The sequence below is a fragment of the Streptomyces sp. BK340 genome (genome assembly GCF_007827595.1).
GTDB lineage: Bacteria > Actinomycetota > Actinomycetes > Streptomycetales > Streptomycetaceae > Streptomyces.
In genome coordinates, this window is sequence record NZ_VISR01000002.1 from 164076 (window position 1) to 220606 (window position 56531).

Annotated in this window: 52 protein-coding genes and 1 pseudogene (1 of these 53 only partly in view); 24 read left to right on the forward strand and 29 right to left on the reverse strand. The window is 71.1% G+C overall.

Going from position 1 to position 56531, the window contains the following annotated elements:
- A protein-coding gene (locus FB157_RS04120) for a MurR/RpiR family transcriptional regulator (protein WP_145876040.1) crosses the window boundary here: on the reverse strand, positions 1-113 show its start. It extends 793 nt beyond the left edge of the window; only the first 113 of its 906 coding nucleotides appear in the window; the start codon lies at positions 111-113; the stop codon falls past the left edge of the window.
- 55 nt (positions 114-168) lie between these two features.
- Here FB157_RS04120 and FB157_RS04125 point away from each other — a divergent pair, with 55 nt between their 5' ends.
- Both FB157_RS04125 and FB157_RS04130 read left to right on the forward strand, forming a co-directional pair.
- Complete coding sequence (locus FB157_RS04125; protein WP_145876041.1) at positions 169-552, forward strand: hypothetical protein; 384 nt, start codon at positions 169-171, stop codon at positions 550-552.
- Positions 553-559: 7 nt separating this feature from the next.
- Positions 560-841 (forward strand): DUF4031 domain-containing protein, encoded by a 282-nt coding sequence (locus FB157_RS04130; protein WP_145876043.1) that lies wholly within the window; start codon positions 560-562, stop codon positions 839-841.
- A gap of 26 nt (positions 842-867) precedes the next feature.
- On the opposite strand, the gene FB157_RS04135 is transcribed toward FB157_RS04130, so the two are convergent.
- The gene (locus FB157_RS04135; RefSeq protein WP_186581339.1) at positions 868-1968 is read right to left on the reverse strand and encodes a GNAT family N-acetyltransferase; all 1101 of its coding nucleotides are present in this window, start codon (positions 1966-1968) and stop codon (positions 868-870) included.
- Between the two features lie 26 nt (positions 1969-1994).
- Positions 1995-2639, reverse strand: a complete 645-nt coding sequence (locus tag FB157_RS04140) for a hypothetical protein (RefSeq protein WP_145876045.1) — start codon at positions 2637-2639, stop codon at positions 1995-1997.
- A 50-nt stretch (positions 2640-2689) separates the two neighbouring features.
- Here FB157_RS04140 and FB157_RS04145 point away from each other — a divergent pair.
- Together FB157_RS04145 and FB157_RS04150 are read left to right on the forward strand one after the other, a co-directional pair.
- Positions 2690-3394 (forward strand): annotated as a pseudogene (locus tag FB157_RS04145) (maleylpyruvate isomerase family mycothiol-dependent enzyme).
- Between the two features lie 77 nt (positions 3395-3471).
- A complete protein-coding gene (locus FB157_RS04150) occupies positions 3472-4173 on the forward strand; it encodes a copper homeostasis protein CutC (protein WP_145876047.1) in 702 nt (233 codons plus the stop codon).
- 124 nt (positions 4174-4297) lie between these two features.
- On the opposite strand, the gene FB157_RS04155 is transcribed toward FB157_RS04150, so the two are convergent.
- Positions 4298-6349: a UvrD-helicase domain-containing protein gene (locus tag FB157_RS04155; protein ID WP_145876049.1), complete on the reverse strand. Its 2052-nt coding sequence runs from the start codon at positions 6347-6349 to the stop codon at positions 4298-4300.
- A 283-nt stretch (positions 6350-6632) separates the two neighbouring features.
- Here FB157_RS04155 and FB157_RS04160 point away from each other — a divergent pair, with 283 nt between their 5' ends.
- From FB157_RS04160 to FB157_RS04170, 3 genes are read left to right on the forward strand one after another with little or no spacing between them, the layout of a single operon-like run.
- Entirely contained in the window at positions 6633-6815 is a 183-nt protein-coding gene (locus tag FB157_RS04160) for a hypothetical protein (RefSeq protein WP_145876051.1), read from the forward strand.
- A gap of 18 nt (positions 6816-6833) precedes the next feature.
- Positions 6834-8027: a glycosyltransferase 87 family protein gene (locus tag FB157_RS04165; protein WP_261386155.1), complete on the forward strand. Its 1194-nt coding sequence runs from the start codon at positions 6834-6836 to the stop codon at positions 8025-8027.
- Complete coding sequence (locus FB157_RS04170) at positions 7991-8320, forward strand: SH3 domain-containing protein (RefSeq protein WP_145876053.1); 330 nt, start codon at positions 7991-7993, stop codon at positions 8318-8320. Before FB157_RS04165 ends, FB157_RS04170 begins: the two co-directional genes overlap by 37 nt.
- Before the next feature lie 38 nt (positions 8321-8358).
- On the opposite strand, the gene FB157_RS04175 is transcribed toward FB157_RS04170, so the two are convergent.
- Positions 8359-9999: a DNA repair helicase XPB gene (locus FB157_RS04175; protein ID WP_145876055.1), complete on the reverse strand. Its 1641-nt coding sequence runs from the start codon at positions 9997-9999 to the stop codon at positions 8359-8361.
- 108 nt (positions 10000-10107) lie between these two features.
- Between FB157_RS04175 and FB157_RS04180 the strand changes: the two genes are divergently transcribed.
- Entirely contained in the window at positions 10108-11667 is a 1560-nt protein-coding gene (locus tag FB157_RS04180; protein ID WP_186581340.1) for a recombinase family protein, read from the forward strand.
- A 74-nt stretch (positions 11668-11741) separates the two neighbouring features.
- Here FB157_RS04180 and FB157_RS04185 read toward each other — a convergent pair whose 3' ends face one another.
- The 6 genes from FB157_RS04185 to FB157_RS04210 all read right to left on the reverse strand — a co-directional run bounded on the left by FB157_RS04185 (position 11742) and on the right by FB157_RS04210 (position 16688).
- A complete protein-coding gene (locus FB157_RS04185) occupies positions 11742-12251 on the reverse strand; it encodes a hypothetical protein (RefSeq protein WP_145876059.1) in 510 nt (169 codons plus the stop codon).
- The gene (locus FB157_RS04190) at positions 12248-13729 is read right to left on the reverse strand and encodes a replication initiator (RefSeq protein ID WP_145876061.1); all 1482 of its coding nucleotides are present in this window, start codon (positions 13727-13729) and stop codon (positions 12248-12250) included. The genes FB157_RS04185 and FB157_RS04190 overlap by 4 nt, the downstream gene beginning before the upstream one ends.
- 150 nt (positions 13730-13879) lie before the next feature.
- Entirely contained in the window at positions 13880-14593 is a 714-nt protein-coding gene (locus tag FB157_RS04195) for a DUF2637 domain-containing protein (RefSeq protein WP_145876063.1), read from the reverse strand.
- Positions 14594-14641: 48 nt separating this feature from the next.
- Positions 14642-16048 carry an FtsK/SpoIIIE domain-containing protein gene (locus FB157_RS04200; RefSeq protein ID WP_315903806.1) on the reverse strand — a complete coding sequence of 469 codons (1407 nt, stop codon included), beginning with the start codon at positions 16046-16048 and terminating at the stop codon, positions 14642-14644.
- Positions 16045-16332: a hypothetical protein gene (locus tag FB157_RS04205; RefSeq protein WP_145876065.1), complete on the reverse strand. Its 288-nt coding sequence runs from the start codon at positions 16330-16332 to the stop codon at positions 16045-16047. The genes FB157_RS04200 and FB157_RS04205 overlap by 4 nt, the downstream gene beginning before the upstream one ends.
- Complete coding sequence (locus FB157_RS04210) at positions 16329-16688, reverse strand: hypothetical protein (protein WP_145876067.1); 360 nt, start codon at positions 16686-16688, stop codon at positions 16329-16331. Before FB157_RS04210 ends, FB157_RS04205 begins: the two co-directional genes overlap by 4 nt.
- A 164-nt stretch (positions 16689-16852) precedes the next feature.
- Between FB157_RS04210 and FB157_RS04215 the strand changes: the two genes are divergently transcribed.
- A complete protein-coding gene (locus FB157_RS04215) occupies positions 16853-17281 on the forward strand; it encodes a GntR family transcriptional regulator (RefSeq protein ID WP_145876068.1) in 429 nt (142 codons plus the stop codon).
- A 1637-nt stretch (positions 17282-18918) separates the two neighbouring features.
- On the opposite strand, the gene FB157_RS04220 is transcribed toward FB157_RS04215, so the two are convergent.
- The 3 genes from FB157_RS04220 to FB157_RS04230 form a co-directional block, all read right to left on the reverse strand.
- Positions 18919-19755 (reverse strand): protein kinase domain-containing protein, encoded by an 837-nt coding sequence (locus tag FB157_RS04220; RefSeq protein WP_145876070.1) that lies wholly within the window; start codon positions 19753-19755, stop codon positions 18919-18921.
- 70 nt (positions 19756-19825) lie between these two features.
- Complete coding sequence (locus FB157_RS04225) at positions 19826-20269, reverse strand: hypothetical protein (protein ID WP_145876072.1); 444 nt, start codon at positions 20267-20269, stop codon at positions 19826-19828.
- 246 nt (positions 20270-20515) lie between these two features.
- Positions 20516-20758, reverse strand: a complete 243-nt coding sequence (locus FB157_RS04230; RefSeq protein WP_085570348.1) for a hypothetical protein — start codon at positions 20756-20758, stop codon at positions 20516-20518.
- Between the two features lie 107 nt (positions 20759-20865).
- On the opposite strand from FB157_RS04230, the gene FB157_RS04235 reads away from it, so the two are divergent.
- Positions 20866-21609, forward strand: a complete 744-nt coding sequence (locus tag FB157_RS04235; RefSeq protein WP_145876074.1) for a helix-turn-helix domain-containing protein — start codon at positions 20866-20868, stop codon at positions 21607-21609.
- Positions 21610-21611: 2 nt separating this feature from the next.
- Complete coding sequence (locus FB157_RS04240; RefSeq protein WP_145876076.1) at positions 21612-22082, forward strand: NUDIX domain-containing protein; 471 nt, start codon at positions 21612-21614, stop codon at positions 22080-22082.
- Positions 22083-22295: 213 nt separating this feature from the next.
- On the opposite strand, the gene FB157_RS04245 is transcribed toward FB157_RS04240, so the two are convergent.
- Positions 22296-23468 carry a PP2C family protein-serine/threonine phosphatase gene (locus tag FB157_RS04245; protein WP_186581370.1) on the reverse strand — a complete coding sequence of 391 codons (1173 nt, stop codon included), beginning with the start codon at positions 23466-23468 and terminating at the stop codon, positions 22296-22298.
- Between the two features lie 524 nt (positions 23469-23992).
- On the opposite strand from FB157_RS04245, the gene FB157_RS04250 reads away from it, so the two are divergent.
- Entirely contained in the window at positions 23993-24538 is a 546-nt protein-coding gene (locus FB157_RS04250; protein WP_145876079.1) for a hypothetical protein, read from the forward strand.
- A 66-nt stretch (positions 24539-24604) separates the two neighbouring features.
- Here FB157_RS04250 and FB157_RS04255 read toward each other — a convergent pair whose 3' ends face one another.
- The 3 genes from FB157_RS04255 to FB157_RS04265 form a co-directional block, all read right to left on the reverse strand.
- On the reverse strand, positions 24605-27145 hold the full coding sequence (locus FB157_RS04255; protein WP_145876081.1) for a helicase C-terminal domain-containing protein: 2541 nt from the start codon (positions 27143-27145) through the stop codon (positions 24605-24607).
- A complete protein-coding gene (locus tag FB157_RS04260) occupies positions 27142-27654 on the reverse strand; it encodes a carboxypeptidase-like regulatory domain-containing protein (RefSeq protein WP_186581341.1) in 513 nt (170 codons plus the stop codon). The genes FB157_RS04255 and FB157_RS04260 overlap by 4 nt, the downstream gene beginning before the upstream one ends.
- A 114-nt stretch (positions 27655-27768) precedes the next feature.
- Positions 27769-29388 carry a hypothetical protein gene (locus FB157_RS04265; RefSeq protein WP_145876084.1) on the reverse strand — a complete coding sequence of 540 codons (1620 nt, stop codon included), beginning with the start codon at positions 29386-29388 and terminating at the stop codon, positions 27769-27771.
- Between the two features lie 156 nt (positions 29389-29544).
- On the opposite strand from FB157_RS04265, the gene FB157_RS04270 reads away from it, so the two are divergent.
- Both FB157_RS04270 and FB157_RS04275 read left to right on the forward strand, forming a co-directional pair.
- Positions 29545-30561, forward strand: coding sequence for a hypothetical protein (locus tag FB157_RS04270; protein ID WP_145876086.1), 1017 nt, complete (start codon positions 29545-29547; stop codon positions 30559-30561).
- Between the two features lie 100 nt (positions 30562-30661).
- The gene (locus tag FB157_RS04275; RefSeq protein WP_392282618.1) at positions 30662-31297 is read left to right on the forward strand and encodes an HAD family hydrolase; all 636 of its coding nucleotides are present in this window, start codon (positions 30662-30664) and stop codon (positions 31295-31297) included.
- Here FB157_RS04275 and FB157_RS04280 read toward each other — a convergent pair.
- Positions 31273-31524: a hypothetical protein gene (locus tag FB157_RS04280; protein WP_145876090.1), complete on the reverse strand. Its 252-nt coding sequence runs from the start codon at positions 31522-31524 to the stop codon at positions 31273-31275. The genes FB157_RS04275 and FB157_RS04280 overlap by 25 nt on opposite strands.
- 165 nt (positions 31525-31689) lie before the next feature.
- Here FB157_RS04280 and FB157_RS49375 point away from each other — a divergent pair, with 165 nt between their 5' ends.
- Entirely contained in the window at positions 31690-32073 is a 384-nt protein-coding gene (locus tag FB157_RS49375; RefSeq protein ID WP_145876092.1) for a cold-shock protein, read from the forward strand.
- Positions 32074-32076: 3 nt separating this feature from the next.
- On the opposite strand, the gene FB157_RS04290 is transcribed toward FB157_RS49375, so the two are convergent.
- The 4 genes from FB157_RS04290 to FB157_RS04305 all read right to left on the reverse strand — a co-directional run bounded on the left by FB157_RS04290 (position 32077) and on the right by FB157_RS04305 (position 35576).
- Positions 32077-32925: a 1,4-dihydroxy-6-naphthoate synthase gene (locus FB157_RS04290; protein ID WP_145876094.1), complete on the reverse strand. Its 849-nt coding sequence runs from the start codon at positions 32923-32925 to the stop codon at positions 32077-32079.
- The gene (locus FB157_RS04295; protein ID WP_145876095.1) at positions 32915-33661 is read right to left on the reverse strand and encodes a futalosine hydrolase; all 747 of its coding nucleotides are present in this window, start codon (positions 33659-33661) and stop codon (positions 32915-32917) included. Before FB157_RS04295 ends, FB157_RS04290 begins: the two co-directional genes overlap by 11 nt.
- Positions 33634-34107 (reverse strand): DUF2771 domain-containing protein, encoded by a 474-nt coding sequence (locus FB157_RS04300; RefSeq protein ID WP_145876097.1) that lies wholly within the window; start codon positions 34105-34107, stop codon positions 33634-33636. Before FB157_RS04300 ends, FB157_RS04295 begins: the two co-directional genes overlap by 28 nt.
- 62 nt (positions 34108-34169) lie before the next feature.
- Entirely contained in the window at positions 34170-35576 is a 1407-nt protein-coding gene (locus FB157_RS04305; RefSeq protein ID WP_145876099.1) for an MFS transporter, read from the reverse strand.
- A gap of 801 nt (positions 35577-36377) precedes the next feature.
- Here FB157_RS04305 and FB157_RS04310 point away from each other — a divergent pair.
- From FB157_RS04310 to FB157_RS04325, 3 genes are all read left to right on the forward strand, one after another.
- Positions 36378-37304, forward strand: a complete 927-nt coding sequence (locus tag FB157_RS04310) for a DUF3027 domain-containing protein (RefSeq protein WP_145876100.1) — start codon at positions 36378-36380, stop codon at positions 37302-37304.
- Between the two features lie 111 nt (positions 37305-37415).
- Positions 37416-40547 carry a sacsin N-terminal ATP-binding-like domain-containing protein gene (locus tag FB157_RS04315; RefSeq protein WP_145876102.1) on the forward strand — a complete coding sequence of 1044 codons (3132 nt, stop codon included), beginning with the start codon at positions 37416-37418 and terminating at the stop codon, positions 40545-40547.
- A gap of 625 nt (positions 40548-41172) precedes the next feature.
- On the forward strand, positions 41173-42003 hold the full coding sequence (locus tag FB157_RS04325; protein WP_145876104.1) for a hypothetical protein: 831 nt from the start codon (positions 41173-41175) through the stop codon (positions 42001-42003).
- A gap of 73 nt (positions 42004-42076) precedes the next feature.
- On the opposite strand, the gene FB157_RS04330 is transcribed toward FB157_RS04325, so the two are convergent.
- On the reverse strand, positions 42077-42436 hold the full coding sequence (locus FB157_RS04330; protein WP_145876106.1) for a DUF6086 family protein: 360 nt from the start codon (positions 42434-42436) through the stop codon (positions 42077-42079).
- Positions 42433-46104, reverse strand: coding sequence for an ALF repeat-containing protein (locus FB157_RS04335; RefSeq protein ID WP_186581342.1), 3672 nt, complete (start codon positions 46102-46104; stop codon positions 42433-42435). The genes FB157_RS04330 and FB157_RS04335 overlap by 4 nt, the downstream gene beginning before the upstream one ends.
- Before the next feature lie 443 nt (positions 46105-46547).
- Between FB157_RS04335 and FB157_RS48205 the strand changes: the two genes are divergently transcribed.
- Together FB157_RS48205 and FB157_RS04345 are read left to right on the forward strand one after the other, a co-directional pair.
- Positions 46548-47027: a hypothetical protein gene (locus tag FB157_RS48205; RefSeq protein ID WP_261386159.1), complete on the forward strand. Its 480-nt coding sequence runs from the start codon at positions 46548-46550 to the stop codon at positions 47025-47027.
- A gap of 89 nt (positions 47028-47116) precedes the next feature.
- Positions 47117-48676 (forward strand): FG-GAP-like repeat-containing protein, encoded by a 1560-nt coding sequence (locus FB157_RS04345; protein WP_186581343.1) that lies wholly within the window; start codon positions 47117-47119, stop codon positions 48674-48676.
- A gap of 3 nt (positions 48677-48679) precedes the next feature.
- Here FB157_RS04345 and FB157_RS04350 read toward each other — a convergent pair whose 3' ends face one another.
- Both FB157_RS04350 and FB157_RS04355 read right to left on the reverse strand, forming a co-directional pair.
- On the reverse strand, positions 48680-51076 hold the full coding sequence (locus FB157_RS04350) for an HAD-IC family P-type ATPase (RefSeq protein WP_145876113.1): 2397 nt from the start codon (positions 51074-51076) through the stop codon (positions 48680-48682).
- A gap of 106 nt (positions 51077-51182) precedes the next feature.
- Positions 51183-51452, reverse strand: a complete 270-nt coding sequence (locus tag FB157_RS04355) for a DUF2530 domain-containing protein (protein WP_145876115.1) — start codon at positions 51450-51452, stop codon at positions 51183-51185.
- 161 nt (positions 51453-51613) lie between these two features.
- Here FB157_RS04355 and FB157_RS04360 point away from each other — a divergent pair, with 161 nt between their 5' ends.
- Complete coding sequence (locus FB157_RS04360; protein ID WP_145876117.1) at positions 51614-53065, forward strand: NCS2 family permease; 1452 nt, start codon at positions 51614-51616, stop codon at positions 53063-53065.
- Here the strand turns inward: FB157_RS04360 and FB157_RS04365 are convergent, their stop codons facing one another.
- Complete coding sequence (locus FB157_RS04365) at positions 53066-53278, reverse strand: ribbon-helix-helix protein, CopG family (protein WP_145876119.1); 213 nt, start codon at positions 53276-53278, stop codon at positions 53066-53068. It abuts the gene before it with no gap.
- Between the two features lie 136 nt (positions 53279-53414).
- Here FB157_RS04365 and FB157_RS04370 point away from each other — a divergent pair, with 136 nt between their 5' ends.
- On the forward strand, positions 53415-53852 hold the full coding sequence (locus tag FB157_RS04370) for a MarR family winged helix-turn-helix transcriptional regulator (RefSeq protein ID WP_145876121.1): 438 nt from the start codon (positions 53415-53417) through the stop codon (positions 53850-53852).
- Between the two features lie 68 nt (positions 53853-53920).
- Positions 53921-55261, forward strand: a complete 1341-nt coding sequence (locus FB157_RS04375) for an MFS transporter (RefSeq protein WP_385164166.1) — start codon at positions 53921-53923, stop codon at positions 55259-55261.
- Between the two features lie 24 nt (positions 55262-55285).
- Here the strand turns inward: FB157_RS04375 and FB157_RS04380 are convergent, their stop codons facing one another.
- Entirely contained in the window at positions 55286-55822 is a 537-nt protein-coding gene (locus FB157_RS04380; protein WP_145876124.1) for a GNAT family N-acetyltransferase, read from the reverse strand.
- A 77-nt stretch (positions 55823-55899) separates the two neighbouring features.
- On the opposite strand from FB157_RS04380, the gene thpR reads away from it, so the two are divergent.
- Positions 55900-56472, forward strand: coding sequence for an RNA 2',3'-cyclic phosphodiesterase (thpR, locus tag FB157_RS04385; protein WP_145876125.1), 573 nt, complete (start codon positions 55900-55902; stop codon positions 56470-56472).
- The last annotated feature ends 59 nt before the right edge of the window (positions 56473-56531 follow it).

The following is a 56531-nucleotide window of genomic DNA, read 5'->3' on the forward strand; positions in this document are numbered from 1 at the left end:
ACCGCCTCGGCGACGCGCTGCATGGACCGGGTCATGGAAGGGGCGAGGGTGCGCACCTTGGCGGCGAGGGAGCCGCCCGGACTTCCGAAAATTTCCTTCACGTCCTGGGTCACCAATGAAAGATATTTTCGGTTCGGTCTCCCGGTCAAGAGTGCGCACAATGGGACCATGAAGTCACTGTCCCCGCTTGAGCAGGCGCTGCACGCCGCCCGCGCGCTGGTGCTCGCCGACCTGGTCGCGGGCGACGTCGCCGAGGCCGACGTGGTCTCCCTGGTCGAGGACTCCGTCACACAGCGCCGCTGGTGGGTCGAGCAGTGGCCGGACGGAGTCGAGTACGTGGCCGGGCTGATCGCGCAGGACGTCCAGGACGCGCTCCTGGAGCGGTACGGCCGCTGGCCGCTGTGCCCGGTGTGCGGCTCGGGCGATCCGCACGCGCTGGACGTGGAGCCGGAACTGGGGCCCGACCCGCACTGGGTGTGCGGCAAGGCGGGCGTGAAGGTGGCCGCGGTGGGCTCGCTGGGACGGGCCACGGGCGGGACGCGGTCCTCGTGAGGCTCCCGTGACGCTGTACATCGACCCGCCGTCCTGGCCCGGCCACGGACGCATGTGGTCGCACCTGGTGAGCGATGTGTCCTTCCAGGAACTGCACGTGTTCGCGGCGGAGTTGGGCGTACCCCGGCGGGCCTTCGAACGCGACCACTACGACATCCCGTCGCACCGCTACGCGGACGCGGTGGCCGCCGGGGCGGTGGAGATCGGCTCCAAGGAACTGGTCCGCAGGATCACCGCGGCGGGGCTGCGCCGCCCCAAGGGGCGGCCGGCTCCCTCGGTGCGGGACTGAACCAGGTCAGGGGACGCGTGCGGCGTTCACCGCCGCCGGATGTGGAGCTGCAGCTCGCTGTCCCCGTCGTTCTCCTCCTGCGCCGTCCGCTCCTCCTCCACGGTGGCCCGGACGAAACCCGCCCGGGACACCACGCGCTGCGAGGGGAGGTTGTCCCCGTCGATGGTCGCGAACACCGTGTCGACGTCGTCCCGGGCCAGCGCCCACTCCGTCAGCGTGCGCAGGGCCTCGGTCGCGTAGCCCTGGCCGCGGGCGCCCTCGACCAGGTCGTAGCCGACCTCCACCCGGCCCTCCTCGTCCGGGACGCCGTGGAAGCCCATGCCGCCGATGGCGCGGCCGTCCTCGTGGCGCACGAGGACGAAGACGCCGAACTCGGGCCGGTGCACGCCCGATTCATACGCCTTCACCAGGTGGGTCGAGGCCTCCCGGGTGCCCTCGAAGGGGCCGCCCTCCATCCACTCGAAGCCGCCGTCGCCGCCGAGGCGGAGGTCGCGGGCGGCGGCCGGGCGGACCCCGACCAGGGTCAGGCGCTCGGCGGGGATGACGAGGTTGTTCCGCCAGCGCCACTCGGCGACCGGGGCACGGCCGGGCAGCTCCCCGCGGCCGGTCGCCCACAGCAGGGTCGGCCAGGGTGCCGGGCCGGGCTGGACGTGCGGGAAGAGCCAGGTCAGGACGGCCTCGGCGAGCTCCTCGGCCGGCTCGTAGGCGACCCCGAGGCCCAGGGCGATGTCGTGGGTGTGCAGCAGCACCTCGGCGACACCCATCGCGGCGAAACCCTCGCGGTCGGCGCTGCCGAAGGGGTACGGGTGGACGGCGCGGACCCCGCGCGGGGTGGTGCGGACGGTGGCGGCGAGCAGGGCGCCGGTCGACCGCAGCACCTCCAGCGCACCGGCGCCGTCGGCGTCCTCGTCGAACGTGAGGTCACAGGGAAGCCAGTCCTGGGCGCCCGTGACCAAGCGGCTCGCGTACCCGAACAGGGCTGCCGCGAGGTGCTCGGCCGTCTCCAGGCAACTCCACTCCAGCCGCCAGGCCTTGACACCCTTCCAGTCCCGCTCCGCCGCCGTGCCGAGCACCGCCGCGCTGCCCTCGACGGCAGCGGTCACGTCATCCCCGTTTATCGGTCGCATGGGCGAACCCTAGGGTGCGGCCTCCCTCAGGTCGACAGCATTTCCAGCTCGCCCGCCAGGTTGTAGCGTGCCGTCGCCTCCCAGTGCTCCCGCCCGTACGGCGTGCGGAACAGGCCCGGCAGATCCAGGAGTTGGCGCAGGATTCCCGAACGGCCCTCGCGGAAGGCGTCGTTGGGGACGAAGTGGTACTCCTCGCGGACCTCGGCGGTGTAGGCGGCGTACCTCGTCGGGGGCGCGGCGAGGACGGCGAGGTCGGCGTCGCAGAGGACCTGGCCGTTGCGGTCGTCGTCGGTGGGGTCGTGGGTGACGGTGAGGCGGACGAGCCGGGCCGTCTCGGCCGTCTTCGCCTCCGGCAGTCCCGCCTCGCGCAGGGCGAGCTCGGCCAGGTGCGCGGAGCGCTCCTCGTTCTCGGAGCGGTCCGGCAGGTACACCGCGTCGTGGAACCAGGCGGCCAGCCGGACCACGTCCGGGTCGTCCGCGTACTTCTCCAGCACGTCGATGTGGTCCAGGACCGCCGTGAGGTGGTCGAGCGTGTGGTAGCGGCGCTGGGGCTCCTGCCAGCGGGTGAGGAGGTTGTCCGCGTAGGGCGTGGGGTCGGGTCCGTCGCCGGGGGTGCGGGCTCCCTCCAGGGCGTGGGCGAAGCGGAGGCGCAGGGCGTCGAGGTCGGCCATGTACTCATTCTTCCGTGACGCGCGGCGGACGGCGCCCCTGGCGTGGGCCCATGACTCACACAGAGCAAGCACGGGATGCCGAACTCCCCGGCCGGCTGCTGGAGGCCGAACGGGACGCACTGATACCGCTGCTGCGCTCGCGGGCGGACGCCGACTTCGCGCTGCCGGCCGTCGCGTGTCCGGGGTGGACGGTGCGGGATGTGCCGGCGCACTGTTCCGCCGCGCTGATTCGGGTCGTGGAGAGCCGGTTCGAGAAGGGGGTGTTCTCGCCCGAGTCGAACGACCGGGACGTCGCCGAGCGCGCGCAGTGGACGAACGCGCGGGTCGTGGACGAGCTGGAGCGCGGGATGACCGAGGCGGGGCCGGTGATCGCCAAGGCGGGCGGGGTGCTGGACATGATCGCGCTCGGTGTGGGGCTCCCCCCACGCCTTCAAGGCAGTGGGGGAGGATGCACGCCGGTGACGTGCGGGACGTCTTCGGGGTGCCGGGGGCGTACGCGGGGGCCGGTCTGCCGGACGCGCCGGCGCTGCTGGTCCGCGCCACCCGGGAGAAGAAGCACGTGCCGCTGCACGCCGACCTGGACGACGTGGACGATCCGCTGCGGCTGGGGGACCCGGCCGCGGGGGCTCCGCCCGCCCGGTACGTCGGCCCGGCCGCCACGCTCGTACGGCTGTACGCGGGGCGGGCGGCCCCTGGACGGAGCCTCCTACGGGCTGGCCGGTGCGGTGGAGGGAGAACTGAACATCTTCGGATGAGGAGCCGTCCGGGCGGGTACGGAACCGGCGTATTCTTGAATTGGACTAGACCTGTAGTCGCAGATGAATGGGGTGCCATGAGCAAGCGTGCAGTCCTGGAGGTGATCGCCCTCGACGTCGAGGACGCGGTCGCCGCCCAGGCCGGAGGCGCGGATCGTCTGGAGCTGGTCACCGAGATGGCGGCCGACGGGCTCACCCCGTCGGCGGCCACCGTCGCCGGGATCCGGGCCGCCGTCGACATCGACCTGCGCGTGATGCTGCGGCTGGCGGACGGGTTCGCGGCCGGAGGCCCCGAGGGCGCCGAGCGTCTGGTCCGGGTGGCGGGCGAGCTGCGGGAGGCCGGGGCCGACCAGTTCGTGCTCGGGTTCCTGGACGCGGACGGGGGCGTCGATCTGGACGCGGTGGAGCGGGTCGTCGCCGCGCTGGACGGCTGCAGCTGGACCTTCCACCGGGCCGTAGACCGAGCCGCCGACCGTGACGCCCTGCGCAAGCAGCTCGCCGACCTGCCCGGCCTGGACACCTACCTCACCGCAGGCTCCGCCGCCGGCGTCGACGAGGGCCTGCCGACCCTGGTCGCCGAGGTGCGCCGACGGGGCGAGCCCGGCTACGACCAGACGATCCTCGTCGGCGGCGGCCTCCGCCTGGACCACGTCCCGGCCCTCCGCCACGCCGGCATCGACGCCTTCCACATCGGGGGCGCGGCCCGCTCCGCGGGGTGGGCGGGACCGGTTGTCGAAGGGGCCGTGCGGGAGTGGCGGAGGGTGCTGGACGGGGAGTAGCGCCGTTCGGGGGTAGGCCGAGCGCCGGGTGCGGGTCCGTCGGGGCTGGTCGCGCAGTTCCCCGCGCCCCTTTGGGGTGCCCCGCCGGCGCGGGTGAGTGAAACCCACCCCGCCTGGCCCCGGCTCAGGCCAACTGCGCAGGCAGCGGTGCCGAGTGCGTGACGATCAGGCCCGACACCGCTCGGGTCAGGGCCACGTACAGGCGCCGCAGGCCCGTGCGTTCGTCCGGCTCGCCGTCCACCACCGCCCGGGGCTCGTCCAGCACCACGTAGTCGTACTCCAGGCCCTTGGCGAGGGAGGCCGGGACCAGGGTCAGCCGGGTCTCGCGGGTGGTCTCCTCGCCCGGGGCCAGGTAGGTGACCCCGGCCGCGGTCAGGGCCTCGGCGAGCGCCGGGATGCGTGCGTCGGCCGCGATCAGGCCGGTCGAGCCCTCGTTGCCCAGCAACTCCGCGCAGGCGGCGATCACTTCGGCCGTCTCCGTCGCGGTACGGACCTCGAAGAAGCCCGGGTTCTCACGGACCGAGGCGACCGGGGTGAGGCCGGGGGCGATGTGGGGGAGGAGGCGGGACGCGTAGGTGATGACGTCCGTGGGGACGCGGAAACCCGCCGTCAGCTCCTCGATGACCCCCTCCCGCTTGCCGAGGTGGGCCAGTGCCTCGTCCCAACTCCGGGTCGCCCAGGGGGTCGTGCCCTGTGCCAGGTCGCCCAGGACGGTCGCGCTGCCGGTGGTGCAGCGGCGGCCGACGGCCCGGTACTGCATGGGGGACAGGTCCTGCGCCTCGTCCAGGACGACGTGCCCGAGCGAGTGCGTGCGCTGGGTCAGGTCGGCCGCCTCGTCGATCAGCACCGCGTCCGCCGCCGACCACCTGGCCGACTTCACGCTGCGCACGGGCTTCGCCCACAGGATCGTCTTCTGCTCGTCCTCGTCCAGGATTCCCCCGGCGTGCTCGGCGAGGAAGTCGGCCTCCGTCAGCAGGCGCAGGACCAGTTTCGCCGGGTCCACGGCCGGCCAGAGCGCCTTCACGGCCGCCTTCACCGCGCTGTTGCGGGCGACCGCGTCCTGCACCCGGTCGTCCGGCGCCTCACCGGCCCGCTCCATCTGCACCAGCACGGCGTGCGCGATCCGCTGCGGCAGGGCCTCGCGGGCGGCGCCGTAGCGGATGTCCCGGTCGAGCAACTCGCGGACGAGCTCCTCCAGTTCGTACGCCGCAACCCGCCAGCGCCGCGAGCCGCGCACCACGACGACCGGCTCGGTGGGCATGGTCACGTGGGAGTACAGGGCCCGGCGCAGCACCTCGGCCATCCGGGCGTCACCCTTGACGACGGCGGCGACCGCGTCGTCCGTGCCGCGCACCTCCACATGGGCGACCAGGTCGTCCACGGTCGCCTGCTGCACGCTCAGCTCGCCGAGCGCCGGGAGCACCTGCTCGATGTAGTGCAGGAAGGACTTGTTCGGGCCGATGACGAGCGTGCCGGTGCGGGCGAGCCGCTCCCGGTGGGCGTAGAGGAGGTAGGCGACGCGGTGCAGGCCGACGGCGGTCTTCCCGGTGCCCGGGCCTCCCTGCACGCACACGGTCCCGCCGAGCCCGCTGCGGACGATCTCGTCCTGCTCGGGCTGGATCGTCGCCACGATGTCCCGCATGGGGCCGACGCGGGGCCGCTCGATCTCCTGCTGGAGCAGCTTGCTGGTGGCGGCCGCCTCGGCCGGGTCGGACAGGTGCTCGTCCTCGTACGCGGTCAGGTCGCCGCCGGTGTAGCCGAAGCGGCGGCGCAGCCCGACGTCCATCGGGTCCTTCTTGGACGCGCGGTAGAACGGCTGCGAGACCGGGGCGCGCCAGTCGATGACCATGGGGTCGCCGTCGCCGTCGTGCACATGCCGCCGCCCGATGTAGAACCTCTCGCCCTCGGCCCCTTCCGCCTGGTCGGCGCCCGGGGCGTGCAGGTAGTCGAGCCGCCCGAAGAAGAGGGGAGTGTCGCTGAGGTCGGCGAGCGCCTTGATGCGGTCGTCGATCTGGCGGGCGAGCACCTCGGCGTTGACCCAGTTCGCGGTGACGTCGCGGATGTCCAGCGCCTCGACGTCCTCGCGCATGGCGCGCAATGCGGACCGGGAGGAGGCGAGGTGGCTGCGCTCCCGGGCGAGCGGGTCGGCGAGCGGTTCGTGGGCGGGCGTGGACAAGGGGGTGCCTCCGGATCTGCTCGTGGCGCGACTGGGAGCCGCCCGGTTTCCGTCCGGGCGGCGGCTCTCCGTAGGGAGGCGGGCAAGAGCGGAGATTGTAGGTGGGGTGACCGGGAGGAGGCCAACGAATTTCCGTGTGGCGTCCTCCGGAGGTCGTGCCCCCTAGGGGACGTGGGCCGTCCGGCGTAGGGGTGGGGGTCCACCCGGAGACCTACGCGCGGGCCTCCGGGACTGGCTCTCGAGACCGATGCGTGACCGGGGGGCGAGGTTCCACCATGGAGACATGAGCGCAGCAAGCATCCATACAGCCTCTGTCCGCCCCCCGTCCGGTGCCACGGCCATGGACGGCCCTCATCACCACCCCCTGGGCAACGCCCTGCGCGCCGTCAAGGTGTTCGTCGAGGCCGCGTTCGGCGTGTTGATCCTCGGCGAGTACGGCGAGGAAGCGGGCATACGCCGTAAGTAGCGGCATAGTGTCACCTCCGTGTCGAAACGGACGGTGGCGTCCCGCCCTGCCCTGTTGTCCCTGATCCTGCCCGCGGTCTCTCTCTGCTCCTTCACCGCCCTGTGCGTCCTGCAGCGGGCCCCGATGGCCGACCTGCTGGTCTACCGGGCCGAGGGCGCTGCCGCGGCCCACGGCGGCGACCTGTACGCCTTCACGGTCACCGAGTGGCGGCTCCCGGCGACCTACCCGCCCTTCGCGGCGATCCTCTTCGTCCCGGCCACCTGGCTCCCCGTCCCGGCGCTGAAGGCGGCCTTCCTGGCGGGCAACGCGCTCCTGCTCGCCGGTCTGGTCACCCTCTCGGCCCGCCTGGCCGGCCGCCCCCTGTCCCCGCCCCTCCTCCGCACGTGCGCGGCCCTCGCCCTCTGGCTGGAGCCGGTCTTCCAGACTCTCCTGTTCGGCCAGGTCAACCTCGCCGTGGCCTGCCTCGTCCTGTGGGACCTCACCAGGCCTCCGGGGGCCCGTGCCAAGGGTCTCGCCCTCGGCCTCGCGACCGGCGTGAAGCTCACACCCGCCGTTTTCGTGGTCCATCTGTTCCTGCGCGGACGCAAACGCGAGGCGGCCACGGCCGTGACCGGCTTCGCGGCCACGGCCCTGCTCGGGTTCCTGCTGCTGCCCGCCGCGAGCGCCGACTTCTGGGGCCGGCGCCTGTACGAGACCGGCCGGGTGGGCAAGGCGTGGATCGTGGACAACCAGTCCTTACGGGGGCTGGTCGCCCGCGCCCTGGGCGACCCCGCGCCGGGTCCTGCCTGGGCGCTCCCGGCGGCCCTGGTGGCGGTGATCGTCCTGCGGCTGGCCGCCCGTGCCTGCCGGGAGAGCCACGGCATCCTGCTGGCCGCCTGTGCGGGCCTGCTGGTCTGCCCGATCAGCTGGTCGCACCACTGGGTGTGGTGCGTGCCGCTCCTCGCGGTACTGCTGGCCGAGGGCCGCACGCTCACCGCCGGGCTCGTGACCCTCGTCTTCACCGCCCGCACGATGTGGCTGGTGCCCCACGAGGGCCCACTCGACCTCGAACTGTCTTGGTGGCAGCAGCTGTTGGCGGCCCCTTACCCGATCCTGGCACTCGGGCTGTCAGGGGCGTGTGCCAACATGATCAGCCGTTGTCCGATCCATTCGACCGAGCAAACGGGGAAACAGGCATGCCCATCTCGAAGCTTCCGTTCCGCAGGGCGGTGAGCGGACTGACCGCCGCCGCCGCGCTCGCCCTCGGCGCCACCCTCATGGCCGCTCCCAGCGCCTCGGCGGTCGGCTCCTCCGGCTGCACCAAGAACATCAAGGACGCGACCTACACGGTCGTCCTGTACGACCACGCCGACATGCACACCGGCCCCGGCAACGGGTACCGGGTCAAGAAGTCCGTGTACATGGGCAACAAGGTCCGCGTGTACTGCACCGCCAAGGGCGGCTCCTGGTACTACGGCAAGTTCGGCAAGACCTACGGCTGGATGGAGGAGCACGCCTTCTTCTAGGCCGTACCCCTCCACACCCCGGCTCTTCGCCGCCCCGCCTAGCCCTCCGCCAGGATCTCGTCCGCGTCCACGATCCGGTACGCGTACCCCTGCTCCGCCAGGAAGCGCTGGCGGTGGGCGGCGAAGTCCTGGTCGATGGTGTCGCGGGCGACGACCGAGTAGAAGTGGGCCTGGTGGCCGTCGGCCTTGGGGCGCAGCACGCGGCCCAGTCGCTGGGCCTCCTCCTGACGGGAGCCGAAGGTGCCGGACACCTGGACGGCGACCGTGGCCTCGGGCAGGTCGATGGAGAAGTTGGCGACCTTCGACACCACGAGCACGCTGATCTCTCCCTCGCGGAACGCGTCGAAGAGTTTCTCGCGCTGCGCGTTGGACGTCTCGCCCTTGATCACCGGGGCGTTCAGATGCTCACCCAGCTCGTCGAGCTGGTCGATGTACTGGCCGATGACGAGGATCTGCTGCCCGGCGAACCGGCGCACGATCGCCTCCGTGACCTTCCGCTTGGTCTCGGTGGTCGCGCAGAAGCGGTACTTCTCCTCGGTCTCGGCGGTGGCGTAGGCGAGCCGCTCGGAGTCGGTGAGATTCACCCGGACCTCGACGCAGTCGGCGGGCGCGATGTAGCCCTGCGCCTCGATCTCCTTCCAGGGCGCGTCGAACCGCTTCGGCCCGATGAGGGAGAAGACGTCGGACTCGCGGCCGTCCTCGCGCACGAGGGTCGCGGTCAGACCGAGGCGGCGGCGCGCCTGGAGGTCCGCGGTGAACTTGAAGACCGGCGCGGGCAGCAGGTGCACCTCGTCGTAGACGATCAGACCCCAGTCGCGGGAGTCGAACAGCTCCAGGTGCGGGTAGACGCCCTTCCGTCTGGTCGTCAGCACCTGGTACGTGGCGATGGTGACCGGGCGGATCTCCTTGCGGGTCCCGCTGTACTCGCCGATCTCGTCCTCGGTCAGCGTGGTCCGCTTCACCAGCTCGTGCTTCCACTGCCGGGCCGAGACGGTGTTGGTGACCAGGATGAGGGTGGTGGACTTCGCCTGCGCCATCGACCCGGCGCCGACCAGCGTCTTCCCGGCGCCGCAGGGGAGCACGACCACGCCGCTGCCGCCGTGCCAGAAGTTCTCCACGGCCTGCTTCTGGTACGGACGCAGCGCCCAGCCGTCCTCGAGCAGCTCGATCGGATGCGCCTCGCCGTCCACGTACCCGGCGAGGTCCTCGGCCGGCCAGCCCAGCTTCAGCAGCGTCTGCTTGATCTGCCCCCGCTCGGAGGCGTGCACGACCACGGTGTCCGGGTCGATCCGTGCCCCGACCAGCGGAGCGATCCGCTTGGACTTCAGCACCTCCTCCAGTACCGGCCGGTCGGTGGTGGTGAGGACGAGTCCGTGCGCCGGGTGCTTGCTCAGGGTGAGCCGCCCGTACCGGTCCATCGTCTCGGCGATGTCCACGAGCAGCGCGTGCGGCACCGGGTAGCGGCTGTACTCCACCAGCGCGTCCACGACCTGCTCGGCGTCGTGCCCGGCGGCCCGCGCGTTCCACAGGCCCAGCGGGGTGACCCGGTAGGTGTGGATGTGCTCCGGCGCCCGCTCCAGCTCGGCGAACGGCGCGATGGCACGCCGGCAGTCGTCGGCCCGCTCGTGGTCGACCTCCAGGAGCAGGGTCTTGTCCGACTGGACGATTAGGCAGGACACACATACCTCCGGAGATAAGGTCGTCTCATGACAGAAACAACGCCTGTCACAGCACGGGCTATGCCCCGTGCCCGACGCCGGAAGGGCGTCCCGGCCAGCGCGCCGGGGATGCGCGCCGCTATCTATGTTCGCCTATCGCGGGAAACCGACGAGACGACTTCGCCGGAACGCCAGCGCGCGGCCTGTGAGGCGTTGTGCGAGGCACGCGGCTGGGAGGTCGTAGCCGCCGAGGAGGACATCGATGTCTCGGGCTTCTCGCGCGGGCTCGACCGGCCGGGCCTGCAACGCATCCTGACCAGGCTCGCCGAGCTGGACGTGATCGTGTTCTTCAAGATCGACCGCCTTGCGCGCTCGACGGTCGACTTCGCGGAGATCATGCGACTCGCCGAGCACCAGAGCGTTGCGCTCGCGTCGGCGACGGAGCCGCTGGACCTCACGTCGTCCATGGGCCGGGCCATGGCGAAGGTGATCGCGGTCTTCGCCGAGCTGGAGTCCGACACCATCGGCATGCGGGTGTCCAGCGCGCACGAGCACCTGCGCCGCGAGGGCCGCTACACCGGCGGTCGGGTCCCGTACGGGTACATGGTCGTCCCCAACCCCAACGGGGCGGGCAAGGTCCTGGCGGTCAACGAGGACGAGGCCAAGACGATCAAGCGGATCGTGGAGCGGGTCCTGACGAAGGACTCGCTCATGCAGATCATCAACGACCTCAACAAGGAGGGCGTCCCGTCGCCCGGCCACTCCTCTCGCCAGACCACGGGCAAGCGCAGCGACTCCAAGCAGTGGTACACGACGACGCTGCGGAGCTTGCTGGGTAGCCCCCAGTTGCTCGGCCAGGTCATCGAGGACGGCAAGCCGATCCTGCGGACGGACGGCCTGCCGCTGGTCAACCGGCCGCCGATCCTCGACACGGATACCTGGCAGACGCTCCAGGACGAGTTGGAGCGCCGGGCCAGCCCCGGTGAGAAGCGCCGGGAGGGTACGTCGCTGCTGCGCGGCATCATGCACTGCGGAGTCTGCGGCGAGCGCATGTACACCTTCAGCGGGCGCAACGGTCAGCTTCGGTACCGGTGCATCGGTCCGCTGAAGTACCGCCAGCGGGCGGCCAAGGGGGAGGAGAAGCAGGGCGTGAAGTGCTACGGGCCGACCGTGGCCGGGGTGACCACCGAAGAGCACGTCACCGAGCAGTTCCTCGCGAAGTACGGGCACCTCTCCGTGATGCGGATGGTCCAGGAGGTGGGCGAGGACTTCCGCCCGCAGATCAGGCAGGCCGAGGAAGCGTTGGCCGACCTGCAAAAGGATCGCTACGACCGGGGCCTGTTCAGAGGCGACGACGGAGCGATCCGGTACGCGGAGCAGTACGCCAAGCTGGAAGAGCGGCTGGCGACCCTGAAGGAGAGGCAGCGAACGGCGAAGCCGGGCGGAGTGAAGGCGGAGCCGACCGGAGAGACGCACGCGGAGCAGTGGAAGCGCTCGGACGTGGCTGGTAAGCGAGATCTGCTGTTGAACGCGGGCGGCTACGTGGAGGTGGCACCCGCGCGGCGTGGCGGCAAGAAGCTGGACACGTCGCGTCTATCGGTCTACTTCGGCGAGGAGGGGCACATGCGGCGGGCGGCAGCGGCGAAGGAGAGCGAACGGGAGACCGAGGCGGCTGACAGCCAGGTCTGACGCCGAAACACCCGGCACACGCAGCGGCGCCCCCACCTCGTCCGCCAGGTGGGGCGTCGCTGTCTGCGTTCAGGTCAGGCGGCGTGCTGGTCGGTGTTGTGCCAAGGGCCGATGACCTTGATAGAAGGGCGGCAATACGACAGCGCCGCACCGTCGCGGGTTGTGAACTCGACTGTCTCTGCGATCAGTTCGCAGAGGGAGTCCCCGCCCGTCTCGGACAGTGCCGTCCTGAGCGTGGGGACGGACTCTGCCAGGTCCCAAGAGGGAGAACTGAGGCGGAAGCCGCCAAGGGCATGTGCGTCGGCGAGACGGAACGAGAGTCGAGTACTGGGCTGGGGTTCATAGCGGGGTGCGGCTGTCAGTAGGCCGGCCTTGATGGCTTCGGGGCCGGAGATGACGACCCGCATGGAGGTCGATCGGGGCAGCACTTCGAAGTGGTCGGCTTCGTGACTGTCGTGGGATGGCGATCGCCTGCCGAAGAGCTGCCCGATGACCGTGGCGACTTCCGCAGTCCCGGTGGAGACACGCCAGGAGCCCTGGTCGCAGTGAAAGCGGCCGACGAACGTCGTCCTGCGGTTGATCATGAGAAATCCCCCTCCTGCTTGAGGCGTTGCGTATGGGCTATGTCGTGGCGGACCTGGGCTGCGAGGAACTCCTCACCAGGGCGGTAGCCGCTGCTGAGGTAGGTCCAGGAGGAGGCGGTGACGAGGGTCGTCTCGTCGGTGGCGGGGAGGCCGGCGCGGGCGCGGGCGGCTTCGGCCTGGGCGAGACGCCAAGCGCGGCGGACGTCGCGGAGTGCGCCGAGGGTGGTGGAGTAAGCGCGGGACTTGGTGGAGAAGTGGCCGCGGAAGCCGAGCATGTGGGCCCACTTCCAGAGCTTGAGGTGGGCGAGCTCCGGGAGGTGGCCGAGGGCCCAGGCGGTGCGGATCATCTGCCGTACGTGCTGCTGTACGGGCAGGGCCTTGATGGGTTCGGCCTGTCCGGTGCCGTCGCAGTCGGCGCACACGTCGTGGAAGCGGTCAGGGCCGCGTACGTAGCCACGTCCGGCACAGGGACGGCACATCAGAGTGCGGTCCACGGTGCCGGTGCCTTCGGCGTTCTTGGTGGCGTACTTGGCGACGTATCCGGCCACCTTGGCGTCTGTGTACTCGGCAACGCGGGCGTCGGTGAGTTCGCCGTCGCCCAGAGCGGTGATGGGGTCGACCTTGTACCGGCCGCCCCAGGAGATGACGCGTTCGCCGATGGCGTCGGACTCGATGGTGAGCCGAGCGCTCTTTACGGCCAGGCCCACGGCAGCGCTCAGAGCGTCGAAGGTGGCCCAGGCCGGGGGCGGGCTGGTGTGTCCGTCGGGGCCGTCGAAGCGGATCACGGCGTGGAAGTGGACCAGGCCGCGCTTTTGGTACTCGGCGACCTTGGCGAAGGAGACGCGCAGGGCCTGGTTCAGGGCCTTCTGCGTCATGCCGAAGTGCTTGGCCAGGGCCCGGCGCAAGTAGGTGGCGAAGCGCGCCCAGAGCTGTCCGGCGTGGGCGTTCCAAAGAACGGCGCCGGTGTAGTCGTAGGTGGCCGGGTTCAGGGGGGTGCCGAGTTCGGGGGCATCTTCGGCGTGGGTGTCGCCGCAGGCGCAGGGGCGGGGCTTGCCCGCGCCGGTGGTGGGCCGGTTGTGGACGGGACCGAAGGAGGGGGCGGTGAGGGTGACGAATGCGCGGGGGTGGTCGCGGACGGTTTCAGAGACGTTCTTGCCGCCGGAGAGTCCGGCCTTGATGAGGTGGTAGGTGTCGGCGGCGTAGACGCGGGAGCAGGCGGGGCAGCGGGAGGAGCGGCGGTTGCCGCAGGTGGTCAGCAGGCGTCCGGAGGGTTCGTCTTCGGAGCGGTAGGAGCGGACCACTTCGTTGGTGGTCTGGTCGGTGGTGATGGTGAAGCCGTGGAGGTTGACGGGGCTGGTGCAGCCGCGCAGGTCGCGTACCTGCTGCTGTACGCGGTCGAAGTCGTGGGTGTTGGCCAGTTCGATCAGATCCCGCAGGCCGGGGCTGATCACGTGGCGCAGGTCGAGGGGGCGGCGCATGGGTGGCGGGGTCTCCTTTCCGGCGCGAGGGTGGGACCTGCGGGCAGCAGCGATTCAGTGCGCTCGGGCTGCTGCCCGCAGGCATGGCGAGTCGGGCCCAGGGACGGGCGAGGTGGGTTGTGCCGGAAGGCCGGCGGGGAGAACGCGGCTCTACAGAGCGGCGTGAAGGGCCGTAGCCATGGGCAGGCCGATGCCGAGTCGCCTCTTGAGCTGGGCCGGAGAAATCGTTTCTCCGTGCTCGGCGTGATGGGACGCGGCGATGGAGCGTGCTTCGGTCAGCAGCGGCTCGGGGACCTTGACCGCAGGCGCGGTGAGGGCCGGAGCGATCGGGGCCGGGGCCGGGGTCGGTTCCGGTGTGACGGGCGCGGTGGACGCAGCAACGGGCGCGGGCTGGGCGGGGGCCGGGGCAGGCTCTTGTGCCGTTTCCGTCTCGTCCACCGGGGCCGAGGCGGTTGCTTCGCTGGTGACCGCGTGGAAGGAACGCAGGAGCTGAGGGCCGACCGCTCCCCAGCCGAGGAGCAGCAGCGGGGCCACGGCGTCCACGGCGGCGCGGCCGTAGTGCGCGGCGGTGATGGGTTCGGCGATGTTGAGGGCCAGGGTGAGCAGGCCGGAGACGTGCATGAGGCGGGTGGCCGCCTTCATCTGCTCCGGCGGGACGCCCCGCAGGGACAGGTAGCGCAGGGCGACCAGGAGCCCGACAACAGACAGGTCGACCATGGGGGCGATCAGGGGCGCGATGGGGGCGGGGACGCCCAGACGCAGGGCCAGGGCCCAGACGTTGCCGAAGGAGAAGACGAACGCCAGGAGGGCGATGATGCCCATGACCACGGTCACGGTGCGCTGAGTGATCCGGTCCTCAGACATAGGGTTTCACCTCCTCTCACAGGTGATGGGGCGTTGGCCGCCGGGCGGTCAGGCCGCGATCGGCGTGGAACCGTCGTCGTCCGGGTCGATCTTGGTGAGGTCGACGGCGGGGAGCAGGTCGGCCGGGTTGGCGGTCAGGTGCGCGGTCTTGTGCGCGATCTCGGCCGCCCACTCGTCCGGCACGTACGGGGTGCGGATGCGGGTGAAGCCGGGCTGTGACTGGTGGTTCATCGAGGCCACGCCGACGTAGGCCGGGTCCTGAAGGTTGATCGGGTTGGCGTCCGGCCAGTCCCGGATGTCCTCCCCGAGGGCCGCAACGGCGGCTTCGGCGGTCTTCTGCGCGAAGCTCAGGCCGATGGGGCACACGTCGCGGATGAAGGTCGGGATGGCGTCGCCCGTGCTCTTCTGCGTGGCGAGGATGACGAGCATGCCCACCGAACGGCCCTTCTTGACCAGGTCTTCCACGAGCCGGGCGTTCTCGGCAGCGAGCGCGGCCAGCCTCTTCGTCTTGGGGTCGCTTCCCTTGTGGTCGCGGAAGTAGGTGTGCGCCTCATCGATGATCAGCACGACCAGCGGCCACTTCTCGGACGGGTCCACGTCCCAGATGGACTTCACCCCGAGCACATCGCGCACCAGGGTCGAGCGCACCCGCCGCAGGTCCACCAGCCGCCTAAACAGCTTGTTGGCCTCTTCGAGATCATCGCCCACGAAGGCGAACATGCGCCGTACCCAGTCGGCATAGTCACCCTCGAACGCGGCGGACACCTTCCCGTCCGCGCAGGCGAACTGAACCCACGGCGCGGGCGCCCAGTCGGACAGAAGCCTGTTGATCAGCGACGTCTTGCCCTTGCCGGGCAGGCCGGCCACGCCCATACCGGTCACGTGCCGAAGGTCGACGGACACCGGCTGGGCGTACTCGTCCACGCCCAGATCCAACCGGGCGATCTTCTCCGGCACCTTGCCCGTGGGACGGTGCTCGGTGGGGAACTTCAGCGGATCGAGCCGCACACCCCGGATGACGACCGAGCCCGGCTCATCCTGCGTGACCGCCACGCGCGTGCACCGCCAGGCGTCCGCCAGATGCGGGGCAGCCTTCTGGTACTGCTCCAGGCCGACCCCCGGCAGGCAGCCCGCCCGTGCGATCACCCCGTACGCGTCATGCGTCACCTTCAGCGTGGGGACCAGGACGCGGGGCTTGACGGGCTTGCCGTCCGCGTTCGACAGGGAAGCCAGCGCGGTCGGCATCTTGTCGATGGCGCACAGCTTCAGCATCTGCGCGAGCCGCTTCCAGGTCCGCCGCACCCGCACGGCCTGCCGGATGGACTGCCGCGTCATGGCATCGGCCCGCAGGTAGCGGACCACCCACGCCAGCGCCCACACGGCGAGACCCGCCAGGCCCACCCCGATCAGAACCGGGGCGTAGCCCATCACCTCACTCACGTCGTTCACGCTCACTTCGCTTCCTTCTTTCGATTCCGGTTTCGGGTGCGGTCGGCGGGTGTCGGCGCAGCGAGGATCAGGCAGATTTCCGCGCGCTGGACCGCGTCAGCAGGCGGAAAGCCGTGGTTCGCCCACATCGCCGCGACGAGACGAACCCTGTCGTCGTGACCGACGAGCGACAGGCAGATCTCCGCATGACGAAGAGCCGAGGCGGGTGGAAAGCCCGCCCTCTCCCACACCGCCGCGACACTGTGAAGCCGGGTGTCGCGGCCGGTGCGGGAGAAATCGGTGCCGCTCACGCCGTCTCAACGGCCGCGGCCGAGCCGCCGACCAGGTCGAGACGGTCCGCGCGGTACGCGATGCCGTCCGAGAGCGACCCGTTGAAGATCCGGGCCCACGGGGTGGCGAACAGCTCCACCGGCATGACCGGCACACCCGGCTTGAGGCCGTTGGGCAGACCGGTCTCCGGAACGGTGATCTTCATGGCCTCTGCGCGGTCCTCCTCCATGAAGAAGAGGGTGATCGTGAACAGCTTCGCGCCGGTCTCACGGTCCACGGCGAACTGCGTCTTCTCGGCGTCCGCGTACTTCGGCACGGCCATGTTGCCGACCATGAACGACGCCGACGGGAGCAGGCCAACAAGGATACGAGCCATGGGGGCACGTCCTTTCGATTCGGGCCGGTGGATCCGGCCGCACCACTACATAACCACAACACCCGCTACACCCGCAACACCCGCACACCGGCTGTCCCGCTACATACGCCACACAAGGGTGAGCGGGTGTATCGCGTGTGGGGTAAGCGCCGTATCCTGCGGGCATGACACTGTCGCTCGAAGACGACTCCCGGCCGCCGTACGTCCAGGCCGCCGAGGTCCTGCGCAGAGAGATCAGCACTGGCCGGCTGAAGCCCGGTGACAAGCTGCCCTCTGCCCGCGCCCTCCAGGACCGGTACGGCATTGCGAGCAGCACCGTGCAGAACGCGCTACGGCTCCTCAAAAGCGAGGGGCTGATCTACAGCGTCCAGGGCCGGGGCAGTTTCGTTCGCAACAGCGCCACCACTGCGCCGGCCGCAGCAGTCCCCGGCGAGCAGGGCCGAGAGGATCGGCTCGAAACAGCCGACGACACTCCCGGCCCCAGTGCGGAATCACTCGCTGAGGACATGAAGGCCATGAAGGCCGACATCAAGCGGCTTGAGAACACGGTGACTCGGCTTCTGGAGATCGTGGAGGCGCAGCAGCGGAAATAGCCGTCGCCAACCGCTGCACCATCGCATCCAACCGGGCAACCGCCGCGCATACGTCGGTCAACTCCGCATCCAGCACGGCTATTTCATGCTCGGTCATTTTCCGCTCCCCGTCTTGCTTCCGTGCCATTTCCCTGCATCCCGTCGAGCCGCCCAGAGCCAGCCGAATCCGGGCTTGCCCGCGCAGACCAACCAACGGTCATCGCGCCTGTTGAGTCAGGTCTACCGCTCCGGCCGGACACGTTCGAAGGCCCCGGCCTCACGCTCCCGTCCAGCGGGCAAGAACCTTTCTGCGCGGCCCGCATGGCGGGAGGCATGGCCAACTGGCGCCCACTCTGCGAACAGAGCGAACCGAGAGATCCAGGCCCACGGCGAGGTGGAGAGGCCGGATTGCATGCGGAGCGCTCCGCTTGAATCCGAACGGACATCACGCCGCCCCCACGCTTTGCGGCCGACACCACACATCTCCCTTCGTTCGCCGAGGAACATCAATGGTCCGGAGAATCGCCGGTTTGGCTAACCGGTGATCGTCGGCTATGTTCCGCCCCTCACGTCGAGGGGTGCCTATAGAGGTTCGCTTTTCGGGTCTGGTGTGACCTCGAGCGAATGTGACCCTCGCCACTCCGATGCTTCTCTCGTGCAGGATTCCGCCCATTCCTTCTCCCGCGCTCGCGGACGCCGCCGATTTCTGGCCCTCACCTGCTACCAGGTACAAAAATCCGCCCGGGTGTGACAGTCCAAAGATCACGGATAGGTAACGGCGCGGGCGATTTGCCGTGCGTTTTTCCACAGCTCCAACCCTGGACTGATTTAGCTGTGGATAAAGTTCGCCGACTGCCGGAGCAAATAGTCGGCAATGCGCCCATATATATCCATAGTGGTTGCGGAGGCGCAGAGCGGATTGGGAAGGCGAGGGCAACGCATGGGCGCATGACCGGCCACGGGCCCAGAGCGCCGGAGCTGTTCAGAGTTTCTTTACTGGATCAAGGCGGCCCGCCTACGGCGGTCCGCGCGCGCTGGCGGCCAAGGGCCGCCGCCGCTCCTTGTCTCCGCCACCGCTCCGTCGGCCCCCACCCGCTCAGCGCGCAGCAACGCCAAGGTGGACAGCCAGACCGCGAAGCAACCCGACCAGTCCGAGCACCAGGACCAGGCCGACAACGGCCGAGCGAAACCCAGCCACCCGACCAGTCCGCACTACGCAGCCGCCGGACTGCACAGCCGGCAAGCCAATGTGTGAGGCATTCACGTCGACAACGCCCAGGTCGGGACCGGGGCGAGGGCCGTGACGAGTAGAAGAAGCGTGGCTGAGGCCGGCGGGGGGTTACTGGAGACACACGTGACGGGTGCTCGTTCGGCGAACCCGCCGCCGTGGCTGACTTTCGGTGGTGCAGGTCAGAACTGGGATGCGGCCAACCGGACTGCAACGGGGACCCTCTCCAACTTCGCTTCGGGGGTGCCGGGTTGCAGCCGCACCCGCGTTCGGGCACGCCGACCACCCCGGTACCATCGGCACCGGGGTCCTGATCAGGGCTTCCGCGACCGGACCACCCGGCACGCTGTCCAGGCTGAGGGGTGGTCCGGTCTCTGTCTGTTGGTCTTCGCAGTGAGTTGCGCCTTCGGTATCCGCCGGCGCTTCGGCTTCAGCTCAGGGCCTTGCCCACCTCGTAGATAGTTGGCCTGTCTTCGGGAGCATGGCTGAGCATGGCCTCGATCAGTTCGCCCAGCTCGCCCCGCACTTTGACGGGCCGACGCTTGCCGTCTGCCACGGCCCTTCGCTGCGCAGGGCGCGGTGCGTCGTCCGGGTACTCGACCGCCCGCCAGCCCGTGGCGGAGATGAGCAGTGACGCGCCGAGCGCATAGATGTCGGCTTCCTGGGTGGGCTCAGCCTCTCCGGTTTCGAGCACGCTGCGCGCGATCTCTGGGGCTTCGTAGTGGACGAGGCAGCCGCGGAACGGGAAGTCGTACCCCTCGGGCACACGACCGCCGCGCGCCAAGGCCAGATCGATGAGGTGCGTCCGTTCGGGCCCGATGATGAAGTGCGCGGGCTGCACGTCACCGTGCGCCCATCCTTTGGCGTGCAGTTCGGCCAGGGCCTCTACGCAGCCCAGGGCCACGCTGGTGTGCGGATCGATGCGCGATTCCGGCTTACGGCAAGGCTCCCACAGCTGGTAGAGGTCCGGTCCTTCCCGCCAAGGTTGGAAGTTCCAGGTACCGCCCTCCCACTCGCCGTACGCGAAGTCATGGAACCCGAGGCGGTACAGCACGGCGCCTTCACGTGCGGGTGCGAGCGCCGTCCACGGTTGGGCAGGCCAGTCAGCCGTTGCCTCGATGGGATAGCCGACCTTCACGGCGTAGTGGCCCCGATGGCTCTCGACCTCCCAGACCATGGAGCCCCGACGATTGAGGACCAGGCGCTGAGTGGTGGGCATGAGCGCATCGAGCACGACGATCGGCAGTTCAGGGGGTGTCCCGGACAACGTCTGTTCTCCTTCCGGACGGCGCGGCCGACCCCGTATCGAGGCCAGCCGCGCCGCTGGGTTCGTGTCGCTACGCCTGACCGTACGGACGGCCGCAGTCCGAGTCGCACTGCGCGAGGTTCGTGCCGTCCACGGTCCAGAGGTCGTCGAAGACCATGAACCCGGCCGCCTTCATCGCGTGTGTGGACGCGGCGACCTTCTTCGGGTCGCGGGGCCCTCCGCCCGGCATGGGGTTGTGGTGGAGGAAGCGGCCGGCGTACCGGTCGCAGAGCGCGGTGTACTCCTTCGTGTGCAGGATGAGCGCGTGCAGACCGAGGTCCACGTCGTCGGACGGGACCATGGGGACGGTCGCGGTCGCGGCGGTGACCACGAAGGCCACCGCCTGGTCCGCGATCCGCTCGGCCCGTTCGCGGGACTGCCCGTTGTGGAGGATCACGAAGTGGGTGAGGCTGTCGAACAGCTCCTCACCAGCCACCGCGCGACCGGTCTTCTGGTCGTTGGCCGTTGCCGTCATGCGAATACTCCTTGAGTGTCGCTGTGCTCTGGCACTTGCTCCCGCATCGGTCGCCGAGGCACGGCCTATGGCGAACGGGGGTTGGAAGGCCGACCCGAACGGGGCAGGGGGAGCCAGGGAAGGTGGCACTCCATTCGGGGCGGCCGGTCTACTGGCCGGTGCCGAGGGCCATGCCGATCACCAGGCCACACGATCCGCTGCTCATGATGATGAACAGGACCCCGGCATACCGACCGATGGCGCGCATCACAGGCCGTCCCGGCTGTTGCCGTTCTTGATGGCTAGGCGGGCGCTCAGTTCTTCCCGCGTGGTCGGGGCCACCACGTTGTCCGGCAGAGCATCCCACTCGACGCCGCCGCCGACGGGCCTTATCTGCACCCGGGCGCCGACCTCGCCCATGACGACGCCGATACGTCCACTGGCAGTGTCCTTCGCCAGTTCACCGATGCCTGGTCTGGTCTGCTGGTTGCTCGCCATGCGGACGAGCATCCTGCCGCTCATCAGGACGTCGGAACCTCCGACAAACCCCACTTCGGGACGTCCCGCGTCGGGTAGAACGTCCCTAGTGCCGTCCCCGGCTGTTAGGAGAGATTGGGATGCCGAACGAGAGGTTACGTGCTGCCATGGCGGCCGGCGGCTGGACGTACGCCGCCCTTGCGGACAAGGTCGAAGTCGACCCCAAGTCCGTTGAACGATGGGTCAATCTAGGGCGTACGCCGCGCCGCGCCACGGCCATGTTGGCAGCGGAAATACTAGGAGAAGACGTGCACGCTCTATGGCCCGCGCTCCGGCAGGCACGCCCTGCCCGCGCTGTCAGCCCGGAACTTGTGGCCCTCTACGACCAGCGGGCGGACATCCCCCTGTCCACCTTCGTGGACATGCTGACCCAGGCGCGCGAGCACATCGACGTGCTGGTGTACGCCGCCGTCTTCCTGCACGAGGCGTACCCGCGGCTCAACGACTTGTTGCGAGAGCGAGCGGACGGCGGGTGTGCGGTCCGTATCGCGATCGGCGACCCGGACAGTACGAATGTCCAACAGCGCGGCCAGGAGGAGAGGTTCGGCCACGGTATCGAGTCTCGTTGCCGACTCGCCCTGATGCACTACCGCCCCCTTGCCGGGGTACCTGGCATCGAGGTGCGGACCCATGCCACCACGCTCTACAACTCGATCTATCGTGCGGATGACCAGGCACTGGTCAATGCCCATGTCTGGGGCGTGAACGCCTACGGTGCTCCCGTGTGGCATCTCCGGCGCAGCGGCAAGGGCGGCATGTTCGACACCTACGCCAGCAGCTTCGACGCGGTGTGGGAAACCGCGACGCCGGTACGAGAAGGGTGACCATGGCGCGAACCGAGTACTACGACGACCCAGCGGCACCGGAGCCGAACAGCCTGGTGGTTGCCGCGTCCGCCGTGGTCACCGACGACGAAGGGCGCATACTCCTTCAGCGTCGCAGGGATAACGATCTGTGGGCGCTACCTGGTGGCGGCATGGAGATGACCGACTCACTCCCAGGAACGGCCGTCCGCGAAGTGAAGGAAGAAACCGGTCTGGACGTAGAGATCACCGGCCTGGTGGGCACGTACACCGACCCTCGCCACATCATCGCCTACTCGGACGGTGAGGTGCGCAGACAGTTCAACGTCTGCTTCACCGCCCGTGTGGTCGGGGGCCGGCTCGCGATCTCGGACGAGTCCACGGAGCTGCGGTTCGTGCACCCGGGCGAGATCGATCAACTGCCGATGCACCACACGCAGCGGCTCCGGATCCGCCACTTCTTGGAACACCGTGAGCGGCCCTACCTCGGCTGATCGGACCCGCGACACCAGCTTTACGGACAGAGGGGCCTTCGTGGCGTAGAGCTGCGTTTCTCCAGACACCTCGTGATGTCTCAGCCGGCGGGTCGCCGGAGCTGCCTACAGCCCCTCAGCAATAGGAGAACTCAGGCTTGCGCGCGAAGGGGTGAGGCGCGAGAGCCACGCACTGGCCTTGTGGGACCGTCCAGGACGGCGTCCTGGTTACGGCTACTCCTTCGTGCGGCCGGCCGAAGCCTGCTGAGTGTCCGCGCCGGAGCTGACGTGCCGCAGGGTCTCCTGGGGGCCGTGCCAGTCCAGGCACATCACGGTGGCATCATCTGCGAGCTGGCCCCCGGCTGCGTCGCGGACCGCGGACGTCAGCGTCAGCGCCGCTTCCCGCGGGTGCAGGTCCCGGGTGCGCTTCAGCAGGGCGAGCAGGTCGACCGTCTCCCCATGACGTTCGAGCATGCCGTCGGTCACGATGAGCAGACGGTCACCGGGGCGCAGGTCGAGGTCCTGGACACGGTAGGGCTGGGGCGCGGACACGGCCAGCCCGAAGGGATGGTCCACCTTGCAGGTGATCGCTTCGGCAGTCCCGTCGCGTATGCGCAGTGGCCAGGGGTGGCCGGCGTTGACGAGTTGGGCGCGACCGGTGTGGAGGTTGATGCGTAGCAGTTGCCCGGTGGCGTGGCCGCGGCCGTGGTCGGCCAGGGCCTGGTCGGCCCGGTGGGCCTGCTCGGCGAGGCCGGCTCCTGCCCGGCGGGCGCCGCGCAGGGCGCTCACCAGTACGGTGGCGGCCAGGGCGGAATCGATGTCGTGGCCCATGGGGTCGGTCACCGACACGTGCAGGGTGTCGCGGTCCAGCGAGTAGTCGAAGGTGTCGCCGCTGAGGTCTTCCGAGGGCTCCAAGCTCCCGCACAAGGTGAACTGAGCAGCCTCGCACGACAGTGACGGGGGAAGGAGCTGGTACTGGATTTCGGCTGCCAGCGTGGGAGGCCTGGAGCGTTTGCCCCAGGTGTAGAGGTCGGTGAAGCGTCCGTTGGCGATCACGACGTAGGCCAGGATGTGGGCGGCTTCACCGACCTCGTCAAGGATGTCGTCGCCGGGGCTGGCGGGCAGGAGCAGTTCCAGCAGTCCGATGGCGTCCCCCCGGTTGGTGACCGGCACGATCACCCGCTGTCCCTCGCCGGTTGCCTCCTGGAACAGCCGCTGGGTGCGGATCACCTGCTCATAGACGCTGCCGGACATGGGAATCCGCTCCGCCTCTCGCCCACCCTCCGCACCGGGGGCAGTGGTCAGGCGCGCCACCGCCCTCCCCGTCAGGTCCACGATGAGGAAGGACACCTTCGTGGCCTCGAACCGCCGCCGCAGGTCCTCAGCGACCACCGCGACGGCGTCCACCGGCGCCGCCGTCTCCGCTGCGGTCAGCAGCCGAGGAAGTCCACTCTGCCCACCGCTCACGACCACGGCCCCTTCCACCGGCCCCGTCTCCAGCATGGGAACCGCCACAGCAGGCGTCAACCTGCGCGAGGTCACGCGCGGTGGTCAAGCTGTACGTACACGGAGACGAATCGGCTCGCGAGTTCCCCGGCGTCCGCCTCGGGGCGCCGCCGTCTGGTAGCGCGACTCGACGTGGCCCTGCCGCATCCATTCCCACCACCACACTCGCAGCCCTAAGTCGTCTCAACGGGCCAACCAGGTAGACCACTCCACAGCTCGGACCTATCCGTTAGTGTGCGCATCACACCTGATCGTATGGACGATTAGCGGTCCGTTCACCTACGCACTTCCCTTCTGCGCGGCCAAACGTCCAGTGTGCCCTATCAGCGGATGATCGCGGCGGGACGCCGCAACCATGGGCCACCGGCACGGGTCTCCTACCGCGGGACCGGCACCGGGCGTGGTCCGGGGAGGAACGGGGCGCGATGTCGGTACGCAGGTGGGTGACCGGCCTGGGGGCCACGGCGGTGCTGGTGGCGGCAGGGGCGTGGGCGGTGTGGCCGCCGGGCGTCGATCAGCACCTGTGGGGCGAGGTGCGGCCGGTGATCGAGGCCCGGCTGGTGGCGGACTCCAAGGGCAGCGGGTACGGGGAGACGCAGCCCGGTCTGCGGGCGCAGTGGTTCTGCCGGGCCGAGGCACGGGACCTCGACGAGCACGACGGCGTCGTCCGGGCCGGTGTGAGCACGTTGTGCATGGAGTTCGGGGTACGCAACGGCGCACTGCTGGACTGCTCCGGAGACGACATCCCGCAGGTGCTGCGCCTGAAGCGGGACGCGGGCGCGCCCGGCGGCTTCCGCGTGACGTCGCGGGAGGAGGGGCCGGACGGCGAGGGCAACGAGCAGTGGGTGGAGGACCACTTCAGTTTCTTCCACGAGCCCGGCCCCGACGGCACGGGTGGGTCCGCCGGCCTGGAGGCCGCCGCCCGCAAGCACTTCGGCCTGCCCGCGGACGCACCGGTCAAGGACTGCTGACCGGGGCCGCGTCCAGGGGGTTTCGTTTGGATCAGCCCGGGTCCGCCCTGATCCGGATGAAACCCCCTAGTCCTCCGCCAGCTCCGCGACCCCCGTGACCCGGTGCAGCGGATAGGTCCGCACCTCGTCGGCCGTGTGGTCGTACGCCGTCACGAAACCGCCCTCCACCCGGATCGGGGCGATCACGCGCTGGCTGGCGGTGCCCTCGGCGTTGACGTAGCCGATCCACAGGGACTCGCCGGTCAGGACGGCGGCCTGCATGGTGGCCAGGGTCTCGGCGGAGCTGGTGCGGGGCAGCTCACCGCCCGTGGGCGCGCCGCCCGACGGCTTGCGCGGGGCGGTGGCGGCCAGGTCGCCCGCCCGGATCGCGCGGATCGCGGCCGCCAGCAGCGTGGCGTCGGGCGGCGGCGGTCCGTCCGGCACCGGCTCGGGCGCGGTGCGCGGCGGGGTGCGGTGGGCGTTGGCGCGCGTGATCAGGACGTCGCCCTCGGCGGACTCGGCGGCGGGCGCGTAGCCCATCGCGCGCAGGCCCTCCAGCAGTGTGGCCGGGTCCGTCGGGGCGGCCAGGACGGTCGGGGCCAGGCGGCGCAGGCGCAGGGCGGCCGCCCGCTTGTCGGCGAGGATCTCGTTCAGCAGGGCGTCGTCGTCGCAGCGGACGTACGCCGAGGCCGCGCCCACCCGCAGATGGCCGTGCTTGCGTGCCACGTCGTCGATCAGATAGGCCAGCGGCTGCGGGACCGGCGTACGGGAGTGCGCGGTGAGGAAGGCGTGCAGGTCGGCGGCGGCCCGGCCGGCGTCCAGGGCGCGGCGGACCGAGGCCGGCGTGAAGCGGTAGACGGTCGCACCGCCCTTGGACTCGACGTCCGCGAGGATCCCGAGCATGTCGGCGAGCGGACGCCGGAGCGGGCCGGGGGCGACCGCCGTGAGGTCCGCCTGGAGCAGGACGTGGTCCAGCGGTTCGGGCAGCAGAGGTGCGAGGAGCTGGGCCGCGGCGGCCGTGGCGACCGTCTGCTCGGTCGGGGAGAGGGGTTCGGGCAGGGCGCCCGGACGGTGGTGGACGGGGAGCTTGTCGCCGGGCCCGGAGGGTTCCGCTGCGGCCGAGGGGTGCGCGGCCGCCGGTGCGCCGAGCAGCGCCCGCCCCTGCGACGACAGCGCCCCGCGCCCGGTGACACCGAGCAGCTCCGCCTCCGAGAGGGTCCAGCGGGCGAGCCGGGAGCGCAGGTCGTCGGTGCCGCCGTCACGCTGGGGGCCGCGCAGCGGCCGCTCCCAGAGCAGCCGGGCCAGCACCGACTCGGCGCTCGGGGCGGCGCCCTGCGGAAGTCCGGCCAGCAGGGTCAGCACCCGCTGCCGTACCTCCGGCGCGGCGGACCGGTCGAGCCCCGGCCCCAGCGCGGACAACGTACGGTCCTTCGCGTCCCGCCCGCCGACCAGCCCCGACGTCCGGGTGGCCAGCAGCCAGGCCTCGGCGAGCCGGGCCCAGCGCTCGGCGGGCGGCCGCTCCAGCCACTCGTCGTAGGCGGGGGTGGCCGCGTACCGCTCGTCGGCCTCGCCGTCGGAGGCGAGCAGGCCGGCCGCGTACGCCAGCTCGACCCAGAAGGCGGCGACCGGCTCGGGCACGTCGAGGGCGACGGCGGTCCGCTTCAGGTCCCGCACGCTCAGCCCGCCGGCCCGCAGCACGGCCGGGCCGCCCTCGTCCCAGTCCTTCAGCAGCTCCTCGACGGTGGCCAGCGCGGTGTACGCCTGCCCGGCCGCGGTGGCGTCCACGATCTGCGGACCGTGGGTCGCGGCCGGCTCGACGGCGGGCGGCAGCGGTTCGGGTGTCCGGTGCGCACGGCCCTCGCGCAGATGCAGGGCGACCTCGCGGGGCAGGACGACCGTGCCGGGCGCGGTGGGCAGCAGCAGGCCGCGGTCCAGCAGCCAGCGCAGATGGGCGGCCGGGTCGGCGGTGACCTGCCCGTACGGTGGCCCCCACACCAGCCGGGACAGCACCTCGCGGGCGGCCTCCGGGGCCTTCGCGAGCAGGGCGGCCATCTTCTTGCGGTGGGTGAACAGGGCGGTGAGCGCGCCCACGGCGGAGACCGAGTCGTGCGTCGAGGCCAGCCCGGCGGCGCCGACGATCTCCTGGATACGCCCCGGGGACATGCCCGCGGTGGCCTCCTGCACGCTCGGGCCGAGACCGGTCGGGGAGGGGTGCTGCGCGGACGGCGCGAGCAGTTCCCGTGCGGTCCGCACCAGCCGCAGCCGTTCGTCGTCGCCCCACACCAGGGCCTGTTCGCGCAGGGTGGCCACCGCGCGCGGCAGCGCGGCGGCGACGGTCTCGTCCCGGGCGTACCCGGCCATCAGGCCGAGCAGAATCTCGTACGACGCCGGTTCCGGGGCCACGGCCAGGGCCTCGGCGGTCTGCAGCGCGAACCGGTCCAGCCGCTCCAGGGCACGCAGGACCGAGGCACGGGTGCCGGCGCGGGTGGCGAGCTGTGTGAGGTCGGTGGGAACCGGCGTGATGAGATCGGGCCGGCTGCGCAGGAGCGCGGCCAGGGAAGCCTCGTCGCGCGCGCGGAGCGCTTCCGCGAGGGAGCGTGGAGCCGACGGGGGCGTGTGGGCGCTCATCCCGCCCACGGTACCCGGAGGGCGGCCGGACGCAGCGGTGCAGGACGAGGTCCGCCGTTACGCGGTGAGCGCAGACCCGTGTCGCACCTGATCGTGATCTCCGCGTACGTGCCGGGGCGGACGGTGACCTCCACCGGGGCGCAGTGCGCGGTGCCCGCGGTCCGGGCCCGCACCTCGTACGCGCCGGCCCGCAGCGGCACCCGGAACCGGCCGTCCGGCCCGGTGCGGACGGCCGCCACCTCGGTGTCCGAGGACCGGTCCCGCACCCGCACCCTCGCCTCGGCGGGTCTGCTGCAGTCCCGGCTCTCGGGAGCGCCCGCCACGGGACAGGTCGGCCACAGGACGACGACGCCCGTCACCCCGGACCGGGCGTCGGCCGGGGCGCCGCCCGACCCGTTCGGGGCCGCTTCGGAGCACGCGGCGAGCGCCACCGGCACGGTCAGCGCCACGAGCGCGAGGAGCAGGCCGGCCGGCGGCCGCCGGCCGGTGCGGCGGCGTCGCGGGAGCACGTTTCCACTGTAGGCAGCGGGGAGCAGGCCCGGACAGCGCGAAAGGGCGGAGGGGGTGGCACGGTGGCCACCCCCTCCGCCCTGGGATGTGTCAGCGGTGTTCGGTCCTGCCGACTAGCTGCAGAAGCCGAGCTTGCCGATGCGCGAGCCCCATGAGGTGGTGCTGATCTGGCGCTCGTTCACGACGTAGGCACGGTTGCCGGCGGGGCAGGTGCTGGTCGAGGACGGGTCGATGGTGACGGCGGAGTAGTCGCCCCAGCGCTCCACGGTGTCGCTCGACGGGTCGTAGAACGTCGAGGCCGTGCTGTGGGTGTTGCCGCCGACGACGTCAGCCGGGTCGGTGGCGAGGCGGCCGCCGCTCTTCACCCGCACCTGGTGGCTGACACCGGTGTTGACGTTGGTCGAGGTCCAGGTGAAGAACATCCGGCCGATCGGGTTGGTCGTGGTGCCGCCCGCGGAGGAGCCGGCCACCGATGGGTTGAAGTCGTCCGAGGTGCCGGACTCGTAGACGAAACCGGACCGGCCGGAGGGCACCGTGCTGGTGCTGGTGTTGATCTGGTACCACTTGGGGCGCGGGAACCCGCCGGAATTGACGGTGTGGACGTTGAGCAGCTGGTTGCCGATCTGCGAGCTCGCGTTCTGGAACCGGGCGTCCGCGCTGTCCAGCAGGTTGTTCGTGCCGGGCTGGCGGGCGTTCGGCGGCACCGTGTAGGCAGCCACCGGTACGCCGGCCTGCTGCACGATGGTGGCGTTGCTGTGGCCCAGGTTGGTGGCGCGGAACAGGCTCAGCTGGTTCGAGATGCCGGCCGCCACCAGGAAGGCGTTGGTGCTGTTGTCCTCCACGACGGGAGGCGCGACCGTGCCCGGCTTGCCGAGGCTGAAGTACGGGTAGTTCGTGAGGCGGCCGTTGTACAGGTCGGCCTTGGCCAGGCCGAACGCGCGGCTGCGGACGTAGTTCTCCGCGGAGTCGAAGACGTTGGCCGTGACGATCACGGCGTCCTGGCTGAGCCCCAGCTGCGGGAAGTCGTAGAACTCACCCGAGCTCTCCGGCGGGTCGAACGTGTAGACGAAGAACGAGCCGGTGGGGTCCGAGGTGGTGGACACCGCGAAGAACACCTTCTGGACCGTGGAGTTCTCCGGGAACGCAGCGGCCGAGATGACCCAGCGGTTCGACTTCTTGTCGTAGACGATGCGTGGATCGAAGATCGTCTGTGCGGTGTACTTGAAGAAGCTCGCGAACGACACCTTCTTCAACAGGGCGCCGTCCGACTTCCGAAAGACGCCGAAGCCGGTGCCGTTCACGACCTGGACGAAGTGGCCGAGGCCGACGGCGCCATGCGTGTCAGGCGGCCGGATGCAGCAGGGCTCGCCGAGTCCCTCGAAGCTGCCCTGGCTCGGCGGCGCTGCCGGCATCTCGGCCCTGTTCCCGCCGGTCTGCCCGGGCCCGTGCTTCGCCGGGTGCTTCGCGGCTTCGGCCTTCAGCTCGGCGAGCTTCTTGCGGGGAATGGTGGGCAGGGGGCCCCGACTCTTCAGGACCTTCGGCATGGCATTGCCGATCGGGGTGACCAACTTCGGTTTGGACAGGTGAACCGTGTGGGTCGCCGGGACCGGCTTCCTCTCCGCCCCGGGCCGAGCGGTCGCCCCGGTCGCCTGCGGCAGGCCCACGCCCACGCTCAGCGCGAGCGCGGCCAGCAGGGCCGGCACGACGCGGCGCGCTCTCCGGCTGGTCGTCAAGACAGGTCTCCTCTCTCCGCTTCGCAGCCGCGGTGGCCGGTGAGCAGGTCACGCTCAGGATGAGAGGTCATGGCGTCGGACACCCGTCCCCACGCGGTACCGTCGTCCAACGGGGTGTCATCGCCGTTGCCCCAAAGGGGTTTCCGAGGGGTTTCCGTGGGGATCGAAAGCGATCAGGTCGTCTACGAGTATCTGAGCCGCGTCGGAGACATCGCTCAGCAGCGGCAGTTGCCGTCGTCCGCGCGGATGCGGCTGGTGTCCGAGCTGCGCAACGAGATCGACCGGCACCGGGCCAGGGCGGCGGTGGACAGCCCCGCCGCCGTGCGGCGCATCCTGGAGGGGCTGGGCACCCCGGACGAGGTCGTCGAGGCCGCGGGCGGCAGCGCGGGGGCGCCGCGGTCGGCGCCCGCCGCCGTGCCCGTACAGCGGGAGCCGGAGCCCAAGGAACGGCCCAGGGGGCTGCGCAGGGTCGTGCCCCGGCCGCGGGCCGCCGGGCCGGAACCGAAGCCGGAGCCGCGCGACGCCCCGTCCCCGCCCCATCTCGCCGCTCCGGACGAGCTGGGGGACAGCGCGACGAACCCCGACTGGTGGCGGGTGGAGGGCAGCCCGTTCGGTACGCCCGCCGGTGACGTCGTCCCGGGGTTCGTGGGCGGGGTGGAGATCCCCGACCTGCTCAGACGCCCGCAGAAGGAGACGGAGGAGAAGGAGCCGGAGCCCCGGCAGGAAGAGCCGCCGGAGGCGGCGGAACAGGCGGCCGCCCCGCGCCGCCGGCTGTTCGCCCGCAGGGCACCCGCGCCCGTGGCGGCCACCCGCCGCCTGCTCCCGGGCCCCGCCGCCGGCTGGAGCAACCCCCTCCTCCTGCTGGCCGCCGCCGCGCTGGTCGCCGGAGCCGTGCTCGGCAACTGGTTCGCGCTGCTGCTCGGCTGGCTGATCGCCTACGGCTCCCGCCGCCTCACCCCCGCGGAGACCAAGTGGGCCGTACTGGGCGCCCCCGGCCTGGCCCTCGCGTCCGGGCTGCTCTGGCTGTGGGGCCGTGACACCGGCCGCTGGGGTGCTCCCGTCGACCAGGGCCACATGAACGACGCCGTGGCCCAGACCTGGCCCTGGGTGGTGCGCGGCGCGGCGGTCGCCTCCGCCCTGTTCCTGGTCTGGCGGTCACAGAGAAGGCGCTAGCTGGGGGGTTTCGTCCGGATCAGCCCGGGGTCGGCCTGATCCGGACGAAACCCCTGGTCCTGCGGACCCGCTGTCATCGGCACCCGGCAGAATGACCCCCATGACCGTCACCCAGGCCCCCGCCCTCACCGTCGGCTTCGACCTCGACATGACGCTCATCGACTCCCGGCCGGGCATCCACGCCTGCTACCGGGCGCTGGCGGAGCGGACCGGGACGTTCATCGACGCCGATCTGGCGGTGACCCGGCTGGGGCCGCCGCTCGCGGAGGAGCTGGTCAACTGGTTCCCCGCGCAGGAGGTCGCCGCCATGGCCGATCTGTACCGCGAGATGTACCCCGCCATCGCCATCGCCGCGACACCCGCGATGGCGGGCGCCCGGGAGGCGATGGACGCGGTGCGGGCCGCCGGCGGCCGGACGATGGTGGTCACGGCGAAGTACCAGCCGAACGCCAAGCTGCACCTGGACCACCTGGGCATAGCACCCGACGTGCTCGTGGGCGACCTGTGGGCCGAGCGGAAGGCGGCGGCCCTGCGCGAGTACGGCGCGGCCGTGTACGTCGGTGACCACGTCGGAGACGTCCGCGGGGCCCGTACGGCGGGCGCGTTGTCCGTCGCCGTGGTCACCGGACCGTGCGACGGCGACGAACTGCGCGCCGCGGGGGCGGACGTCGTGCTCGACGACCTGTCCGCCTTCCCCGCCTGGCTGGCCGCCTACCGCGAGGCGCCCCGCGCCTGACGCCGCCCGGCGGCGACGGAACGCAGCACACCGGCCCCCGCCACCAGGAAGCCGACGGCCATGAACATGCTCAGTCCGAACATGTACGTCGGAAAAGGCTTCGCACCGAGGAACAGCGGGGCCACCGTGACAAGGGTGGCCACGGCCCCGATGAAGAACACCACGGCACCGGCACGGATCAGTCGGTCACCGGGCTCGGCGGAATTCGCTTGGGTTTTGTCACGCACCGGACCAGGGTAGTTCCCAGCGCAAGAGAACAACCGGGGGACGTCTTGTCACCCGCCCGAAGACCATTAGCCTTGGTGTCGGCGGGTCATGGTCGACCCGCTCTAGTGCTATCCAGAGCCGTTTCCGAAGTAGTTTTCCCGACAAGTACGAGGACGAGGACAGACGTGCCTACCGGCAAGGTCAAGTGGTTCAACAGCGAGAAGGGCTTCGGCTTTCTCTCCCGCGACGACGGCGGTGACGTCTTCGTCCATTCCTCGGTTCTCCCCGACGGGGTCGACGCACTCAAGCCGGGACAGCGCGTGGAGTTCGGCGTCGTCGCCGGCCAGCGCGGTGACCAGGCACTCTCCGTGACCGTGCTCGACCCGACGCCGTCCGTCGCGGCCGCGCAGCGCAAGAAGCCGGACGAGCTGGCCTCGATCGTGCAGGACCTGACGACCCTCCTCGAGAACATCACGCCGCAGCTGGAGAGGGGCCGCTACCCGGAGAAGGCCGCCGGAAAGAAGATCGCCGGCCTCCTGCGCGCGGTCGCCGACCAGTTGGACGTGTGACCCTCAGGGGAAAGCGAGCGCATCCGGACCGAGGGGCGGCAGCAGCCCCTCGGCCGCCGCGCGGGTGAGCAGCCCGCGGATCGCCGCGTAGCCGTCCTCGCCGAGGTCGGCGGTGAACTCGTTGACGTACAGCCCGATGTGCTGGTCGGCGACGGCCGGGTCCATCTCCTGGGCGTGCTCCATCACGTACGGCCGGGAGGCCTCGGGGTCGTCCCAGGCGGCCCGGACGGACGCCTTGATGGAGTCGGCGAGCCGGCCGAGGGTCTCGGCCCCCAGCGACCGCTTGGCGATGATCGCGCCGAGCGGGATCGGCAGCCCGGTGCTGCGCTCCCAGTGCTCGCCCATGTCGGCGAGCTTGTGCAGCCCGTAGTTCCGGTACGTGAAGCGTGCCTCGTGGATGACGAGCCCGGCGTCCACCTTGCCGTCCCGCACGGCCGGCATGATCTCGTGGAACGGCAGGACGACGATCTCGCCGACCCCTTCCGGCAGTGTGTCCGCCGCCCAGAGCCGGAACAGCAGGTAGGCGGTCGACTTCTCGCTCGGCACCGCCACCGTACGGCCCGTCAGGTCGCTTCCCGCCTCCCGGGTCAGCACCAGCGGCCCGCAGCCCCGCCCCAGCGCACCGCCGCAGGGCAGCAGCGCGTACTCGTCCAGGACGTAGGGCAGCACGGCGTACGACACCTTCAGTACGTCGAACTCGCCGCGCTCGGCCATGCCGTTGGTGATGTCGATGTCGGCGAAGGTCACGTCCAGCGCGGGGGCGCCGGGGACGCGGCCGTGGGCGAGGGCGTCGAAGACGAAGGTGTCGTTCGGACAGGGCGAGTACGCGATCTGCATCGCATCACTGGTCATGCGGGTTCCAACTCTCCAATGCGGGCGCGAGCTTCCCGAAGCCCTCGGTGAGGGCGGCGAGGGCGTCGCCGATGCGCCAGGCGGCGCGGTCGCGCGGGCCGACCGGGTTGGACACCGCCCGGATCTCCAGCACGGGCACCCCGTGCGCGGCGGCCGCCTCGGCGACGCCGAACCCCTCCATGCCCTCGGCGAGGGCCTGCGGGTGGCGGGAGCGCAGTTCCGCGGCGCGGGCGGCGGTGCCGGTGACGGTGGAGACGGTGAGGACGGTGCCGGGACGGGCGCCGGTGGCCGCGGACACGCCTCGCACGAGCGAGGGCGGCGGCCGGTGGGTGACGGTCCCGAAGCCCAGCTCGGTGACCGGGAGGAAGCCGTCGGCGGTCTCGGCGCCCAGATCGGCCACGGTGATCGCGTCGGCGACGACGAGCGAGCCGACCGGGGCATCGGGCAGGAAACCACCGCCGATCCCGGCCGAGACGACGAGCCCGTAGGGGCTGCCGTCGAGGGCGGCGGCGGTGAGCGCGGTGGCGGTGGAGGCGGCGGCGAGGGCGGGCCCGACACCGCCGGCCAGCAGGTCGTGCCCGGCACCGGTCCGGACGAGGGAGACCCCCGGCAGCCGTACCTGTGCGCCCGCCTCCGGGAACGCCCGGGCCACCGCTTCCCGTTCGGCCGGGACCGCGGTGGCTACGAGGACGCGTACGGAGGGCGTGGTCAGGCCTTCTTCAGCTTGAAGGACCACAGGCCCTTGGCCGGCTGCTGGCCCATCTGGATGGAGACGGTGTTGCTGGTGCCCTGGGTGCCGTACTGGGCGTTGAAGAACGCGCTGCCCGGGATGGTGGTGTAGGTCTTCTTGCTCACGTCGGTGAACTGGCGGCCGTTCACCAGGAGGATCCAGCCGGCGTCCGCGATCTTCGGGTCGACGCCGAAGCGGACGGTCTGGTCCGGGTCCACCTTGATCGATTCGATGTCGCCGGCCTTCTTGGCGCACTTCGCCAGCGACTTGGCGTCCAGGGAATTGCCGTCGTTGTAGCAGAGGGCCTCGGAGTTGACCGAGTCCCGGCCTACGGTGACCGTCGCGACGGGAGTCGGCTTCTCGCAGGCGGACAGGACGAGCAGTCCGGCGGAAACGGCGCCGGCGGCGGCGACGGCGCGGCGGCGTCGCACAACGGATTGCAGGGTGGTCATGGCCGAAGGCTATCGGGCACCCGGAGCTCACCGCCCATGTGGGGTGCGGCGTGCCCGGTTCGTTACGCCACTCGCGCCCGCGGCCTGCTTCCGTGGCGTGCCGAGGAGAGCAGTCCGCGCAGCGTGGCCAGCCAGCCGACGGCCACGATGGCGGCGGCGACCATGAGGCCGAGGGTGCCGTTGAGGGGCATCACGATGCCGATGGCGCCGCCGAAGACCCAGGCCACCTGGAGCAGGGTCTCCGACCGCGCGAACGCCGACGTCCGCACCAGCTCGGGCACGTCCCGCTGGATCAGCGCGTCCAGGGAGAGCTTGGCCAGCGCCTGCGCGAACCCGGCGACGGCCGCCAGGCAGGCCACCAGGAAGGCCCCGAAGAACAGGGCGGCCACGATCGCCGTCCCCAGCACCACGGCCACGACGGTCACGATGATGATCTCCGGGGCCCTGGACCTCAGCCAGGCCCCCACAGCCGTACCCAGCGCGTTCCCCGCCCCCGCCGCGACGCCCACGATCCCCAGCGAGACCGCCGCGCTCTCCCCGGTCAGCGGCTGCTCGCGCAGCAGGAACGCGAGGAAGAAGATCAGGAAGCCGGACAGGCAGCGCAGCGAGGCGTTGGCGGCGAGGGCATGGGTGACGGCGGGCCCGACCGTGCGCAGCCCCGGCCGTCGCTTGATGGTCTGCTTGCGGTGCGGCCCGTGCAGGTGCTCCTCGTCGGCGGCGAGCAGGGCCACGTCCTCGCCCTTGGCGGAGTCCACCTTGGGCGGCAGGGAGAACGACAGGAACGTCCCTGCAACGAAGATCACGAAGGCGCCGTACAGCGGCCAGGCGTCCCCGATGGCATGCAGCCCCGCCCCGATCGGCGCGGCCACGCCGGTGGCCAGGAGGCCGGCGAGGGTGACCCGGGAGTTGGCCTTCACGAGCGAGAAGGCGGGCGGCAGCAGCCGAGGCACGACGGCGCTGCGGACCACCCCGTACGCCTTGGAGGCCACGAGCACCCCCAGCGCGGCGGGATACAGCTGCAGACTCCCGCTGGCCACGGCCCCCGAGATGATCAGCGCGAGCAGCGCCCGGGCCAGCATCGCCGCGGCCATCGCGGCCCGCCGCCCGTGCGGCAGCCGGTCGAGGAGCGGCCCGATGACGGGGGCGAGGACGGTGAAGGGGGCCATGGTGATGGCGAGATAGAGCGCGACGCGTCCGCGCGCCTCGTCGGTCGGCACGGAGAAGAACACGGTCGAGGCCAGCGCGAGGGTGATCATGACATCGCCGGCGCCGTTCACCGCGTGCAGCTCGATCAGTTTGCCCAGCCCCGACTCGCCCGCGCCATGGGCGTGCGTGGCCTTCCGGATCCCGCGCGCGGTACCGGTCACCGGGAAGTGCAGGGCACGCCCCACCGCGCGGACGGCACCGCCGACCCGGCCCGAACCGCCACCTCGAACGCTCCCCCTGTCCGCGGCTGCCACGTGCTTCATAGTGCCCCGAGACACCGCCCGATAGTGCGGTTTGAACCCAAGCGAGTCGGACGCGGGGGTGGTTTCCCGGCGGGGTGGGGCGGGATGCGGGGGGCGCTTCTCGGGGGGCTGGGGCGGGGTGGCGGTGCGGTTCTGTGGTGGGCCGGGCTTGGCCGCGCAGGGGTGTCGGTGCGGCTTCGTGCCGGGCCGGGGTGGGATGGCGGGGGTACTCCACCGCGGACTGAGGCGGGATGTCGGGGAAGTTTTGCGGCGGAGCCGGGCGGACCGGGCCGCAGCGGGGTGACGGTGCGGCATCGTGCCGGGACGGGTTGGCGAGGGGGGGTGCTCTGCGGCGGCACGCCGGGGAAGTTTTGTGGGGGGCCAGCAGCGGCGCGGCTTCGTGCCGGGCCGGTGCGGGATGCCGGGGGTACCTGGCGGCGAACTGTCGCGGTACGCCGGGGCCGGGTGGCGGGGGCACTTCACCGTGAACCGAGGTGGGATTCCGGGTGGCTTCGCGGGGCTGGCGGCGTGGAACGGTGGGGTTGTGCCGCCGTCGGCCGGGGTGGAAGCCGGGGGGTGACTTCGTGGTCGGCCGAGGCGGGTGGGTGGGTGGGAAACATCGCCGCGCAGCGGCGGACTGTCCCCGACCACCGACGACGGGGTAGCGTGCGTATCTCAGCCATAACGCAGAATGGATGGCAGAGGTGCGCCCGAGCGCGCGTCGGAAGCAGACGTCGATGCGGTCCCCCGGTCCGCTCCGTCCGCCTGACCGCCGGAGGCAGCCGCACTCATTGCAGACGGCGTAGGAGAGAAGCGATACCTGTGAGCGCAGCGACAACGCGAAGCCGCACCCCCGACCGTCTGTGCGCCGAGGCCATCGACCTCGCCCGTGCCGCCGCCGAGGAGGCAGCCGCGCCCGGAGTTGTCGGTGAGCATGTCGGCGTGGTGTCGGAGGGCGACCGGGTCGTCACGCACTTCTTCGAGTGCAAGGAAATGGGCTACCGCGGCTGGCGCTGGGCGGCGACCGTGGCCCGTGCCTCCCGCGCGAAGATCGTGACCCTGGACGAGGTGGTCCTCCTCCCCGGCCCCGACGCCCTGCTCGCCCCCGAGTGGGTCCCGTGGAGCGAGCGCCTGCGCCCCGGCGACCTCGGCCCGGGCGACCTGCTCCCGACCGACCAGGAGGACCTCCGCCTGGAGCCCGGCTACTTGGGCGAGGAGCAGCCCCCGCCGAACTCCGTGATCTCGGACGAGATGGCCGAGCTGGCGGACGCCGAGGACGCCGACGTGACGCCCGGTACGCCCGCCAGCCAGCCGACGGTCCCGGCCCGTGGCTCGATCGCCTCGGTGGCCCAGGAGCTGGGCCTGCGCCGCGCCCGCGTCCTGTCCCGCTACGGCCTGCACACCGCGGCCGACCGCTGGGAGGAGGGCTTCGGCCCCAAGACCCCGATGGCCCAGGCGGCCCCGGCGACCTGTCTGACCTGTGGCTTCCTCAGCCCGATCGGCGGCTCCCTGGGCCAGGCCTTCGGCGTCTGCGCGAACGAGTTCTCCCCGGCCGACGGCCGTGTGGTCTCGCTGGCGTACGGCTGCGGCGCCCACTCGGAGGCCGCGGTCATGCCGAAGCCGCCCCAGCCCCCCGCCCCGGTGATCGACGAGATGAAGGTCGACGTCTTCCCGCTCCGCCCGGCCCGCGACTCGGGCTCGGTCCCGGAGGCGGGCGACGAGGCGACGGCGGAACTCGGCCACTCGTAGGCCGGACGGCCCAGGAGCCCTTTCTGCCCGTCTCCGAGGCCTGACCTGTGCCTTCGGTCTCCCTGCCGCACTCGCTGTACCTTCGTCCTCACGTCGATGAGGAGAGTGAACGTGAGCAAGTTCGTGCGGCCGGCGGCCGAGGGCGCCGACCCCTTCGGCACCGCCCGTCTGCGCCGCGGTGTGCTCGACGCCTGGGCCACCAGCCCCGCCCGGTTCCGTGAGGACGCCAACGCCGAGGAGGACCTGGTCCTCGGCGGCTACCGGGACCGGCTCGTGGTGGAGCTGGCCCAGAACGCCGCCGACGCCGCCGCCCGTGCGCGGACACCGGGCCGGCTGCGTCTCACCCTCCGTGACGGCGTCCTGGTCGCGGCGAACACCGGCGCCCCCCTGGACGCGACCGGTGTCGAGTCGCTCTCCACCCTGCGGGCCTCCGCCAAGCGCGACGCGCAGGACGACCCCCACGGCGCCGTCGGCCGGTTCGGTGTCGGCTTCGCCGCCGTACTCTCCGTCACCGACGAGCCCGCGATCGTCGGCCGGCACGGCGGTGTCCGCTGGGCCCTGGCGGAGGCGCGCGAGCTGGCCGCGGGCACGGCCCGGCACAGCCCCGGCCTCGGTGACGAGGTCCGCCGCCGCGACGGACACGTCCCGCTCCTCCGCCTCCCGTTCGCCGCCGAGGGCTCCGCCCCGGAGCCGTACGACACCGCCGTCATCCTGCCCCTGCGGGACGCCGCCGCGGCGGACCTCGCCGAACGCCTCCTCGACGCCGTCGACGACGCCCTGCTCCTCGCCCTGCCCGGGCTGGAGGAAGTGGTGGTGGAGGTCGGCGAGGACGCCCCGCGCACCCTGCGCCGCCGTACCGAGGGCGCCGTCACCGTCGTGGAGGACTCGCGGGAGGGGACCACCAGCTGGCGTACCGTCTCCGCCTCCGGGCCGCTCACCCCGGACCTGCTCGCCGACCGCCCGGTGGAGGAGCGCCTGCGCCCGCACTGGTCGGTGACCTGGGCCGTGCCGACGGACGCCGACGGCCGCCCGGTACGGCCGCGCACCACCCCGGTCGTGCACGCCCCCACCCCCAGCGACGAGCCCCTCGGCGTCCCCGCCCTGCTGATCGCCTCCTTCCCGCTGGACACCACCCGCCGGCACGCGGCCCCCGGTCCGCTGACCGACTTCCTGGTGCAGCGGGCGGCTGACTCCTACACCGAACTGCTCGCCGAGTGGCGGCCGGTGACGGAGGGCGTGATCGACCTCGTACCCGGGCCGCTGGGCAAGGGTGAGCTGGACGGCGCGCTGCGGCAGGCGGTCCTGGAGCGGCTGCCGCGCACCGCGTTCCTGCCTCCGGCCGTCGCCCCCGGGAGCGACGACGAGCTTCCGGAGGCACTGCGGCCGCGGGACGCCGAGGTGGTGGAGGGCGCCGGGGCGGACACCGTACGGGTCCTCGCCGAGGTGCTGCCGACGCTCCTTCCCGCGGGCCTCGAGCGCCGCGTCGAGCTGCGCACCCTCGGGGTCGCCCGGCTCCCGCTCGCCGACGCCGTCGACCGCCTCGCAGGCCTGGAGAAGGACCCCGACTGGTGGTGGCGGCTCTACGAAAGCCTCGCCGGGGTCGAACCCGACCGGCTCTCGGGACTTCCGGTGCCCCTCGCGGACGGCCGTACGACCACCGGGCCCCGGCAGGTCCTGCTCCCCGCCCCGGACGCCGCGCCCCTCGACCCCGACGTCCTCGGCCGGCTGGGCCTCAAGCTCGCCCACGAGGACGCCGCGCACCCGCTGCTGGAGAAGCTGGGCGCGCTGCCCGCCTCCCCGCGCGCGGTGCTGACCACCCCGCAGGTGCGGGCCGCCGTGGCGAACTCCCTGGACGACGAGGGCGGGGCGCTGTGGGAGGAGGACGCTCCCGACGCCGAGGAGCTGGCCGACACCGTCCTGGCCCTGGTGCGCGACGCGGGTCTGGAGCCCGGTGACGAGCCCTGGCTGGGCGCCCTCGCGCTGCCCGACGAGGACGGCGAACTCGCCCCGGCGGGTGAACTCGTCTTCCCCGGCAGCCCCTTCGCCCGCGTGATCCGCGAGGACGAACTGGCCTCGGTGGACGCCGAACTGGCGGCGAAGTGGGGCGAGCAGCCTCTCACCGCCTGTGGTGTCCTCGCGGACTTCGCACTGGTGCGTGCCTCGGACGTGGTCCTCGACCCGGACGAACTGGAGCCCCGCGAGGGAGACTTCGCCGAGCCGGACGACGCCGGTCTGCTGGATGCCGTCGACGTGTGGTGCGAGGACATCCTCGACCGCTTCCCCGACAGCCCGGTGCCCCCGGTCGCCACCGAACTCGTCGCCGTACGGGACCTCGACCTGGTCGACGACGACCACTGGCCCGAGGCCCTCTCCCTGCTCGCCCGGCCGCCGCTGCGCGACGCCCTCACGCAGCCGGTGCGGATCCTGCTGCCCGACGGCACCCACGAGGTCGTCCGCCCGTACACGGCGTGGTGGCTGCGCGGGCACCCCGTCCTCGACGGACGCCGGCCCGCCGGTCTGCTCGCGGCCGGCGGGGACCCGCTGCTGCGCGGCCTGTACGACGAGGCCGACGCGACCGGCTTCGGCGACGAGCAGGTGCTGCGTGCGCTGGGCGTGCGGACCTCCGTGGCCGCCCTGCTGGACGAGCCCGGCGGCGCCGTCGAGCTGCTGGACCGCCTCGCCGACCCGGAGCGGCCGGTCACGGCGGCCCAACTGCACGCCCTGTACGGCGCTTTGGCCGAGCTGGACCCGGAGCAGGTGACCCTGCCGGACGAACTGCGGGCCGTGACCGACGGACGGGTGACGGTGGTGGACGCGGCCGACGCGGTCGTGGTCGACTCGCCCGACCTGCTGCCCTTCACCTCCGGTGTCCCGCTGCTGCCGGTCCGCCCGTCCCGGGCCGCCGAGCTGGCCGAGCTGTTCCAGGTACGGCGGCTGAGCGAGTCCGTCACCGGCGAGGTGACCTCCGAGGGCACCGAGCACGACGTACCGGACCCGGTGCGGGTGCTGCTCGGACCGCGCACGCCCGGCACCTACGTCGAGCACGAGGAACTGGTCGTGGACGGCGTGGAGATCGACTGGCGGGTGACCGGCGACGGCGTCCTGCACGCGGCCACCCTGGAGGGCGTCGCCGCGGGCCTCGCCTGGGCGGCGGGCCAGTGGCCGCGCCGCTTCGAGGTGGCGGCCCTGCTGGAGGACCCGTCGCGGACGGAGGAGCTGGCGCGGGACCGGTGGTTCGACTGACCCCCGCAACTCTCACACCAATTCCTTACCAGTAGTACAACCCTTCACTTCTGTCCCACGTCGGTTGTCTGTGGAGTCACGCGACTCCACAGACAACCGACGTGGGGAAAACACACGCGCGTTCGCGCCTCGGTCGCAGCCGTCGGCGGCGCTCTGGTGACCGCCACGGACAACTCGGGCATCAAGGATGCCGACGAGTTCTCGCTGAAGGGTCCCGACTACGGCTTCGAGACGACCGGCAAGCCCACCTGCGCCGTCGTCAACGCCACCACCTCCACCTGCACCGCCTCGGTGACCATCGACCCGAGGACGGACTACTTCAGGAACAAGAACGCCGGCACCTGGTACGTCGACGCATGGGTCAACGGCAACGACGACGACTTCATCCAGCAGGACAAGGCCGGCTCGGCGGTCAACGCCACGGGTGACTTCGGCGACGTGGAGCAAGCGCTGCCGCTCCGGCTCCGGAGCCGGAACGTTTCCTCTCACTTGTGCCATGGCCTGGCAATGCGCGTCCCAAATCTGGCCGGGAAGCGCTCTTGCCGTACAACCAGTTGCACCGCTCATGGATCTGATCGCTCGAGTCAACCGACTCCACGATCACTTCTCCCCCAGGGGAACGCACATGCGCATTCGTGCCACCGTGGCCGCCGTCTCCGGCGCCCTGGCCCTCTCCGCTCTCGCCGTGCCGGCCGCGCAGGCCGCTCCGACCAGCGGAACGCCGTACACGCTGAACGTGAGCTTCTCGAACGTCACGATCGCCAAGGCCATCAAGGTCGGTTCCACCAACAAGGTCAGCACGACGTACTCGTACACGCTGACGCACGGCGCGGACGTGGACATCACCAAGAGCGACTTCTACACGGACGCCTTCCTCTACAAGGGCACGTACAGCGACACGTCCCCCGAGCTGTACGGCGACAACCCGGCGACCTGCACGCCCACCTCGTCGACCACCGCCACCTGCACCGGCACGGTCGACATCTACCCGACCGACCCCGACCCGAAGAGCACGGACGCCGGCACCTGGGGCGTGGCCGCCGAGGCGGTCGCCTTCAACGGCCAGGACCAGAGCAACCCCGACCTGAGCAAGGTCGGCTTCAACGACAAGAGCGGCCTCGGCAGCACCCTGGTGCAGCGCTACTCCAAGCTCACGGTCGACGCCGGCCCGGAGCCGGTCACCAAGGGCAAGACCCTCACGGTGACGGGCAAGCTGTCCCGCGCCAACTGGGACGACAACGCGTACCACGGCTACACCAACCAGCCGGTCAAGCTGCAGTTCCGCAAGGCGGGCACGAGCACGTACACCACCGTCAAGACGGTGTACACGGACTCCTCCGGCAACCTGAAGACCACCACCACCGCGAACTACGACGGCTACTGGCGCTTCAGCTTCGCGGGCACCTCGACGACCCCCGCGGTCAGCGCCACGGGCGACTACGTCGACGTGAAGTAACCCTCCGCCACACGCATGAGACCGGGGGCCGCCTGTCATGGCGGCCCCCGGTCACGTGGTGGTCATCCGGCTCCTACGACGCCATGGTCCGGGCGAGAGCCGCCTTCGCCCCGTCGAGGGCCGCCGCGTCCCGAGGCCGTACGGCGATCCGTCCGCCCGCCCGGTCCAGCAGGACGAGCGAGGTGACGAGCAGGCCGTGGCCCAGTTCCCGCAGTACCTCGCCGGAACCCCCGGTGTACAGCTCGTACAGGCGCTGGACGAAGACCTGGAACACCTCGCCGTCCACCGCGCAGCTCCCCTGCGGCGTGGGGGTCAGCCCCGGTGCCACGTCGAGAAACTCGGCCGCTCCCCGGGCGAGCGCGAAGTACAGCTGTCCGCTGTGATACCCCGCGTCCCAGAGGGTCTCGTCGCCGTGCTCGAACGGGTAACTCAATCTGCGATCTCCAGTCTGAGGTCGAGGTCCGGGTACTTCTGCCTGAGCTCCTTGAACCGCTCCTGCAGGGCCGTCCGGAAGCGCGGGTCCATCCCCGACTTGGTGAAGCGGAAGCCGATCGGAGCGTTCTCGTAGCCCGGAAGCAGCTTCCGGCACTTGAGGTAGTTCTCCAGCTTCACGTTGACGTGCTTCTCCAACCACTCGGCGTCAGCGTAGGTGGCCGACTTGAGCTCCCACATCACATTCTTCTCGAACAGGTCGATGTCGGTGATGATGTTCCCGGTGACGGGGTCGTAGACCTTGTGGTCGATCGCGCCTTCCAGGCAGCCGAACGAGCCGCTCGAAGCCGCCCGAGCCACCGACCTGAACGAGGCCGCCTTCGCCGCAGGCCTGGCCAGCGAGACCTTGCCGACGATCTTGCAGCCCTTCTTCAGCAGCTTCAGGCTCTCGAAGGCCCGGTCCAGGACCCTGAACTTGCTCTTCAGCAGGGCGTCCACCGCGAGACTGCCGCAGGACTCGAAGTCCTTCTTCTCCATGCAGGCCTCGTACTGGCCGAGGCCCAGCAGCTCCTTCTCCACGTTCCACAGCTGCTCGGCGGCGTCGCCGAACTCCTTGCCGTGGGCGAGGATGCTGCAGTAGACCTGCTGGTGCTGGCACCAGCGGGCGAAGCCCTGCGGGTCACAGGGGATGAAGCCCTGCTGGCAGCGGTACAGCTCACGGGCGCGCGCCCCGTTGTCGTTCTTGGCCTTCTCCTTCGCCTCCACGGCGGCCTTGCGCCGGGCTTCCGCCTCCTCCCGGTACTTGTGCACCGAGACCTTGAACGCGTCGGTCGCCGCCTTCATCGCGGCGTCGGCGTCCTTGCCCGCCGCGACCGCGGACTTCCACGCCTGGTCGGCGTAGTACGAGGCGTTCGACGCGGCCGCCTGGGCGGTCTCCGAGGAGATCGTGGCGTCCGCCGCCGACCTGGCCGCGTCGGCGGCATCGCGATCGGCGCGGTTCGCGGCATCGCGGGCCGTCCTGGCGGACGCGGCCGCCTGGGCCGCCGACGTCTCGGCGTCCTTGGCGTACTGGTCGGCCTTCTTGGCGTACTCCTGCGCGTCGGCGTAGGCCGCGTTCGCCTTCTTCGCCCAGTCGTTGGCCTCGGTCGACGCCCTGCGGGCGGTCGCGGCCACCTTCTGGGCCGTGGCGGCGTTCTGCCGGGCGGTGGCGGCGACCTTCGCCGCGTCCGCGATCAGCTTCTGCACCTGGGCCACGTGGGTGGCGGACAGGTAGTCCTTGCGCAGCGCCTTGTACTGGCCGGAGACGATGAAGGCGTGCAGGGCCTGCGGCGAGCCCTCCAGGGCGATCCGCGCGGCGGACTTCACCTCGGGGGTCCCGCTGTCGATCAGCTGTGCCGCCCGGACCCGCTCGTCCTGCGTCCGCGCGGTGTGCTGCGTGGTGAGCAGGAACTCGCTGAACTTCTTGGGGTCCCCGGTGGCGAGGGCCTTGCGGCCCGCGTCGGTGAGCACGGGACCGGCCCCGTCGAGCACCTGGGCGATGGCCACGCGCATGCTCTCGGCACCCACCTGGTACTGGCCGTCGTCCACGAACTCGCCGATGGCGGCAGCGTCACCGGTGAGGGCGGTCTCGGCAGCGTCCCGTACGGTCTTGTCCTCGCTCTCCTCGGCGAGGCGCTCCACGTAGGACCGCTGGTCCTGCTGTTCCGCGGTCTTCCAGCCGTTGCGCAGGTAGTCGACGACGACCTCGTCGGTACCGGCGAGCGCGGCCTCGGCCGCGCCGCGTCCCCAGGCCGTGCCGCCCTTCATCACGCGCACGGCCAGGGTGCGGCCCTGCCGGGCGACGGCGGCGAGGTCGGCGTCGGGCCTGGCGGCCTCGGCGACCAGGCGGTCCCGCTCGGCCTGCCGGTCCTTGGCGGCCTTCTCCAGCGCGGCCTGCGCGGCCGTACGGGCGTCGTCCTGGTCCTTGTCGTCCCGGGCGCGTTCGATGCCGGCGTTGGTGCGGCCCTGCAGTTCCTCGGCCTCGACCTGGCGGGCGAGGGTGTAGATCTCCTGGGCCTTGGTCACGGCGGCGGTGGCCGCGTTGGCAGCCTCCGTCGCGGCGTTGGCGTGCTCCGTCGACCTGGTCGCGGCCTTCGCGGACTCGCCGGCGTGCTCGGCCGCCTCCCGGGCCGCCTTGCCGGCGTTCCGGGCGTGGGTGGCCGCGGACGTCGCGGCGTCCCGGGCCTCGCGTGCGGCCTTGCCCGCCTTGCGCGCCAGTGTCTCGGCCTCGCCGGCGGCACGGTTGGCCTCACCGGCGTGGCGCCTCGCGGCGGCCGCGGCGGAGCGCGCCTCGGCGGCCTCGGCGCTCGACTGGCCCGCGTAGTCGCCGGCCTCGGCGGCCGCGTCGGCGGCGGCCTTGGCGTTGGCACCCGCGCTCGCCGCCGAGTGGGCGGCGTCCCCGGCCGCGTCGGCGGCCTTGGCCGCCTGGTCGGCGGCGTCGGCGGCCAGCTCGGCTCCCTTGGCGGCCTTGTCGGCGTCCTCGGCCGCCTTGCGTGCCGCGTCCGCCTTCTTGGCGTCGACCGCGGCGTCGGCGGCGGAGTTGCGCGCCCGGGAGGCGGCCTGCGAGGCACCGGCCGCGGCGGCGGCCGCCTGCGCGGCCGCGTTCGCTGCGACGCGCGCCGAGTTGTTCGCCGCGTTGGCCGCGTCGATCGCCCGCTGCGCGGCGGCCGCGGCCTCGGACGCCGCCGTGGCGGCCCGCTTGGCGGCGCGCGCGGCCCGGTCCGTGTCGTTCTTGGCGGCCTTGGCCTCCGCCTGGGCCTCCAGGGCGGCGTCCTTGGCCAGCTCGGCGGCCTTGACCGCCTTGGCGGACTCGGTCTTGGCGGCCGCGGTCTCCTTGGCGGCCTGCCTGCCCGCTTCCTTCGCCTGTTCGGCGAGTTCGGCGACCGAGGCGTGCTCCTCGTCCTTGTCCCGGGCGACGAACTGGCCGACCTGCAGGAACTCGCGGATGTCCGCGGCGCTGCCGCCCAGCGCGAGGCGTCCGGCGGCCTTCACGTTGGTGCCGCCCACGCTGATGATCTGGACGAGCTGGACCCGCTCGTCCTCCTCCTGCTGCGTCTGGCGGTCTTCGGTGAGGAACTTGCGGACGTCCTCGGCGCTGCCGGCGAGCGCGGCCCGACCGGCGCTCTGCACGTTGGGGCCGGACGTGTCGATGATCTGGGCGACCCGGACGCGGTCGTCCTGCTCCATGGGGTCTTCCCAGCCGTCGTCCAGGAACTCGTGCAGCTCGTCCGGTGTTCCGTGGAGTGCCTGGCGGGCGGCGCTCAGCAGCTCCGGACCCCCGACGGAGGCGAGCTGGGCGGCGCTGACGCGTTCGTCCTGGAAGGAGAGGTCGCCGACCGCGGCCAGGAAGGCCCGGACGTCGGCGTCGCTGCCGGTGAGTGCCGCCTCGGCCGCCGCCTTGACGCCGGGACCGCCCTCCTCCCAGTAGTCGACGACCAGGCCGCGCTGTTCGGCGGTGGTCTGCGCCTGTGCTCCGGCCCGGACGCTCCCCCCGGCCGGCGCGGCTCCCGCGGCGGGTGCCGCGCCCAGCAGGCCGGCGGTGAGGGCCAGGGGGAGCAGGGTGAATGCCGTTCGGCGTATCAGACGCGCCGCTTTTCCGGCGCTATCGAGCTGGTCAGTTCTTCGATTCACTGAACACCTGTCTCGGTGATCGGCGACGCCCCCGAATGCGAGTCGCCGAATAATGGAGAAGGCAGCGTAGCGCCCATCATCTTTGCAAATCGAATCGGATTTCCTCGCCGAATCCATGCGGTGGAGCGCCGGTCGGCAAGATGCCCGCTTTGATGCCTTATGGCGTCAACTGGCGCTCAACTCATGGGAGTTGCTTGGTGAAGGTGTGAAGGTTGCGCGTTGACGCGTGGCTGATCTTTGACTACCCTATGGCTTGTCTTTGCCGCTGCCTGACCAGCAGTGTCTCTTGCCGGGGCCCTCTTCTGCCCTATTTCTTTTAATTGCGGGGGTTGTTTTGCGACGTCTTCAGTGCTGTCGGCATGCCTGCAATTGAGGTCATCTCTCTTTCGAGAATTCCTTCCTGAAGGGACTCCTCAGTGCTTTTCCATGCCCGAAAAATAGCGGTGTCCGTATGCGTGGCCGGGGTCGCCACACTCGCGGGCGTTTCCGTGGCCTCGGCCGACGACCCGCCCCCCGCTCCGTCCCCCTCGGCCCCGCCCGTCGCGGTCGAGGACTACGGGTATCCCGGGGCCGACCGCATCCTGGCCGAGAAGGGGATCAAGCTGAAGAAGGGCGACGGCCACATCCTGCTCGCCGACTGCGACCAGGCCGCCCAGCAGATCCGCGTGCTCACCGTCAAGGACGACTCCGTCGGCCGTCAGGGCACGTACTGCTTCCGGGCCACGGCCAAGACCGGCCGCCTCACGCTCGAACTCCCGCGTGTCTTCGCGGTGGAGGCCGCCGACCATCCGGTCAGCGCCGACCTCACCGCCGACGGCAGGACCACGACGGTCAACGTGCCCCAGGGCGGCTTCGAGTCCGTCGGTGAGGGCACCGTCGGCGGCGCCAGGTCGGTGCTGGTCGAACTCCGCGTGACCGGCTGATCCGCCGACCTCCCCGTCCGTGCGCGACACCCCGCACGGACCCGAATGGCCTCTGCGTCTGCAGAGCACCTCTTGTGATGCGAGGAAACGTGACACACCCCCGTTCGCGCGGGAAGCGCACGGCGTTGACCGCCGGGGTCCTGGCGGCCGGTCTCGCGACCGGACTCATGGGCGCGGCGCCGGCCCAGTCCGTCGTCGGCGACCAGGTCGCGACCGACGCCGACCAGTTCGCCGTGAAGCTGCACATCGCCTTCGGCAAGGACAACGAACGCGCCTGCTCCGGCACCCTGGTCGACCCCCAGTGGGTGCTCACCTCGGCCAGCTGCTTCGCGGCCGACCCCCAGCACGCCACGAAGATCCCGGCGGGCAAGCCGCAGTTCCCGACCGTGGTCACGGCCGACGGCAACCGGCCCGCCACGGCGCCGGAGAAGCTGACGGTGCTGCAACTGGTCCCGCACCCCGACCGCGACCTGGTCATGGCGCGCATCGACGACCCGAGCATCGAGGACCGGCTGGACGGTCCGTTCCCGGACATCGCCGAGGCCAAGCTCGACTCGACGGCACCGGTCCAGGGCGACCAGCTCAGGGCCGTCGGCTACGGCCGCACCAAGACCGAGTGGGCTCCGGGCAAGGCCCACACCGGTGCGTTCGGCGTGGACTCCGTCGACGCCACGACGCTGGCGATCTCGCCCACCTCCGGCGGCGCCCTGTGCGCCGGGGACGCCGGCGGACCGGTGCTCAACGCGCGCGGCAAGCTGACCGCCGTGGTCACCGCGTCCTGGGGCGGCGGCTGCCTCAACTCCGACGAGACCCGCACCGGGGCCGTCGCCACCCGCGTGGACGACATCGCGGACTGGGTGCAGCGCGTGCGCATGGTCAACCGGCAGAAGTACATCAAGGACGCCATGTCGACCGCCGACTTCAACGGCGACGGCCGCTCCGACGTCGTGGCCCTCATGCAGGACGACTCGATCCAGGTCTTCTACAGCCGCCCCGACGGCACGCTGGAGTACGGCAGTTATCTCAGCGCCCTCGGCCGCCCGGGAACGGGGGTGATCCTCGCGGGTGACTTCGACAAGGCGGCGGGACTCGAGATGATCACCATCTCGGACAGCGGTGACGTGTTCCTGGGGCAGAGGCCGCTGCCGTTGCCCCTGTGGACCAGGAAGAAGCTCTGGACGGACGCCGCCTGGAAGGAGCCGCTGCCGGCCGCAGTCCTGCACAGCGCCACCCCGGGCCACGACACCCCGGTCTTCCAGGCGGCCGACGGCTCCCTCTACACCTACAAGAGGGACGCCGACGGCAACCTGGTCAACCAGAAGAAGTCGATGTGGCCGGACAAGACGTGGAAGAAGGAGCACATCGCGACCGGTGACTTCAACGGCGACGGCCGGGACGACATCGCCGCCGAAGCCTCGGACGGGTCCCTGAGCCTCTACCCGGCCAAGGCCGACGGCACCTTCGACAAGGCCCGCTCGATGTGGTCCGGCAAGGACTGGACGAGCTTCCGTCCCCTGCTGGCCGGCGACTTCAACGGCGACGGCAAGGACGACATCGCCTACATGGAGGTCAACGGGCAGCTGAGCTGGTTCGCCGGCAACGGCAAGGGCGGACTGGCCCCCGGCAAGAGCATGTGGCCCACGGTCTGACGCTCACCCGGGAAAGCGGCGGTCGACCCACTTCCACAGGAACTCCAGGGCGGCCGCCGCCACCACCGCCACCGCGACAGCCGTCCACGGCATCGCCACGCCCACCAGCTTCAGGGCGAAGAAGCTCTGCAGGGCCGGGACGACGAGCACGAACAGGAACGCCACGCCCATCGACGCCACCAGGGCGACCCGCCACCAGGTGTAGGGGCGGGCGATGATCGCCAGGACCCACATGGAGATCAGGAACAGGGTCAGGGTCGCCGCGCTGGTCTCCGCGTCCAGGGAGCCGGGGCCGGTGTAGTGGTGGCGGGCGATCAGGTACGTCACGAAGGTCGCCGTTCCGGCCACCACCCCGCCGGGAATCGAGTACCGCATGACTCTGCGGACGAAGTGGGGCCGGGCCCGCTCCTTATTGGGGGCCAGGGCCAGGAAGAAGGCCGGGATGCCGATGGTGAGGGTGGAGAGCAGCGTCAGGTGGCGGGGCAGGAACGGGTACTCGACCTGCCAGCACACCACCAGCACCGCGAGCAGCACCGAGTAGACCGTCTTGACCAGGAACAGGGCCGCCACCCGCGTGATGTTGCCGATGACGCGGCGGCCCTCGGCGACCACCGACGGCAGCGTCGAGAAGCTGTTGTTCAGCAGGACGATCTGCGCGACCGCCCGGGTCGCCTCCGAACCCGAGCCCATCGAGACGCCGATGTCGGCGTCCTTGAGCGCGAGCACGTCGTTCACACCGTCGCCGGTCATCGCGACCGTGTGCCCGTGCGACTGGAGCGCTCCGACCATGTCCCGTTTCTGCTGCGGGGTGACCCGGCCGAACACGGTGCCCTCGTCCAGCGCCCCGGCCATGCCCTGCGGGTCGGCCGGCATCCGGCGCGCGTCCACCGCCGACCCGGACAGGCCCAGCTTGGCGGCGACCGCGCCCACGGACACCGCGTTGTCGCCGGAGATGACCTTGGCACGGACATTCTGTTCCGCGAAATAGCGCAGGGTGTCGGCGGCGTCGGGCCGCAGCCGCTGCTCCAGCACCACGAGGGCGGTGGGGCGGGCGCCCCGGGCCGGCTCGGGATCGTCCAGGTCGCGGGTGGTGCGGGCCAGCAGCAGGACCCGCAGGCCCTGCTCGTTGAGGCGCTCGGTCTCGGCCAGGGCCGGGTCGTCCTGGGCGAGCAGTACGTCGGGGGCGCCGAGCAGCCAGGTACTGGCCTCGCCGTCGCCCTCGCTGAAGGCGGCCCCGCTGTACTTGCGGGCGGAGGAGAACGGCAGCGACTCGATGCAGCGCCACTCCTCGCTGTCCGGATAGGCGTCGATGATCGCCTGGAGGGAGGCGTTGGGGCGCGGGTCGGACTCGCCGAGAGCGCCGAGGACCCGGCGCACGTACGTCTCGTCGTAGCCGTCGAGGGTCCTCAGCTCGGTGACGTCCATGCCGCCCTCGGTGAGGGTGCCGGTCTTGTCCAGACAGACGGTGTCGACGCGGGCGAGGCCCTCGATGGCGGGCAGCTCCTGCACCAGGCACTGTTTGCGGCCGAGCCGGATGACTCCGATGGCGAAGGCCACGGAGGTGAGCAGCACCAGCCCCTCCGGGACCATCGGGACGATGCCGCCGACCGTGCGGGCGATCGCGTCCTTCAGATCGTTGTTCTTGACGACCAGCTGGGTGACGACGAGCCCGATCGCGGCCGGGATCATCATCCACGTCACGTACTTGAGGATCGTGGAGATGCCGGAGCGCAGCTCGGAGTGGACGAGGGTGAAGCGGGAGGCGTCCTCGGCGAGCTGGGCCGCGTAAGCCTCCCGGCCCACCTTGGTCGCCGTGAAGGCGCCGCCGCCCGCCACCACGAAACTGCCGGACATCACCTGGTCGCCGGGGTGTTTGACGACCGGGTCGGCCTCACCGGTGAGCAGTGACTCGTCGATCTCCAGACCGTCGGCCTCCGCGCACACCCCGTCCACGACGATCTTGTCGCCCGGGCCTATCTCCATGAGGTCGTCCAGGACGATCTCGTTCGTGGCCACTTCGACCGCGGTCCCGTCCCGGCGGACGGTCGGCCGGGCCTCGCCGATCACGGCGAGCGAGTCCAGGGTCTGCTTGGCCCGCCACTCCTGGACGATGCCGATCCCGGTGTTGGCGAGGATGACGAAGCCGAAGAGGCTGTCCTGGATCGGCGCGACGAACAGCGTGATCAGCCACAGCACGCCGATGATGGCGTTGAACCGGGTGAAGACGTTCGCCCGGACGATCTCGCCCATGGAGCGGCTGCTGCGCACCGGCACGTCGTTGACCTGCCCGCGCGCGACGCGCTCCGCGACCTGGGCACCGGTCAGACCGGCCGCGGGTGCGCCCGGCGGGGACACCGGGTGGACGGGGTCGACTTCGGCGCCCGCCTCGATATGGGTCATGCATTCGACGGTACGTGCGGTTTTGCGCCTTCACCTGCCGAGTGGGGGGAAGTTCCGACCTGGGGAGGACCCGGGTCGTGCGCAGGTTGTAGAGCCGGGCCGCCGGCTACTCCGCCGCGGCCGCCGCCTTCAGCGCCGCGTCCCGCTTGATCGCCGCGTCGCGCCTGCGGACGTACCAGATGCCGATCAGGCCCAGCCCGCCGCCGGTCAGGCAGGTCCACAGCCACCAGGTGCGGTCGTGGTCGGCGAACCAGCCGTAGAAGGGGAGCTGGACCAGGAAGAGGACGAACCACACGATCGTGCCGCCGGTGATGGTGGCGACCACGGGGCCCTCCAGGGGCTCCGGTGCCTCGTGCTTGGGGGTCCACTTGGTCATGGGGACAGCTTACGAGGCGATGCCGAGACTGAACTGTCTACGCGCGGAGATGGCGATGTAAGACTCATACGTTCATACTGAAACCGTTTGCCTTTGACCATTTCTGCTCGTATGAAACTCCAACGAGGCTCGGGGGAACCCCGTTGGTGATGAGGTCCCGCATGTCCACCTCGGCCCCCGCCAAGGTCCCCGCCCCCGAACAGCCGGGTGGCCATCCCGCCTTCGGCGCCCTCGACCGCTACTTCCGCATCTCCGAGCGCGGCAGCTCCGTCGCCCGCGAGATCCGCGGTGGTCTCGCCACCTTCTTCGCGATGGCGTACATCATCGTGCTGAATCCGATCATCCTCGGCAGCGCGAAGGACATGTACGGGCACCACCTGGACAACGGCCAGCTGGTCACGGCGACCGCCCTGACGGCGGCGTTCTCCACCCTTCTCATGGGTGTCATCGGCAACGTCCCGATCGCGCTCGCCGCCGGTCTCGGCGTGAACTCGGTCGTCGCGCTCCAGCTGGCGCCCCGGATGTCCTGGCCGGACGCCATGGGCATGGTCGTGCTGGCCGGTTTCGTGGTCATGCTGCTGGTCGCCACGGGTCTGCGTGAGCGCGTGATGAACGCCGTGCCGTTCGGCCTGCGCAAGGCGATCTCCATCGGTATCGGCCTGTTCATCATGCTGATCGGCCTGGTCGACGCCGGTTTCGTCACCCGCATCCCGGACGTCGCCCAGACCACCGTGCCGCTCCAGCTCGGCAGCAACGGTCACCTGAACGGCTGGCCGGTGCTGGTCTTCATCCTGGGTGCGCTGCTCACCTTCGCCCTCATCGTGCGCAAGGTGCCGGGCGCGATCCTGATCTCCATCGTCGGCATGACCGTCCTCGCGCTGATCATCAACTCCGTCGCGCACGTGACGACCTGGGGTCTGACGGTCCCGAAGTGGCCGGGCAACCCGGTGTCCACCCCCGACTTCGGTCTGATCGGCCAGTTCAGCCTGTTCGGCGGCTTCTCCAAGGTCGGCGTGCTGACCGGCGTCCTCTTCGTCTTCACGGTCCTGCTGTCCTGCTTCTTCGACGCCATGGGCACGATCATGGGCGTCAGTGACGAGGCCAAGCTGACCGACGCCCAGGGCTACATGCCGGGCATCAACAAGGTCCTCTTCGTCGACGGCCTCGCGGTCGCGGCGGGCGGTGCCAGCTCCTCCTCGGCGACCACCGCGTTCGTGGAGTCCACGGCGGGCGTCGGCGAGGGTGCGCGCACGGGTCTCGCGAACGTCGTCACGGGCGGCCTCTTCGCGGTGGCCCTGTTCCTCACCCCGGTCGCCACGATGGTCCCGTCCCAGGCGGCCACGCCGGCGCTGATCGCGGTGGGCTTCCTGATCCTGTCGAACTCCGTCAAGGAGATCGACTGGGCCGACTACACGATCGCGATCCCGGCCTTCGTGACGATGCTGATGATGCCGTTCACCTACTCGATCACCAACGGCATCGGCATGGGCTTCATCAGCTTCGTGGTGCTGCGCCTGGCGGCCGGCCGCGCGAAGGACGTCCCGGTGCCGATGTACGTCGTCTCGGCCGTCTTTCTCTTCTACTACCTGATGCCGGCCCTCGGCCTGACCTGATCACCCGGGGTCGGACGACCCCGCGTAGAACTTCTCCGTCTCCTCGACGGCGGCCTGGAACCGCTCGTCGAAGTCGTCCCGGATGAGCGTGCGGATCACATAGTCCTGCACGCTCATTCCTCTTCTGGCCGCGTGGTGCCGGAGCCTCTCGAGCAGCTCCCCGTCTATGCGCAGGCTGAGCACACTGGTCCCCATGTGTACGAGGGTCGCCATAGCGGGCGGCCCGGTGCGTCACTTTCCGGAACTGGCTCACTCATATGAGTGAGCGGACGGTTCAGTGGCGGGTGTCACGGGCATTCGGGCGTGTCGCGGTGGTCTTTAGCGAGAGTAATGAGTTAAGCTAAAGAACATGCCGGACCTTACCCATGGCGACGACGCTGCCGCCGTGAACGCTCTCCGTTCCGCCGTGATGCGGTTGTCCCGTCGGCTCAAGCACCAGCGGGTCGACGAGTCGCTGAGCCCCACCGAGATGTCGGTGCTCGGCACCCTGGCCCGCTGCGGCTCGGCGACGCCGGGCGAGCTGGCCCGCAAGGAGCACGTCCAGCCGCCGTCGATGACCCGCATCGTCGCGCTGCTCGAAGCCAAGGGGCTGGTCAGGCTGGAGCCGCACCCCGAGGACCGGCGCCAGAAGGTCGTCACCCAGACCGAGCAGGCCGAGGCGATGCTCGAGGAGAGCCGCCGCAAGCGCAACGCGTTCCTGGCCCGCCTGGTCGAGGGCCTCGACGAGGACGAGTGGGCGAAACTGCGCGCCGCCGCCCCCGTGCTGGAGAAGCTCGCGCATCTGTAAGCATTCTTCGCTCACCGGCTGAAAGCGCCTCGTAGGCGAACGAGCAGTCAAAAAGGAGGCGAACCCTTTTGAGTACGGGATCCGGAGCACCTTCCGCCCCCGCACCGACATCCACCCACAACCCTCGTAGATCCTCGATGTTCAGCTCGCTGAGGATCAGGAACTACCGCCTGTTCTTCATGGGCCAGGTCGTCTCCAACACGGGCACCTGGATGCAGCGCATCGCCCAGGACTGGCTCGTGCTCAGCCTCACCGGCTCCTCCGCGGCCGTCGGCATCACGACGGCCCTGCAGTTCCTGCCGATGCTGCTGTTCGGGCTCTACGGCGGCGTCCTGGTCGACCGCCTCCCCAAGCGCCCCACGCTGCTCGTCACCCAGACCGCCATGGCCGTCACGGGTCTCGCGCTCGCCGCGCTCACCCTCACCGGCCACGTCCAGGTCTGGCACGTCTACGTCGCCGCCTTCGCCGTCGGGCTCGCCACGGTGCTCGACAACCCGGCCCGGCAGTCCTTCGTCTCCGAGATGGTCGGCCCCGAGCAGCTGCAGAACGCGGTCAGCCTGAACTCCGCCAACTTCCAGTCCGCCCGCCTGGTCGGACCGGCCGTCGCCGGCCTGATGATCACCGGTGTGGGCACCGGCTGGGCGTTCCTCTTCAACGGCCTGTCCTTCGTCGCCCCCATCGCCGGTCTGCTGCTGATGCGCGCCCGTGAGCTGCACGTGGTCGAGCGGGCGCCGAGAGGCAAGGGCCAGCTGCGCGAGGGCCTGCACTACGTGGCGAAGCGCCCGGAGCTGATCTGGCCGATCGTCCTGGTCGGCTTCATCGGCACCTTCGGGTTCAACTTCCCGGTGTGGCTGTCGGCCTACGCCGACGACGTCTTCCACGCCGGCGCCGGCGCCTACAGCCTCTTCAACACACTGATGGCCGTCGGCTCGCTCGGCGGAGCCCTGCTGGCGGCCCGCCGCGGCACGGCCCGGCTGCGCGTCCTGATCGCCGCCGCGGTGGCCTTCGGCACGCTGGAGATCGTGGCCGCGCTGGCCCCGTCGTACTGGCTCTTCGCGCTGCTCATGGTCCCGATCGGCGTCTTCGGCCTGACGGTCAACGTCACCGCGAACACGGCCGTGCAGATGGCCACCGACCCGGCCATGCGCGGCCGGGTGATGGCCCTGTTCATGATGGTGTTCATGGGCGGTACGCCGCTGGGCGCGCCGGTCGTCGGCTGGATCACCGACACCTACGGCCCCCGCGTCGGCTTCGTCCTCGGCGGCGTCATCTCCGCCGCCGCGGCCGCCACCGTCGGCCTCGTCCTCGCCCGCATCGGCGGTCTGCGCCTGGCCGTGGGCTGGTACCACGGCCACCCGCGCGTGCGGTTCGTGCCCAGAGAGCGCGAGCAGCTGGCGACGGCGGCCTGAGCGGTTCCCGCTCCCGGAGGGTCCCTAGCGGACCCTCCGGGCCAGCACCTGCCCCGGCCAGTCGTCCGCGTCCAGCATGGTGACGCTGAACGACTCGGTCGGCACGAAGCCGTTGCGCTCGTAGAAGGAGACCAGCTTGCGGTCGCCGCCCGCGTAGCAGTCCACCCGCAGCAGCGAGACCCCGGCCCGGCGGGTCTCCTCGGCCGCGTGGGCGAGCAGGGCGGCACCGACGCCCCGGCCCTTGAAGCGGCGGTCCGAGGCGAAGGTGTGGATGTAGCGCTCGGGCTCGTCGGCGGGCCGCAGATACTCGCCGGGCGCGTCGGTGAGGGTGAGCGCGGCCGCCGGGACACCGTCGTACTCGGCGACGTACGGGGCGCCCTCGGTGACGTACCGGGTGATCATGGCCACCGCTCTCGGGTTCTTCGACCAGGGTGTCGTGCCCCACTGCTGGGTGCGCCCCTGGGCCACCAGCCACTCCACGGCACTGTCGAACATGCCGAGGATCACGGGGATGTCGTCAGGCCTGCCTTCTCTGATGCTGATCTTCCCGTTCTTCTCCATACACCTGATCATGCCCGCCCGGGAGGTGCCGGGGCAGCCGCCTGGCCCGGTGATCCGTTCCCTGGGAGGGTGACGTCATGAGACTCTTCGCCGCCGTGCTGCCCCCGGAGGACGTGACCCACGAACTCGCCGCCGAGGTCGCCGTGTTGCGTGCGCTGCCGGGCGCCGACGGACTGCGCTGGACCGGCCGCCCCGGCTGGCACTTCACCCTCGCCTTCTACGGCGAGGTCGACGACGAACTCGTACCGGACCTCTCGGACCGGCTGGAGCGCGCGGCCCACCGCACGGAGCCCTTCCCGCTGGCGCTGGCCGGCGGCGGCCAGTTCGGCCATGGACGGGCCCTGTGGGCGGGCGCGTCAGGCGATCTGGAGACCCTGCGCCTGCTGGCCGACCGCGCTGAGGCGGCGGCACGGAAGGCCGGGGTGCCGATGGGGGAGCACCGCCGCTACAAGGCCCACCTGACGGTGGCCCGCAGCCGGGACGCGGTGGACGTACGGCCCTACGTCGAGAGCCTGCGCGACTTCGCGAGCCGCACCTGGACCGTGGCCGAGCTGGCCCTGGTGCGCAGCAACCTGCCGAGGTCCGGGGTGCCCGGGGAGCAGCCCCGCTACGAGACGGTCGCCCGGTGGGCGCTCGGCGGGGCCGGTTAGGCTCGGACACGTGGACCCGAAAACCCGGAACCGGATCATGGCCGGTGTGCTTGTACTGA

Coding starts and splice junctions, on each gene's coding strand:
- FB157_RS04125 (WP_145876041.1), top strand. CDS start 169: ATGAAGTCACTGTCCCCGCTTGAGCAGGCGCTGCACGCCGCCCGCGCG.
- FB157_RS04135 (WP_186581339.1), bottom strand. CDS start 1,968: ATGCGACCGATAAACGGGGATGACGTGACCGCTGCCGTCGAGGGCAGC.
- FB157_RS04140 (WP_145876045.1), bottom strand. CDS start 2,639: ATGGCCGACCTCGACGCCCTGCGCCTCCGCTTCGCCCACGCCCTGGAG.
- FB157_RS04150 (WP_145876047.1), top strand. CDS start 3,472: ATGAGCAAGCGTGCAGTCCTGGAGGTGATCGCCCTCGACGTCGAGGAC.
- FB157_RS04160 (WP_145876051.1), top strand. CDS start 6,633: ATGAGCGCAGCAAGCATCCATACAGCCTCTGTCCGCCCCCCGTCCGGT.
- FB157_RS04170 (WP_145876053.1), top strand. CDS start 7,991: ATGCCCATCTCGAAGCTTCCGTTCCGCAGGGCGGTGAGCGGACTGACC.
- FB157_RS04180 (WP_186581340.1), top strand. CDS start 10,108: ATGCGCGCCGCTATCTATGTTCGCCTATCGCGGGAAACCGACGAGACG.
- FB157_RS04185 (WP_145876059.1), bottom strand. CDS start 12,251: ATGATCAACCGCAGGACGACGTTCGTCGGCCGCTTTCACTGCGACCAG.
- FB157_RS04190 (WP_145876061.1), bottom strand. CDS start 13,729: ATGCGCCGCCCCCTCGACCTGCGCCACGTGATCAGCCCCGGCCTGCGG.
- FB157_RS04195 (WP_145876063.1), bottom strand. CDS start 14,593: ATGTCTGAGGACCGGATCACTCAGCGCACCGTGACCGTGGTCATGGGC.
- FB157_RS04210 (WP_145876067.1), bottom strand. CDS start 16,688: ATGGCTCGTATCCTTGTTGGCCTGCTCCCGTCGGCGTCGTTCATGGTC.
- FB157_RS04215 (WP_145876068.1), top strand. CDS start 16,853: ATGACACTGTCGCTCGAAGACGACTCCCGGCCGCCGTACGTCCAGGCC.
- FB157_RS04225 (WP_145876072.1), bottom strand. CDS start 20,269: ATGACGGCAACGGCCAACGACCAGAAGACCGGTCGCGCGGTGGCTGGT.
- FB157_RS04230 (WP_085570348.1), bottom strand. CDS start 20,758: ATGCTCGTCCGCATGGCGAGCAACCAGCAGACCAGACCAGGCATCGGT.
- FB157_RS04235 (WP_145876074.1), top strand. CDS start 20,866: ATGCCGAACGAGAGGTTACGTGCTGCCATGGCGGCCGGCGGCTGGACG.
- FB157_RS04240 (WP_145876076.1), top strand. CDS start 21,612: ATGGCGCGAACCGAGTACTACGACGACCCAGCGGCACCGGAGCCGAAC.
- FB157_RS04250 (WP_145876079.1), top strand. CDS start 23,993: ATGTCGGTACGCAGGTGGGTGACCGGCCTGGGGGCCACGGCGGTGCTG.
- FB157_RS04255 (WP_145876081.1), bottom strand. CDS start 27,145: ATGAGCGCCCACACGCCCCCGTCGGCTCCACGCTCCCTCGCGGAAGCG.
- FB157_RS04275 (WP_392282618.1), top strand. CDS start 30,662: ATGACCGTCACCCAGGCCCCCGCCCTCACCGTCGGCTTCGACCTCGAC.
- FB157_RS04290 (WP_145876094.1), bottom strand. CDS start 32,925: ATGACCAGTGATGCGATGCAGATCGCGTACTCGCCCTGTCCGAACGAC.
- FB157_RS04300 (WP_145876097.1), bottom strand. CDS start 34,107: ATGACCACCCTGCAATCCGTTGTGCGACGCCGCCGCGCCGTCGCCGCC.
- FB157_RS04305 (WP_145876099.1), bottom strand. CDS start 35,576: ATGAAGCACGTGGCAGCCGCGGACAGGGGGAGCGTTCGAGGTGGCGGT.
- FB157_RS04325 (WP_145876104.1), top strand. CDS start 41,173: ATGCGCATTCGTGCCACCGTGGCCGCCGTCTCCGGCGCCCTGGCCCTC.
- FB157_RS04350 (WP_145876113.1), bottom strand. CDS start 51,076: ATGACCCATATCGAGGCGGGCGCCGAAGTCGACCCCGTCCACCCGGTG.
- FB157_RS04355 (WP_145876115.1), bottom strand. CDS start 51,452: ATGACCAAGTGGACCCCCAAGCACGAGGCACCGGAGCCCCTGGAGGGC.
- FB157_RS04360 (WP_145876117.1), top strand. CDS start 51,614: ATGTCCACCTCGGCCCCCGCCAAGGTCCCCGCCCCCGAACAGCCGGGT.
- FB157_RS04365 (WP_145876119.1), bottom strand. CDS start 53,278: ATGGCGACCCTCGTACACATGGGGACCAGTGTGCTCAGCCTGCGCATA.
- FB157_RS04370 (WP_145876121.1), top strand. CDS start 53,415: ATGCCGGACCTTACCCATGGCGACGACGCTGCCGCCGTGAACGCTCTC.
- FB157_RS04380 (WP_145876124.1), bottom strand. CDS start 55,822: ATGGAGAAGAACGGGAAGATCAGCATCAGAGAAGGCAGGCCTGACGAC.
- thpR (WP_145876125.1), top strand. CDS start 55,900: ATGAGACTCTTCGCCGCCGTGCTGCCCCCGGAGGACGTGACCCACGAA.